The organism is Petropleomorpha daqingensis, from assembly GCF_013408985.1.
Taxonomy (GTDB): domain Bacteria; phylum Actinomycetota; class Actinomycetes; order Mycobacteriales; family Geodermatophilaceae; genus Petropleomorpha; species Petropleomorpha daqingensis.
Genome location: NZ_JACBZT010000001.1, coordinates 5,073,330 through 5,129,309, shown reverse-complemented (window position 1 = coordinate 5,129,309; position 55,980 = coordinate 5,073,330). Strand labels below are relative to the sequence as shown.

Below are 55,980 nucleotides of genomic sequence, written 5' to 3'. Positions count from 1 at the left end.
GGCCCGGGTTGTCCTTCTGCGCCTGCTGGACCTTCGCCCCGTTGTCGGAGAGGAACTGCAGGTCCTCGGCCGGCACCTTGCCGACGGCGATCAGCTCGGCACCGGCGGCGGCGACCTTCGGCCCGTTGGTGGTCAGCGTGTCCGCCGCGGCCTGGACCTGCTGACCGGTCGTCAGGAGGAACGTGACGTCCGCCTGCGGGACGGCGGCCAGGGCCAGCAGCCGCTGCTGCGCGGTGGCCGGGTCGACCCCCAGGGCCTGGGAGATCTCACCGACCGCCTTGGTGGCGGCCGCGGTGTCGGCCGGGTTGGCGGCCAGGGCCAGCAGGGTGGCCTGGTCGATCGCCGCTGCGGTCTTGAGCTGCTCGGCGTACTGCTGGCTCAGCGTCGCGGCCTTGACCACGTCCGTGACCGGGACGCCGGCGACCTCGCTGACCGCCTGCGCCTGCGCCTGCTGGTCGGCCGGGTTGGCGGCCAGTGCAGCCTGCGTCGCAGGGGAGATCTTGGCGATCGACGCGACGTCGGCCACCGGCACGCCGGAGATGTCGCTGAGCGCCTGGGCCTGGGTCGCCGGGTCGTCCGGGTTGGCGGCGAGGGCCTTCTGCGTGGCCGGGTCGAGCTTGGCCAGCGTCGCCAGCTCGGACTTGTACTGCTCCGCGAGGGTCGCCACCTTCGGACCCTGGTCGACCAGGATCGAGGTCGCCGGCACCACGAAGGTCAGCACGATCAGCGAGACGCAGACGACCAGGCGCAGCAGCCAGCCCCAGATGGCCAGGCCGGTCGCGGTCGCCGCCGGGTTGTGCTTCTCGACGGTCTCGGTGAAGGAGGCCATCCACGCGACGTAGGCCATGCCGCCGCCGACGGAGCTGAGCACGAAGTACAGCGCGAAGCTGTAGTAGCTCGTGTCGGTCGACGCGGTCGCGAACAGGATGCCGCCGACCAGGCTGATCAGCGTCCCGAGGATCATGAACGGCTTGCGCACGCGCAGCTTGTCCGACAGCAGACCGAACACGACCAGGCCGAGCGCGTTGAAACCCCAGTACCAGTTGGCCAGGCCGTTGGCCTTCTGCTCGGAGTAGCCGTGGGTGGTCGCGAAGAAGACGACGATGAACCCGACGAGCGCGTAGTACAGGAGCAGGAAGACGCTGATCGCGAACGCCGAGCCGATGATGTCGAAGCGCAGCATCTGCCGCCAGTGGCCCTTGAGCGCCCGCTCCGGGTCGAGGCCCTTGGCCCGGGCCTCGATCAGCGCGCGGTCGCGCATGCTCACCATCAGCTGGTCGCGCAGGGCCGGCGAGAGCTCCCGCAGGCCGAAGCACGCGACGACGAAGACGACGAGGCCGGCGATGCCGCAGACGTAGAACTGGAAGCGCCAGTCGGGGTGGCTGTCGAGGGTGTTGCTGGACACCGTGGTGACGACGAGGCTGCCGAGCACCGGACCGAGCGTCCAGAAGCCCATCGCCGCGCCGCGGCCCACCTGCGGGGAGAAGTCGCGGATGAGCGCCGGGGTGGCGACCAGGACGATGCCTTCGACGAAGCTCAGGATCGCGAACAGGACCGTGTAGACGGTCTTGTTCGGGGCGTTCGGCAGGCCGAAGGCGATGATCAGCCCGGTGAGCAGCAGGCCGTAGACCACCAGGTTGGCGCGACCCCACCGGTCGGCGAGACCGGCGAACAGCGAGGCGAACGCGCCGACCAGGTTGCCGATGACCGACACCATCACGAAGAAGGTGAAGGACATGTTGAACTCGGCGATGATCTGGGTGGCGACCGCACCGGCGATGTACAGCTCGTAGTACAGGACGATGGTCGCCAGGACGGTGATGCCCAAGAACACCGACCGGGGGCCCGTGTTCGGGTAGTGCGGCAGCTGCCGGTTCCAGAGCCGGCTGGCAGCGCCGCTCTGTGGCGCGTCCGCGGTGCGCGGCGCGTCGGAGGTCGTGGTCACGGTGTTCCCTTCCCCGGCGACGGTGCCGGGACCCGGTGGGTGCGCGCCCGGTCGCACGGCGGTTTTCCGCAGGCGCCCGGACGGTGTGGTCCAGACCACACAGCGCCGCAGATTATCGACGCGGTGTCAGCCGAGTCAACGTCCTGTCGAGTCACGCGATGGGGTGTTTCGCGCACACAGCGTCGTCACAGGCGTCGTGCAGGCAGACTCGAGGGGTGACCAGCCCCGTTCCGGCCTCCTTCGTCCGCGCTCACACCCGGCCGGCGCACCCCTCGCTGGTGCCCGAGGTGACCCTGCTGGTCGCGGACGACGTCGTGGCCCTGTGGGAGGCGATGGAGGAGGAGCGGGGACGGCAAGCGGATGCGCCGCCGTTCTGGGCGGCCGCCTGGCCGGGCGGGCAGGTGCTGGCCCGGTACGTCCTCGACACCCCGGCCGCGGTGGCCGGCCGGCGAGTGCTCGACCTCGGGTCCGGCAGCGGGCTGGTCGCCATCGCCGCGGCCATGGCCGGCGCGGCCGAGGTGGTGGCCAGCGAGATCGACGAGTTCGGGACGACGGCGATCCCGCTCAACGCCGCGCTCAACGGCGCCGAGGGGATCCGGGTGGTCGGCGACCTGCTGGCCGGACCGCCACCGTCCGTCGACGTCGTCCTGGCCGGCGACATCTGCTACGACCGCGAGATGACCGAGCGGGTCCTGCCCTTCCTCGACCGGGCCCGCGCCGCCGGGACCGACGTGCTCGTCGGCGACCCCGGACGGATGTACCTGCCGGTCGACCGGCTGACGGCGGTCGCGGCGCACGACGTCCCGGAGACCGAGGGGCCGGGGCTGCGCCGCTCGACCGTGTGGCGCCTGAGGTGACAGGTTTCCGGGCCGGATCGAGTCGGAATCTGTTGCACAGTTCCCCCGGCGCCGTCGAGCGGATGGCCCGCGATGCACATCACCCGATAAATCGTCGGCTTCGGTTTGTCACGACTGCATAACGGCGGTTACCTTGGGCCCCGTCCGTTCGGTCGCAACGTCCCCAACCGGGGAGTCCGCGCGGACGCCGCCGAGTCGCCCATCCGGGCGAGCCGGGGACCCACCGCAGTACTGGGGTGAATCCTGCTCCGGACACCAGTCCGGCGCGGGTAGGGCACTCTTCCCGCCCGAATCCGTCAGCTAACTCGGTAGGCGGCCGACGGAAGAAACGGAGTGCCGCCTTGTCGGCGTGCCCTGCTACCTCTGCCCCACCTCGCAGCGCCTCACACACCCGCCGCTGGGTGCACCCCCGCATCTAGCTGCGCGGCAGTCCGCTTCCCGGACGTCGTGACCGGCTGACCACCCGCCGTTCCTGCGCGTCCGCGACTCCTTCCGGCGCCGTCCCGGACTGCCCGTTCCCCGCTGCCCGCACCAACCCGCGGCCGGCCGCTGCCGTGTGCCCTCGGCACGCCTGTGCCCGCTCGCGCCCAGACCTCTCGGAGCACCTCCTTCCATGAACCTCCGCACGACCTTCTCCGGCCGCCGTCTCCGTGGCTCCCACGCCCGCCGCCGCCCGGCCCTGCCCAGCCGTCGTCCCGCGCTCTTCCTGGGCGTGGCCGCCGCCGGCGCGCTCGCCGTCAACGTCCTCGTCGGTGCCGACCCGGCCGCGCAGGCCGACAGCGGTACCCCGCAGTCGGTCAGCGTCGCGCACCAGCTGGGTCTGACCGCCCGCTCGGCGCCGGCCACCTCCGACCTCCGGCCGCTCGAGGAGCTCTCCGCAAGCCGGAGCACCCGCGACCAGCAGCAGGCCGCCGCCCAGCAGCAGCAGCAGGCCGCCGTCCAGGCCGAGCTGGACCGGCAGAAGGCCGAGGCCGAGGCGGCCGCCCAGGCCGCCGCCGCGCAGGCTGCTGCCCAGCAGGCGGCTGCGCAGCAGGCCGCCGCGGCCGCGGCGCCCTCGGGTTCCTTCCAGGACTACGCGCTGAAGAAGCTGGGCGGCGACCAGTCCCAGTTCTCCTGCCTCGAGAGCCTGTGGGGCAAGGAGAGCGGGTGGAACCCCAACGCGCAGAACCCGTCGAGCACGGCCTACGGCATCCCGCAGCTGCTCAACTCGACCTGGGCGAGCACCGGGATCGCCAAGACCTCCGACGGCTACCGCCAGATCGACGCCGGGCTGATCTACATCGACAACCGCTACGGCTCGCCGTGCGGCGCCTGGAGCCACTCGAAGTCCACGGGTTGGTACTGAGCCGGTAGTTCACAGCCGACGCACCGACAATGAGGTCGTGCGCGGCCGGCTGAGCGGGTTCGGGACGACGCGGTGACGCACCTCGTCGACCGGATCCTGGGCCTGCCCGGCTGGCTGGTGCTGGTGGTCGCCGGGCTGGTCGTGCTGGCCGAGGACGCGCTGTTCGTCGGCTTCGTGCTCCCCGGGGAGACGGTGGCGCTGCTCGCCGGCGCCGCCGCGAAGGTCGGGCACGCCTCGCTGGCCGGGGTGCTCGTCGTCGTGGTCGTCGCGGCGGTCGTCGGTGACACCATCGGCTACGAGGTGGGCCGGCACCTCGGGACGCGGGTGCTGCGGGTGCGGTTCCTCGACCGGCGCCGGGAGCGGCTGGACGCTGCCCGCGACTTCCTCGCCCGTCGCGGCGGCAGCGCCGTCTTCCTCGGCCGCTGGATCGCCTTCTTCCGCGCGGTCATGCCGTTCCTGGCCGGCACCTCCCGCATGCGGTATCCGAAGTTCCTGGCCTGGAACGCGCTCGGCGGCCTGGCCTGGGGCGCCACCGTGGTGCTGGTCGGCTACGCGGCCGGCGCCTCGTACGCGCGGGTGGAGAAGTCCTTCGGCCGTGGCGCCGCGATCGCCGCGGTGGCCGTCGTGGTGATCGGCGTCGTCGTCTGGCGGGTGCGCAGGCACCGGGCGAGGCTGGGGGAGTGACCCCGGCACCGTGGTGGACCAGCGCCGTCGTCTACCAGATCTACCCCCGCTCGTTCCAGGACTCCGACGGCGACGGCGTCGGGGACCTCGGCGGGATCCTCCAACGGCTTGACCACCTGAGCGACCTCGGCGTCGACGTCGTCTGGCTGTCGCCGGTCTACCCGTCACCGCAGGCCGACAACGGCTACGACATCTCCGACTACCAGGACGTCGACCCGCTGTTCGGCACGCTGGAGCAGCTCGACGAGCTGATCGCCGCCCTGCACTCCCGCGGGATGAAGCTGGTCCTCGACCTGGTGGTCAACCACACCAGCGACGAGCACCCGTGGTTCGTCGAGTCGCGATCGTCGCCGTCGTCGGCGAAGCGCGACTGGTACTGGTGGCGCCCGCCGCGCGACGGCGGGGCGCCGACCAACTGGGCGTCGTTCTTCTCCGGCCCGGTCTGGGAGCTCGACGAGGCCAGCGGCGAGTACTACCTGCACCTGTTCGAGAAGAAGCAGCCCGACCTCAACTGGGAGAACCCGCAGGTCCGCCAGGCCGTCTACGCGATGATGCGGTGGTGGCTCGACCGCGGGGTCGACGGCTTCCGCATGGACGTCATCAACATGATCTCCAAGGACGTCGGTCCCGACGGCGCGCTGCACGACGGGCCGCCGATCCCCGGCACGCTGCTGGGGGACGGGTCGGCGTCCTACCTGTGCGGGCCGCGCATCCACGAGTTCCTGCAGGAGATGCACCGCGAGGTCTTCGCCGGCCGCGACGCCGCGCTGCTCACGGTGGGGGAGATGCCGGGGGTGACGCTGGAGGAGGCCCAGCTGTTCACCGACCCGGCGCGCGGCGAGGTCGACATGGTGTTCCAGTTCGAGCACGTCGGCCTCGACCACGGCGCCACCAAGTGGGACCTGCGGCCGCTGCGCTGGCGGGACCTCAAGGCGTCGTTCGGGCGCTGGCAGGCAGGCCTGGCGAAGGTCGGCTGGAACTCCCTCTACTGGGACAACCACGACCAGCCGCGCGCGGTCTCGCGCTACGGCGACGACTCACCGGAGCACCGCCGCGCGTCGGCGACCTGCCTGGCCACGCTGCTGCACCTGCACCGCGGGACGCCCTACGTCTACCAGGGCGAGGAGCTCGGGATGGCGAACTACCCGTTCGCCGGGATCGAGGACTTCCAGGACGTCGAGTCGCTGAACCAGTACGCGGCGGCGGTGGCCGGGGGAGCGGATCCAGGAGTCGTGCTCCGTGGCCTGAGGAAGATGAGCCGGGACAACGCGCGCACGCCGGTGCAGTGGGACGGCTCGCCGACCGCCGGCTTCACCACCGGGACGCCGTGGCTGCCGGTCAACCCCGACCACGTCGAGTGGAACGCCGCCCGGCAGCGGGACGACGACACCTCCGTGCTGGCGCACTACCGGCGGCTGATCGCCCTGCGCCACCAGCTGCCGGTCGTGGCGCTCGGCGACTTCACGATGCTGCTGCCCGAGGTCGACGACGTCTACGCGTTCACCCGCTCGCTGGACGGCGAGACGCTGCTCGTCGTCTGCAACGTCAGCAGCCGCCCGTGCGCCGTCGGCGAGCTGCTGCCCGACGCGGTCGGCGCGGAGCTCCTGCTGGGCAACCTGAAGGTGGAGGACCCCACCGTCCTCGCGCCGTGGGAGGCGCGGGTCCTGCGGCTGTGATCCGCGGACGGGTCGTCGCGGCGGCCGCGCTGCTGCTGGCCGCCGCGTGCGCGCCGACGACGCACTCCGGCTCCGCGGCGTCGTCCGGGTCGACGACGGCGCCCGGCGAGGTGCCCACGCCCGACCACGTCCTCGTCGTCGTGTTCGAGAACAAGGACGCCGCCTCGGTCGTCGGCGCGCCGGAGGCGCCGTACCTGACCTCGCTGGCCGCGGCGGGCGCCACGTTCACCGACGCGCACGGCGTCACCCACCCGAGCCAGCCGAACTACGTGGCGCTGTTCGCGGGCTCCCCCCTGGGGGTCGTCGACGACTCCTGCCCGCACTCGTTCGAAGCCTCCAACCTGGCCGGTCAGCTGCTCGCCGCGGGGCGGACCTTCGTCGGCTACTCCGAGGACCTACCCGCTGCCGGGGACACCTCCTGCCGGGCCGGCCGCTACGCGCGCAAGCACAACCCGTGGGTCGACTTCCCGGCGCTGCCCCCCGAGGTCAACCAGCCCGCCGGCGCACTGCCCGCAGACTTCGCCGACCTGCCCACCGTCGCCTTCCTCGTGCCGAACCTGTGCAACGACATGCACGACTGCGGCGTGCCGGCAGGGGACGCCTGGGCGAAGGCGCACCTGCCGGCCTACGTCGGCTGGGCCCGGACGCACGACAGCCTGCTGGTCGTGACCTTCGACGAGGACGAGGGGTCACGGGACAACCTGATCCCGACGTTCATGGTCGGACCGATGGTGAAGCCGGGGTCGACTCCGCAACGGATCGACCACTACTCGGTGCTGCGCACCCTCGAGGACATGTACGGCCTGCCGCCCCTCGGCGAGGCGGCGTCGCGGCAGCCGATCAGCGGGATCTGGACGGCGGGCTGACCGGTCAGTCGTGCCAGTGGTGGTAGTAGCCAGGGCCGTAGCCGTAGTCCCCGCTGCCGGCGATCGCGGCGGCGACGACCGCGGCCACCAGCAGCAGGGCGACCAGGACGCCGACGACCAGCACCACGCGGCGGCGCCGGCGGCGGGCGGCCGACCACGACGGTGCGCCCAGGAGCGAGGTGCGCGCCTGCAGCGACGCGCTGGAGGCCACCGCCCGCCAGCCGGGTGCCTCCGGGGCCGGGTCGGGCAGGTCGTGGGTGAGCGGGTGGAGCTCGTCGACGTACCGGGCGGCGTAGGCGGTGGCGGTCCGCTCGTGGCCCTCCTCGACGGTGAGCAGCCCGAGACCGACGGCCCCGTGCAGCTGGTGCACGACCGCCTCGCGCTGGGCGTCGGAGGCGCGTAGCCGGCGGGGTGCGTCGGCCGGCGGCGCCTCGGGCTCGGTCGGTGCGGTCATCGCGGCGACTCCCTTCGCTGGGACCTGACGGTGGTCCCAGCGTGCGCCGGGCTGATGTGCGAGGGCTATGAGTTGGCGTTCGGGCCCCAGCGGATCCGGCCGGTGACCGCCGCGGGCGCGCCCGGGTTGCCGGCAGACAGGCGCGCGCCGTCGTCGTCCGGGACGCCGTCGGCGACCACCGGCCGGCCGGCGAAGCAGGGCCGCCGCAGCCGGTACTCGAAGCCGGCGACGGCGCGATCGGGGGCGGACCGGCGGGGCAGCTCGAGCAGCAGCAGCGCGAGCAGCGGGCCGTGCACGACCAGGCCGGGGTAGCCCTCGACGGCCGTGACGTACTGCTGGTCGTAGTGGATCCGGTGGGTGTTGTAGGTCAGCGCGCTGAACCGGAACAGCATGCGGGCGTCGGGGTCCAGCTGCAGCCGCCAGTCGCCTCCCGTTTCGGGCTGGTCCGCGGCTTCCGCTGTCGTCGTCCTCGGGGAGCCGGCGGGCTGGCTGCGGTAGACGACGTCCTGCTCCTCGACGACGGCGAGCTCGCCGTCGCACTCGAACCGGTGCCGCACGGTCACGAACACCATCTCGCCGGAGCGCCCGCTGGTCGGCCGGACGGCGGCCACCCGGGAGCGCCGGACGACGTCGGAGCCGATCCGCAGCGGGGCGGAGAACTGGGCCCGGCCGCCGGCGATCATGCGGCGCCGGTCGGGGATCGGCGGCAGGAAGTGCCCGTCGGCCGGGTGCCCGTCCTCGGCGAGCGCCGACTGGGCCGGCGCCTCGAGGAAGGAGAACCAGTGCCACAGCGGCGGCAGCTCCTCGGGCGCGGGGGAGTCGAGCAGGGCGGCGAAGGCGGCGACCGGCCAAGGGGCGATCCGGTCGGTGCGCTCGACCGGCGCCGGGTGCCAGTCGGCGACCGCGTCCGCGAGGGTCACCGCAGGCCCCCGCGCTGGATCAGCTGCCGGGTGATGACGTCGCGCTGGATCTCGTTGGTGCCCTCGCCGACGATCATCAGCGGGGCGTCGCGGAAGTAGCGCTCGACGTCGAACTCGGTGGAGTACCCGTAGCCACCGTGGATGCGGACGGCGTCCAGCGCGATCGACATCGCCGTCTCGGAGGCGAACAGCTTGGCCATGCCGGCCTCGAGGTCGCTGCGCCGGCCGCTCTCGAGGGTCTCCGCCGCGTGCAGCACGAGCTGCTTGGCCGCCGTCAGCCGGGTGGCCATGTCGGCGAGGTAGGTGCCGATCGCCTGGTGCTGCCAGATCGGCTTGCCGAAGCTCTCCCGCTCCTGGGCGTAGCGGAACGCGTCGTCGAAGGCGGCCTGGCCGACGCCGACGGCGCGGGCGGCGACCTGCAGCCGGCCGGTCTCCAGGCCCTTCATCATCTGCGCGAAGCCCTTGCCTTCCACCCCGCCGAGCAGCGCGTCGGCCGGTGCCCGGTAGCCGTCGAAGGCCAGCTCGCAGCTCTCCACCCCCTTGTAGCCGAGCTTGGGCAGGTCGCGGGAGACGGTCAGCCCGGGGCCGTGCTCGACCAGCAGGATGCTGATCCCGGTGTGCGGCGGATCGGCGGCCGGGTCGGTCTTGCACAGCAGCGCGATCAGCTGCGAGCGGCGGGAGTTGGTGATCCAGGTCTTCGCGCCGTCGACGACGTAGCCGCCGTCCTGTCGCCGGGCGACGGTCGTCATCGCCTGCAGGTCGGAGCCGCCGCCGGGCTCGGTGAGCGCCATCGTCGCCCGCACCTCGCCGGTGGCCATCCGGGGCAGGTAGCGGTCCTTCTGCTCGTCGGTGCCGAAGGCCAGCAGCAACTTGGCGACGACGGTGTGCCCGCCCATCGCGCCGGCCAGCGACATCCACCCGCGCGCGAGCTCGGCGGTGACCAGGGCGTAGCAGGGCATCGACACCGGCGCCTCGCCCCACGGCTCGGGGATGGCCAGGCCGAAGACGCCGAGTTCCTTCATCCGGTCGATGAGCCGCTCCGGGTATTCGTTCGCGTGCTCCAGCTCGCGGGCGACCGGGCGCACCTCGTCGTCCACGAAGCGGCGCACGGTGGACAGGACCAGCTCTTCTTCGGGCGAGAGCGTCGGCATGGGGTCAGACTGCCGTACGGCATGGGCATCTGGATCGGGACGTCGGGCTGGAGCTACGACCACTGGGACGGCGTGCTCTACCCGCCGGGGACGCCGCCGCGCGAGCGGCTGGCGCACTACGTGCGGCGGTTCGACACCGTCGAGCTCAACGCCTCGTTCTACCGGTGGCCGAGGACGGCGACGTTCGCCTCGTGGCGCCGCCGGCTGCCACCTGGCTTCCAGCTGTCGGTGAAGGCGCCGCGCGGGCTGACCCACGCGAAGCGGCTGTACGCGCCGGAGCCGTGGGTCCCGCGGTTCCGCGAGTGCTGGCACGAGCTGGGCGACAAGCGGGCGGTGTTCCTCGTGCAGCTGCACCCGGCGCACGAGCGCGACGACGCCCGGCTCGACTACTTCCTCGCCGCGCTGCCGGACTGGATGCGGGTCGCCGTCGAGTTCCGGCACCCCTCATGGCACGACGAGGGCGTGTACGCGCTGCTGGAGCGGCACGGCGCCGCCTACGTGGTGATGAGCGGGGCCAAGCTGCCCTGCGTGCTGCGGGCGACCGCGCCGTTCGTGTACGTGCGGATGCACGGGCCGGACGCCGAGCACCTGTACGCCGGTTCGTACCCCGACGACGACCTGCGCTGGTGGGCTGCTCGGGTGCGGGAGTGGGCGGGGCAGGGGCGCGACGTGTTCGTGTACTTCAACAACGACGGGTTCGGGCACGCGGTCCGCAACGCGGAGACGCTGCGGTCCTTCGCGACCTCGTGACACGCTGCGTCGCGTGGCCCTGACGCACCGGCAGCTGAACCGGACGACGCTGCAGCGGCAGCTGCTGCTGGACCGCGAGCAGCTCGGGGTCGTGGACGCCGTCCGCCGGGTGGTCGCGCTGCAGGCGCAGGAGCCCGCGTCGCCGTACCTGGCGCTGTGGAACCGGGTGCGCGGGTTCTCCCCGGCCGACCTGGACGCCGCGTTCGCCGACGGCCGGGTGGCCAGGGGGCAGCTGCTGCGGGTCACGCTGCACGTCGTGGCCGCGCAGGACTGGCCGGCGTTCCACACCGCGATGCGGTATCCCCTGCGGGCGGCCCGGCTGGGGGACCGGCGGTTCACCTCGACCGGTCTGACGATCGCCGACGCCGACGCGCTGGTGCCGGGGCTAATGGAGTTCGCGTCCTCGCCGCGGACGGCGGCCGAGATGGAGGAGCACCTGGCGGCGCGGATCGACGGGGCGCCGTCCCGAGGGGTGTGGTGGGCGCTGCGGACCTTCTCGCCGCTGTGGCACCACCCGGCGGGGGAACCGTGGGCGTTCGGGCAGCGACCGCTGTACCGGGCCGCGGAGCCCTACGACGAGGACCCGCTGGAGTCGCTGATGACGTTGATCCGGCGCTACCTGGCCGCGTTCGGGCCGGCGTCGGCAGCGGACTTCACCCGGTTCACGATCCTGCCGCGGGCGAAGACGGCGGAGGCCTTCGGCAAGCTGGCCGGCGAGCTGGTCGAGGTCGAAGGCCCCGACGGCCGGCCGCTGCTGGACCTGCCGGACGCGCCGCTGGCGGACGAGGACGTGTCGGCGCCGCCGCGGCTGCTCGGCATGTGGGACAACGTGCTGCTGGGCTGGGTGGATCGCAGCCGGGTGATCCCGCCGGAGTTCCGCACGCTGGTGATGCGCAGCAACGGCGACGTCCTGCCGACGCTGCTGGTCGACGGGTACGTCGCCGGTGTCTGGCGGCCGGTGGACGGCGGGATCGAGGCGACCGCGTTCTCCCCGCTGTCCGAGCAGGCGTGGGACGGGCTCGCCGCCGAGGCCGCCGCGCTGGCATCGCTGCTCGCCGACCGCGACCCGGCGGTGTACCGCCGGTACGCGCACTGGTGGCAGACCCTGCCGCCCGCCGCCGAGGTGCGGGTGCTCTAGACCCTCTCGACGAGGGCGGCGAGGCGGGCGAGCGACTCGCTCCAGCCGAGCTCGTTGTCCTCCGCCCGGACGCCGTCGGGCAGACCGTCGTGCACCGCGACGAGCTCGGTGCCGCCGTCGGCGGCGTCGGAGAGCGTGACGGTGATGGTCATGGGGCCGGTCAGCGCCGGGTCGTCGGTCTCGAACTCGTCGACCTCGACGACCTTCTGGTCCGGCACCAGCTCGGCGAAGTAGCCGGAGTAGGTGTCGGTGTGCGCGGTGGACTTGCCGACGCCTTCCCCGGAGTAGGTGAGGGAGACGCGCAGCCGGCCGCCCTCGCGGGCGTCCCACTCGTGCACCTCGCTGGTCATGCCGGGCGGCACCTTCCAGTAGACGACCGCGACCGGGTCGAGCAGCGCCCGGTACACGTCGGACCGGGGCGCGGTGAGGTGCCGCGTGTGTCTCGTCGTCGCCATGGCAGGTCATCCTCCCTGCAGGGTGTCCGTTCCGGACGTTCCCGCCACGCTGGTCTCATGTCGGGTCTGAAGGTGGAGCAGAAGCAGTCGCTCAGCCGGGCGGAGGCGGCGAAGCTCGTGGCGGACCTCGCCGAGGGGCTGAAAGGGGACGGCGAGGTCACGCTGAAGCTGGGCGGCGGCACGGTGGAGCTCACGGTCGGGTCGCAGGTCCGCTGCGAGCTGGAGGTCGAGGCCGACGGCGAGAAGTTCGAGCTGGAGCTCGAGCTGAAGTGGTCGTCGTCCGACGGCGCCTCCGATCAGAAGGACGAGGACGAGGCCTCGGGGGAGGAGTCCGCCGACGCCGCCCAGCGGGTGCCCCCGCAGAACCGCCGCAGTCCGCAGGAGCGCCGTCCCGCCCAGAAGTGACCGGCGTCGACGAGGAGGCATGCCGAGTCGGCGACATGTCGACATGCCTCCTCGTCGCCATGACCACGGCCGAGATCAGATCGGTGGCGGGTCCGGGGTCGGGGTGGTGAGGGTGGTGGCGCTGGCACCCGACCAGCAACTCTCAGCCCGGTGCGCGCCGTTGGGCGACTCGGCGAGCTCGCGAATGGAGCAGGAAGGCCAGGCCGGCCACGGCCAACGCGGCGGCCCCACCCAGGATCGGGAGCAGGGGCAGGGCCGATCGTTCGGCCGGCCGAATCGCTGCGCGATCGGTCTGCGGGGCGCCGACGAGGAAGTCGACGTCCCGGTCGCCGGTCAGGGGTCCGGACAGCGTCAGGGTGTGCCGGCCTTGTTCGGCCGAGGCGGGAATCGTGACATCGGCGACCACCACACCAGCGGCGTCAGCGGTGAAGCTGCCGAGCGTCACGGGGGTCGAGTGCATGACCAGCCGGACCACCTCGCCCGGCTGGAAGCCGGCATAGCTGAGGGCCAGGCGTTGTCGGGGAACCACACCCTCCTGGCCGGTGAGCTGTGCGCAGTCGCGGCAACCGGCAGCCGGGGTGAAGGACACCGTCGGCGCAGCGGGCGGCTCGGCGGCGGTGGTGGGCACGCTGGGTTCCGTCGGGGCAGGTGCGGTCGTCCGGGGCACGGAAGACGAAGACGCAGGGTTCGACGCCGGCGGCCGGGCGACGGGCGGAACGGTGGACTGCGTGGCGGGCGGGACCACGCGTGGCGAAGGTGTCGACGGCGCGGCGGGTGTTCCGAGGACCGTCCAGGGCGCCCGTGCGTACGTCCAGTTCCCCTCATGGGCCATGCACGTCGCCTCCACCTCATAGCTGGCGGGCGGCATGGTCCCTGCGTTCATGGTCACCGACCACGAGCCGTCGTCATTTGCGTATGTATCTCCCAGGACTCCCCATCCGCTGCCGACGGAGATCTTCCCCGCGATGACGGAGACGAATGGAGTGTTCCAAGGGTCGGAAGGGTTGGTGCATCCGGTGCCCGAAACGGTGAAGGATTCGCCAGGCCAGACTGCGGACTTCGACACCGTGATGGGAAGCTTTGCCGCAGCGACAGGTGCGAGGACGACGGTCATTGCAGACACGCCGAGCACGAGTCCGATCGCGGTGACGGCGCGGTGGACGAAACCGCGTGGCATGCCAGAGCTCCCCGAGTCGCGTGGCACGTCTATCTGACGGCCGTCTACGAGCCGAATCTTGCACACGATCCGACACGCGCGGTGAGGACACACCGAGCCTGACGCCTCTCAGGCGGGTGGCAGCAGGCCTGCGCGGGCCTTGGCGACCAGCGCCGTCCGGACGGCGGCGTCCACCTGCTTCGCGAACGCAGGGTCGGCGGCGTCGCGGGCGAGGACGGCGTCCTCCATCTCCTGCAGCGGCGCCGCGATGACGGTCAGCACCAGCGTCCCGCCGGCGGCGAGGAAGCGCACCGCTCGCTCACCGGGCGGCACGGCCGCAACCGCCTTCGCCGTCCCCACGTCGTCGGTGATGACCGGACCCCGGAAGCCGATGTCCCCGCGCAGCACGTCGGTGATGACGACAGGGGAGAAGACGGCGGGCGAGGACGGGTCGATGAGCTGGTAGGTCGCCGACGACACCATGACGAACGGGTGCGCCGCGTTGCGCGAGAGCACGCCGAACGCGGCCACCTGCGAGCCGTCGCGCGGGGTGGTGTGATCGACGACGTCGGCGGTCGTGTCGGTGTTGCCGCGCACCGAGCCCAGCCCCGGGAAGTGCTTGAGCGCCGCGGTCACGTCGTGCGCGCCGAGCCCGCGGACGACGGCGCCGGCCGCGGAGACGACCTCGGCGGCGGTGCTGCCGTACTGCCGGTCGAACGCCCCGATCGGCGCGTTCGAGGCCGCGGTGCCGGCCGGGACGATGTCGGCGACCGGCGCGAGGTCGAGGGTCACCCCGGCCTGGCCGAGCGAGGCGCCCATGCCGTCGGCGACCGCGGCGAGCTGGTCGGGCGGCAGCTGCCCCTGCACCAGCGCCGACGGCAGGTCGCCGAAGCCCGGCCCCTGGAGCGTCTGCACCTGGCCGCCCTCCTGGTCGGCCGCCACCCAGGGGCGCAGCCCGCCGGGGGCGGCCGAGGTCCAGCGGCCGGTGACGGCGGCGATGTCGCCGGGGGAGGCGGTGGACCGCCCGTGCAGGAACACCCCGCCCACCCCGTCGGCCACCAGGGCGTCACCGGCCGACAGCCCCGACAGCGGGACGCCGACGACGAACAGCTGCGCGATCTGCGCGCGCCGGTCGAGCGCGGCGAGCGCCGCGGTGACCTGCTGCTCCTGGTCCGGCGGCAACCCGTCCGGGTTCGCCGGAGCGGCCGAGGTGGGCGCCGCGGAGGAGGAGCTAGAGGGAGACGACGATGACGGGCTCGCCGCGTCCTTGCCGGAGGAGCAGCTCACCAGTGCCAGTGCCACGAGCAGCACGCCCGCCGTCCGTCGTCCGCTCCCCACCCGGCCATCCTGGCGGACTGCTGTCAGGGTGAGGGGCATGACGCTGGACGAGTTGCTCGCGGCGAGTCGGGCCGGTGTCCGGCGGCTGGGACCGCACGAGCTGGTCGAGGCCGCCGCCCGGGGCGCGCTCGTCGTCGACACCCGCACCGACGTCCAGCGTCGCCGGCAGGGCGAGCTGCCCCGCGACCTGCTGCCCGGCGTCGTCGTGATCGACCGCACCGTCCTCGAGTGGCGGCTGGACCCGCTCGGCGAGCACCACGTCCCCGAGGCGAAGGCGGACGACCTCGAGGTGGTCGTCGTCTGCCGCCAGGGCTACAGCTCCAGCCTGGCGGCCGCGTCGCTGCGCGCGATCGGGCTGCCGCGGGCGACCGATCTCGAGGGCGGCGTCGAGGCCTGGCTGGCCGCCGGCCTGCCGACCGACGACGGACCGGCCGACGTCCGCGAGTGACCCCGACCCGTTACCGTCGCGGCATGCCCGAGCAGGAACGCCCGGCGGGGGACGGCGCCACCGAGGGCCGCGATCCCGGCCTCGTGACCCGGTCCATCGAGGAGTTCGTCAGCCAGCTGCGCTCGTTCACCGACCGCGCCCGCGGCCTGGCCGCCGGCGCCGTCCCGTCGCTGCCCTCGCTGCCGAGCCCGCCCGGGGCGATGTCCGCCGCGCAGCTCAAGGCGATCGCCGACTCGGTGAAGGCCCAGCGGGCCTCGCTGCAGGCCATGGTCGTGCAGTTCCAGGCGTTCGACGAGCAGCTGGCCGTGTTCGAGCGGATCCTCGAGCCGCTCGTGGAGTGGAGCTCCACCTGGGCCCGGCTGGAGGAGGGCGTCGCGTCGCTGGTCCGCCGCGACAACTCCGGCAACGACCGCCGTCCCTCCGGCGAGGCGTGACAGTCAGCCGGTGGCGGCGCCCGGGCGCGGGACCTCGACGTGCGGGCGGCTCTGCCACAGCGCCCACTCGGCGCTGACGTCGCCCGCCGTGCGCAGCAGGCGCGGCAGGTGCTCGGCGAGCAGGCAGTCGACCGACGTCTCGGCCGCGTGCACGGTCACGTTCATCGCCGCGCGGACGACGCCCTCCCGGTTCCGCACCGGCACGGCCACCGAGCGCACGCCAGGAGCCAGCTCCTCGTCGGCCAGCGCCCACCCGCGGGCGCGCACCTCGGTCAGCTCGGCCTGCAGCTGCTCGCCGGAACGGCCGATGTAGGGCGGCAGCCCGGCCCGGCTGGGCTCGGCCAGCACGGCCTCCAGCTCGTCCGCGCCCAACGCGGCGAGCAGCACCTTGCCCTGCGAGGTCTGCTGCGCCGGGAACCGCGTGCCGATCTCCACGCGCAGCGCGATCAGCTTCGGCACCGACACCCGCGCGACGTAGACGATGTCCGACCCGTCCAGCTGCGCCATCGACGACGACTCGCCGGTCTCGGCGACCAGCCGCTCCATGTGCGGCCGGGCGATGTCCCACAGCCCGAGCGCGCTGACGTAGGCCATGCCGAGCGAGAGCACCTTCGGCGTCAGCACGAACCCCGCACCGGTGGCCCGCACGAAGCCGAGCTCCTCGAGGGTGAGCAGCAACCGCCGCGCGGTCGGCCGGGCCAGCCCCGCGGCGGTCGCCACCTCCGACAGCGACATCGTGCGGTGGCCGGCGTCGAAGCAGGCCAGGACGTCGAGGCCGCGCGCCAGCGCCTCCACGAAGTCCGGACCTGCTCCGCGCCCTGCCATGGTGAGCTCCTTCAGCGTCCGAGGACGCGGTCCTCGCCGCCGGCCCGCTTCGACTCGTCCTTGAAGTCGGTGTACTGGTACGGGTTCTCGAGGATCGACTGCTCGGCGGCCGGCATCTCGGGGAACATCCCGGCCTGCCAGACCTCCTCGCCGCACTCGCCGCGGATGTAGTCGATCGTGTTCTCGATCTCCGCGCGCACCGGCGCGAGGTCGATGCCGACGAGCTTCCCGTCGTGCTTCACGACCCGGCCGTTGACGACGACGGTGTGCACGTCGCCGCGCTGGGCCTGGAAGACGACGTGCCCCAGGGGGTTGAGCAGCGGGAACGACACGGGGGAGTTGTCGTTCTTGATCAGGACGACGTCGGCCTTCTTGCCGGCCTCGAGGCTGCCCAGGTCGCTGTCGCGGCCGATGGTGTGCGCGCCGCCGCGGGTGCACCACTCGAGGACCGTCTTCGCCCGCAGCCGCAGCTGGGTGATCGTCTCGCCCTTGAGGTGCGCGTCCATGTGCTCGGCCATGCGGTCGGCGTTCAGCGTCGCCCGCATCGCGGAGAACATGTCGCCGCTCCACCACACGCTGGTGTCCATCGACAGCGACACCGGGATGCCGTACTGCAGCACCTGCTCGGTCGGGGCGTGCCCCTGCCCGGCGCTGCACTCGGACTCGGTGGCCACCGAGATCGAGCCGCCGGTCGCCGCGATCCGCTGATAGGAGTCGCGGGTCAGCGTCGAGGCGTGCACGTACGTCGTCTCCGGCGTCATGAAGCCGCCGTCGTACATCTGCTGGATGCCGGTGTCGCTGGTGGCGCCCCAGACGCCGGCGTGCGTGGTCACCGGGATGCCGAGCTCGCGGGCCACCTCGAACGCCGCCTTCTCCGGGAACGCCGGGTCGCCGGTGACGTCGAAGGCCATCTGGACGCCCATCATGTCGTCCTTGCCGTCACGCAGGCGCTCGAGCAGCGAGCGGACCGCCGGGTCGGCGCTCCACTCCCAGGGGCCGGCCTGGATGTTGCCGTAGGCCATGACGAAGCGACCGGGCACCGAGCGCAGCGCCTCGACGGCCGCCTCGCCGTGGTCGATCGTCTGCAGGTTGTGCGACCAGTCGACCGTCGTCGTCACGCCGGCGTCGAGCGACTCGATGGCCGCCAGCCGGTTGCCCGCAGCGATGTCCTGCGGGCGGAACTTCTTGCCGTGCTCGAGGTAGTACCAGACGAAGTACTGGGTGAGGGTCCAGTCGGCGCCGTAGCCGCGCATCGCCGTCTGCCACATGTGCCGGTGGGTGTCGATCATGCCCGGCATGACGATGCCGTCCGCGGCGTCGATCTCCTGGGTGCCCTCGGGCACCTCGAGGTTCGGTCCGACGGCCTCGATGCGGTCGCCGACGACGAGGACGTCGGCCTCGTTCAGCACGGTGCAGGCGTCGTCCATGGTCAGGACGGTGCCGCCGCGGAACACCAGGGGCCGGCCGGCCTCCGGCGCCGCGTTCACGGACGAGCTCATTGCTGGGCCTCCTCGACGTCGTCGTCTCGAATCGGACGGCTGTCCGCAGAACGGTCAGTCGTCTCGGCGGCCACTCTCTTGTGAGCGGGAGCACATGTCAAGGGCTGGTGGGGGCAGAATGCGAGGTGAACCGAGCGTCGGACGAGACGCGCTTGACACGTCGGCGGCCCCGCTCCGAGACTGCGGACGGACGCGGACAGTTGTCCGCACAGCGGGCACGAGTGAAGGGGTGCGATGACCGACCCGACCCCCGGCACCGGCCCCCTCGCCGGCCTGCTGGTCGCCGACTTCTCGCGCATCCTGGCCGGGCCGTACGCGACGATGCTGCTGGCCGACCTCGGGGCCGAGGTGGTCAAGGTCGAGGGTCCGGGCGGTGACGACACCCGCACCTGGCAGCCGCCGGTCCGGTCGGTCGCCGGCGGAGAGCCGACGGCCACCTACTACCTCGGCGTCAACCGCAACAAGCGGTCGGTCGCGCTCGACCTCAAGGACGACGGGGACCGCGGGCTGGCGCAGGAGCTGGCCCGCCGCGCCGACGTCCTCGTCGAGAACTTCAAGCCCGGCGGGCTGGCCCGCTTCGGCCTGGACTACGAGACGGTCTCGGCCACCAACCCCGGCCTGGTCTACGCCTCGATCAGCGGTTTCGGCAGCGGCCCGGGCGGGCGCTCGCTGCCCGGCTACGACCTCATCGTGCAGGCCATCTCCGGCCTGATGAGCCTCACCGGCGCCCCGGACGGCGAGCCGTACCGCGCCGGCGTCGCCGTCTTCGACGTGATGGCCGGCCTGCACGCCACCATCGGCGTCCTCTCGGCGCTCAACCGCCGGCACGAGACCGGCCGCGGGCAGCACGTGGAGGTCAACCTGCTCGCCTCGGCGATGTCCGGGCTGGTGAACCAGACCAGCGCGTTCGTGGCGGGCGGCGTCGTCCCGTTCCGGATGGGCAACAGCCACCCGAGCCTGTTCCCGTACGAGCCGCTGCCCTGCGCCGACGGCGAGCTCATCGTCACCGCCGGCAACGACGGGCAGTTCCGCAAGCTCTGCGAGGTGCTCGGCCTGCCGGAGCTGCCCGACGACCCACGGTTCGGCCGCAACGAGGACCGCACCGCCAACCGCGACGAGCTGCGACCGTTGCTGGTCGAGCGGTTGAAGACCCGTTCCAAGATGGACTGGTTCCGGGAGATCATCGCTGCCGGCGTGCCCTGCGGGCCGATCAACACGATCGACCAAGGCGTCGCCTTCGCCGAGGAGGTGGGCTTGGACCCGGTCGTGCTCGTGGGGGAGGGGGACGCCGCCGTCCCGTCGGTGCGCAACCCGATCCGGTTCTCCGAGACCCCGCCGGGCTACCGGCTGCCGCCGCCGTCGCTGGACGAGCACGGCGACGAGATCCGGACGTGGCTGGCCGGCGATGGCTGACGAGTACCCGACCGCGCTGGGCGCCTCGAGCCTGCACGACATCACGCTGCTCGGGCAGAGCCTGGCCGACGACGTCATGGGCAGCGTCGGCTTCGGCGAGCTGGCCTTCTGGCTGGCCACCCAGCGCCGTCCCGCGCCGGGCGAGACGCGGGTCTTCGAGGCGGTGCTCGCCGCGCTGGCCGACCACGGCTTCACGCCGACCGCGATCGTCACCCGGCTGACCTACCTGGGGGCGCCGGACTCCGTGCAGGGCGCGCTCGCCGCCGGCCTGCTCGGCGGCGGCTCGCGCTTCCTCGGCGTCACCGAGGACTGCGGCCGCTTCATCCACGATGTCCTCAGCCACGTGGACGGGCCGCTTCCGACCGACGAGCCAGCATGGGACGCGCTGGCGCTGGAGACCGTCCGCGCCCAGCGTGAGGCCCGCCGGTTCGTCCCCGGGCTCGGGCACCACGTGCACAAGGACGGCGACCCGCGCACCCCGCGGCTGTTCGCGATCGCGGAGGAGGAGGGGCTGTACGGCCCGCACCTGTCGCTGTTCGCCGCGATCGGCCGCGTGCACCCCCAGGTGCTGGGGAGGAGCCTGCCGCTCAACGGGGCCGGCGTCTGCGGCGCCGCGCTCGCCGACCTCGGGCTGCCGCTGGAGCTGCTGCGCGGCTTCGCCCTGCTCGCGCGCACCGCCGGGCTGATCGGCCAGCTCGCCGAGGAGCTGCGCCACCCGGTCGCCAACGAGATCTTCCTGTCGGTGGACCTGAACAACCGCTCGGTGCCCCCCGACCCGTACGTCCCCGGCGGAGAGGGGTAGCGATGCGCGCGGCCGTCGTCCGCACCCTCGGGCAGCCGCCCGAGCCCGGTGAGCACCCCGACCCCACCCCCGCCCAGGGGCAGGCGGTCGTCACCGTGACCGCCGCCCCGGTCGTGCCGCTGGACCTGCTCTGCGCGAGCGGCACCTCCTACTTCGGGCGGCCGCCGGTGCCCTACGTCCCCGGCGTCCAGGGCGTCGGGCGGGTCGAGCAGTCCGCGGTGCACGCGGTGGGGACGCGGGTGTTCGTCGCGACGCAGGCCGGCATGGCGCCGGGCGACGGCAGCATGGCCGAGCGCTGCCTGGTCCGCGACGCCGACGTCATCCCGCTGCCACCGGACGTCCCCGACGAGATCGCCGCCGCGGTCGGCCTCTCCGGCGTCGCCGCCTGGATGGCGCTGACCTGGCGGGCGCAGCTCGAGCCGGGCGAGCGGGTGCTCGTGCTGGGCGGGGGCGGAGGGGTCGGGCAGGCCGCGATCGGTGCGGCGAAGGCGCTCGGCGCCTGCCGGGTGGTCGCCGTGTGCCGCAACGCCGCCGCGGAGCAGCGGGCCACCGCCGCCGGTGCCGACGAGGTCGTGCGGCTGACCGCCGACGTCGACGAGCTCGCCCAGCGGATCACCAAGGCGTTCGACGGCAGCGTGGACGTCGTCGTCGACCCGGTCTTCGGGCCGGCCGCCACCGCCGCCGTCCGGGTGCTCGCCCCGTGCGGCCGGCTGGTCAACATCGGCGGCGCGATGCGCGACGACGCCGGGTTCTCCTCGGCAGTGCTGCGCGCGAAGACGGCCAGCATCCTCGGCTACACCAACAACGGCATCACCATCGAGCAGCGCCGCGAGGCGCTGACCGCCGTCACCACCCACGCCGCGGCCGGCCGGCTCACCGTCGCCGCCGAGACGCTCCCGCTCACCGACGTCGGCGAGGCCTGGCGACGCCAGGCCACCGGCGACGCCGGCGTCCGTTTCGTGTTGATCCCCTAGGAGGTTCCCGTGCAGCTCGTGACCGAGGAGAACATCACCGACCTGGCCGTCGAGCGCTGGGCGACCGCGCACGACCCGCGGACCGCGGAGCTCATGACCGCGCTCGTGCGGCACCTGCACGCCTTCGCGCGCGAGGTGCGGCTCACCGAGGCCGAGTGGATGGCCGCGATCCAGTGGCTCAACCGCACCGGGCAGATCAGCAACGAGAAGCGGGAGGAGTTCATCCTCACCTCCGACGTGCTCGGCCTGTCGATGCTCGTCGTCCAGATGAACCACCAGCTCGACCCGCGGGCGACCCCTGCCACCGTCCTGGGCCCGTTCCACATCGAGGGCTCGCCGGAGCTGAAGTACGGCGACGACATGTCCCAGGGCCTGCCCGGCGAGCCGCTGTACCTGCACGGCGTGGTCAAGGACCTCGACGGCAACCCGGTGCCCGACGCCGTCCTCGACATCTGGCAGGCCGACAACGAGGGCCTCTACGAGTCGCAGCACGCCGACGTCGACGAGGCGCGGCTGCGCGGCAAGTACACGACCCGCGAGGACGGCAGCTACTGCGTGCGCACGGTCGCGCCGCTGGGCTACACGATCCCCGTCGACGGCCCGGTCGGCGAGCTCATCACGAAGACTGACATCAGCCACTTCCGGCCGGCGCACGTGCACTTCCTGCTCAACGTGCCGGGCTACGAGCCGCTGATCACCCACCTGTTCCAGGAGGGCGCCGACTACCTCGACAGCGACGTCGTCTTCGGCGTCAAGGAGGAACTGGTCGTGCACTACGAGCGGCGCGAGCCCGGTGAGACGCCGGACGGCGGCACCATCGACCAGCCGTGGTTCGAGGCGCGGTACGACTTCGTGCTCCAGCCGCGCTGAGCCCCGTGGCGGTCGCCGGGCTCAGGCCCGGTGGCCGCCGTGGTACAGGCGGCGGGACAGCGAGCGCTGCCACGTGTCGATGGCCACGCCGGTCGGCCGGGTCGGCGGGCCCTCGACCGGTTCCGGTTCGAGCACTGCGGGCTCGGGGGCCGGGAGCGGGTCGGCGTCCCGGAGCCGGCGGCGCAGCTCGACGAGGTCGTCGAGCAGGCCCGCGACCTGACGCTTGAGCCCCGACAGCTCGCGGCCCTGCCAGTACAGGCACCACAGCGTGACGAGGAAGAGGACGACGAGGAGCACGAGGCGCGTGGTGCTGGTCATCGGGTGAGGGTCTCCGGCTCGGGGCCCCCGCGTGCCGGTCTCGATGGTGCGGCACCCGTCGGGATCGCGCCTCTCGGAGCCCCCGCGCGCCGGTCGCGACCCGTCGGGGACGATGGGGCGGCGGGGGGACGACCAGGGGGAGGCTGCCAGGCGTGGGCAAGCACCGGGCGCCGGAGGGCGAGACCACGGAGTTCGAGGCCGCGACCAGCGCGGTCGCCGATGTCACCGGCGACTACGCCGTCGACGTCGCGCACACGCGGATCGGGATCCGTGCGCGGCATGCGATGGTGACCACGGTCAGGGGCTCCTTCTCCGATTTCGAGGGCGCGGCGCACCTCGACACCGCGAACCCGGCGGCGAGCTCGGTCGCGCTGCGGATCCGGACGGCGAGCATCGACACCGGCACGCCGGACCGCGACGTGCACCTGCGCTCGCCCGATTTCCTCGACGTCGAGCGCTACCCCGAGCTGACCTTCGGGTCGACGCGGGTCGAGGAGATCGACGACGCGCTGTACCGGGTGACCGGCGACCTGACGATCAAGGACGTCAGCCGCCCCGTCTCGGTCGACTTCGCGCTGACCGGCTCGGCCCGTGACCCGTGGGGCAACCTGCGGGTCGGCTTCGAGGGCGCGCTGGCGATCAAGCGCAGCGAGTGGGGGCTGACCTGGAACACCCCGCTCGACACCGGCGGCGTGCTGGTCAGCGACCGCATCCAGATCGAGTTCGACGTCTCCGCGATCCGCGTCGACCCGGCGGCCGGCCAGGGCTGAGCGCCGGGAACTGTCGCACCCCGCGGGCAGAGTGCGGGCCGTGTCAGCACAGCCCGACCCACGGTGGACCCGCAGCGGCTGGGGCATGAGCGTCACGTCCCAGGACCAGGCGTTCCGCGCGATCACCAGGATCGTGACCCTGGCCGCCGGCCGGCGGTACGTGTGGCACGGGTGCGGTGACAGTGCGACCCGGATCCGCTCCTCGCTCCTGCGCGACCTGATCATCGACGAGGCCGAACCGCTGCCGACCGAGCTGGAGCTGCGGCGGCACGAGACGGCGATCCTGCGCGAGGCCCGGGAATGGGGTCTCGGGGTCGGCGCCTCCGACCTCGCCCTGCTCGCCGAGCTGCACCAGTCCGGCGTGCCGACCCGCCTGCTCGACGTCACGGACAACCCGGTGACGGCGTTGTGGTTCGCCTGCGAGCGGGACGACGAGGCCGGCGTCCTGTTCGCCTTCGACGTCACCGAGTCCCCGACCTACGGCACGGCCGAACCGTCTGCCGCGCCCGAGTGGTCGCTGCGCCACGCGCTGGCGGTCTCGGCGAAGACCGGTGCCCCGTTCCTGGTGCGCCCGGCGCGGCGCAGCGAGCGGATGCAGGCGCAGGAGGGGCTGTTCCTCTCCGGCGCCGTCCCGGTCGGGGCGGCACCGGCCGGTGCCGACGGACTGCCGCTGCCGTTCTCCGATCCACCGGGCAAGGAGCGGCTGGCGAACCTGTTCTCCCCGGCCGAGCGCGCGGCCGGCCGCCCCACCCGGTTGCCGTTCTGCGCGATCGTGATCCCGGGCCGGATGAAGAAGAAGCTGCGGGACCACCTGGTCGCGCTGCACCGTCGCCGCAGCACCGTCTACCCCGACGCCGCCGGGTTCCGCGACGCCCTCCGCGACGGCGAGGTCGCGCTGCACCCGCTGCCCGAGGCGGTCTCGGCCTACGACGACGTGGACGCGGTCGGCGACCTCAGGCCGGCGCGGTGAGGTGACGCGGGTTGGCCACCAGCACCCGGTCGCGCACGCCCTCCCGCACCGCGTCGACGACGTCGTCCCACCGGTCGTCGAGGCTGCCGTCGGCGATCGCCCGGGCGAGCGCGACGTCGTCGGCGCAGCCCAGCCGGTCCAGGCGCGTCCGGTTCCGCTCGCGGGCAGCCGGCCCGAGCACCAGCTCCCGGCGCACCGTGGCCAGCACGTTGCCGGCGACCCGCGCGTGGAAGCCCACCCGGTTCCCGCCGGGCTGCACGTCGGCGGCGAGGAACGCGGCGACCGCCTCGAGCAGCTCGGTCGCCGTCGGCCGGCCGTAGAGGTCGACGCCGTCGTCCGCGGGCTCGGGCGGGACGGAGCTCTCCGGCGCGGCCAGGTCGAGGGCGAGCAGCACGTCGAACTCCTGCTCGCACGCGCGCCGGCCGATCGCGGCCAGCTCGACCGACGGCTCGGCCCCCGACAGGTGCCGCTCGGCCATCAGGCCGGTCATGAGTCCCCACCGGACGGTGGCGTAGAGCTCCCACCAGTGCAGTTGCGCCGCCGACGGCCGCCACCCGGCGACCGCCGCGTAGCCGTCGAGCAGCTCGTCGCGGGAACCCAGGCCGCCGGCCGGGTGCGGCGAGCCGAACCGCCAGACCTTGGCGCACAGCCAGCCGAGGTCCTCCACCGGGTCGCCGGTGTGCACGAGCTCCCAGTCCAGCACCGCCCGGACGCCGTCGGTGCCGAGCATCAGGTTGCCCATCCGGAAGTCACCGTGCACCAGGCACTCGCCGGAGCGCTCGGGCTGCGTGCGGGCCAGCTCGCGCAGCCCCAGGGCCAGCCCGGGCGGCGGCACGCGCCCCCCGGCGAGGTAGTCCGCGTGCAACCCGGCCAGCGGATCCCCGACCGGGACGACGGAGGGCACCTCGCCGAGCGGCACGGTGTGCAGCCGCGCCAGCAGCGCGCCCAGCTCGCGCGCCCGGCCGGGGGCGGCCAGCGCGGGATCCCGGAGGATGCGGCGGGGAATCGTCTCGCCGTCCACCCGGCCCATGAGCAGGTAGGGGCGGCCGTCGAGCTCCCCGGTCCCGACCACCTCGGGGACCGGCACGCCGGCCCGCCCCGCCGCGGTCATCGCCTCCGCCTCGACGGCCAGGCCGACGCTGCCGGTGCCCGCCCCACCGCGCAGCACCAGCTCCCGGTCCCCTGCGCGCAACGCCCAGGTCTCCCGGTTGGCGCCGCCGGAGAGCCGGGTGAGGTCCTCGACCGGGACACCGAGCCGCGCGGTCAGGGCCTCGATCACTTCAGGTAGCCGAAGAGGGCCCCGGCCACCCGCCGCATCTGGATCTCCTCGGACCCCTCGGTGATCCGGTACCGCCGGTGGTGCCGGTAGATGTGCTCGAACGGCAGGTGCCGGCTGTAGCCCATGCCGCCGTGCACCTGCATGGCGCGGTCCGCCGCCTCGCAGACCAGCCGGTTGCCGCGGTAGTTGCACATCGACACCCGGTGCCCGATCGACACCGCCGGCTCCCCGCGGGCGGTCAGCTCGTCGAGCTCCACCGCCGTCTTGCGGATCAGCGTGCGCACCAGCTCGGCCTCGGTGGCCAGCTCCACCAGCGGGAACTGGATCGCCTGCCGCTCGGCCAGCGGCTTGCCGAACGTCACCCGCCGCTTGGCGTAGGCCACCGACTCGTCGATGCAGTACTGGGCCGCGCCGACGCCCGAGGCGGCCTGGCGGATCCGGTTCTCGTGCAGGAACGTCTGCGCGACCGCCAGGCCCTCGCCCTCCGCGCCGAGGATCGCCGAGTGGGGCACCCGGACGTCGGTGAGCGTCACCTCGCCGTGGTCGCTGGGCATGTTGAACGTCCACCAGAAGAACGGCACCTCGAACCCGGGGGAGTCGGTGGGCACGAGGAACGCGGTGATCCCGCGGGCGTGCCCCGGCTCGCCGGAGGTGCGGGCGAACACGAGGTCGTGCGTGGCCGAGTGCACCCCGGTGTTCCACCGCTTGCCGCCGTTGATCACCCAGTCGCCGTCCCGGCGGACCGCGGTCGTCTCCATCCAGGTGGCATCGCTGCCGTGGTCGGGCTCGGTGAGACCGAAGGCCAGCCCGCGCTCGCCGCGCAGCGACGGTTCGAGCAGCTCCTCCTTCTGCTCGGGCGTGCCGAACAGGTGCAGCAGGTGCGGGAACACCAGGTTGCCGACGACGCTGTGCTCGTTCTGCAGGTCGTTGTGCAGGCCCAGACCACGGTGCGCCAGGTGCTCGCGGATGACCGCCATGTCCAGGTTCGAGCCGTCGCGGCCGCCGAGCTCCGCCGGGAGGCTGTAGCGGAGGAACCCGGCGGCGTCGGCGCGGCGGCGGACCTCGGCGAGGAGCTCCTCCCACTCCCGCCGCGGCACGCCGCCGCCCTCGACGTCCGTGCGCGCGAACTCCCGGCGGTGGTCGAAGAACCGCTGGTTGTCGTCCTGCTCCTGCAGCGGCGCGATCTCCGCGTCGATGAACGCGTCGAGCTCGCCGAGCAGGGTGGTCAGGGCCGGGGGCAGGGAGAAGTCCACGCTGACTCCACGGTGTCCGAGAGGGGGCCTACAGCCGCTCGACGATCGTCGCGTTGGCCAGGCCGCCACCCTCGCACATCGTCTGCAGCCCGTACCGCCCTCCGGTCTGCTCCAGGTGGTTGACCAGCGTGGTCAGCAGCCGGGTGCCGCTGGCGCCCAGGGCGTGCCCCAGGGCGATGGCCCCGCCCCGCGGGTTGAGCTTCTCCGGGTCGGCGTTGAGCTCCTGCGCCCAGGCCAGCGGCACCGGCGCGAACGCCTCGTTGACCTCGTAGGCGTCGATGTCGTCGATGGACAGCCCGGCCGTGGCGAGCACCTTCTTCGTCGCGGGGATCGGGCCGGTGAGCATGAGCAGGGGGTCGTCACCGACGACGGCGAAGGAGTGGAACCGCGCCCGCGGGCGCAGCCCGAACCGCTGCACCGCCGCCTCGCTCATGATCAGCGTCGCCGAGGCGCCGTCGGTCAGCGGCGAGGAGTTGCCCGGCGTGATCGACCAGCCGATCTCCGGGAACCGCTCGGCCATCGCGTCGGTGCGGAACGAGGCCTTGAGCCCGGCCAGCCCCTCGGCGGTGGTGGCCGCCCGGACGGTCTCGTCGGTGGTGTGCGCGCCGCCGTCGGGCAGCGACACCGCCAGGATCTCGTTGTCGAAGCCGCCGGCCGCGGCGGTGGCCGCGGCCCGCTGGTGCGAGCGCGCCGAGTACTCGTCGAGCTGCTCCCGGTCGAGCTTCCAGCGCGCGGCGATCAGCTCGGCGGAGACGCCCTGGTTGACCAGGCCGTCGGGGTAGCGGGCGGCCATGCCCGGGCCGAAGGGGTCCTTGCCGCCGGTCGAGGTGCCCATCGGCACCCTGCTCATCGACTCCACGCCGCAGGCGACGACGACGTCGTAGACGCCGGCGAGCACGCCCTGCGCGGCGAAGTGGGCCGCCTGCTGGCTCGAGCCGCACTGCCGGTCGATGGTGGTCGCCGGCACCGACTCGGGGAACCCGGCGGACAGGACGGCGCTGCGGCCGATGTTGACCGCCTGCTCGCCGGCCTGGCCGACGCAGCCGGTGATGACGTCGTCGATCACCGCGGGGTCGAGGTCGTTGCGCGCGACCAGGTCGCGCAGCACCCCGGCGAGCAGCTCGACGGGGTGCACGCCCGAGAGCGCACCGCCGGGCTTGCCCTTGCCGGAGGGGGTGCGCACGAGGTCGACGAGGTAGGCGTCCGCCATGGGGATCTCCAGCATCTCGGGGGAGGGGGCTATCGAGGGGCAGGCGGCTCGGTGCACGCGCCCGCCCCCGCAGCATGCCGTCGTTGACAGTTGACGTCAACGTCGACTAGGCAGGCGGCATCGAACTCGCGACGCTGGGAGGCACGACGTGCAGGTTGCAGGGATCACGGCGCTGGTGACGGGCGGGGCCTCCGGCCTGGGCCTGGCCACCGTCGAGCGGCTGGTGGGGGCGGGAGCGAGCGCGGTGATCGTCGACCTGCCCTCGTCGCAGGGGAAGGCGGTCGCCGAGCGGCTCGGCCCGGAGGTCGCCTTCGTGCCGGCCGACGTCACCGACGAGGACCAGGTCGCCGAGGCCGTGGCCATCGCCCAGGAGCTCGGCACCCTGCGCGCGGTGGTGAACTGCGCGGGGATCGGCAACGCCATCCGCACGGTGAGCAAGAAGGGCCCGTTCCCGCTCGCCGACTTCCGCCGGGTGGTCGAGGTCAACCTGATCGGCACCTTCAACGTCATCCGGCTCGGCGCCGAGGCCGTGTCGAAGACCGAGCCGGTCGACGGCGAGCGCGGCGTCGTGGTCAACACCGCCTCGGTGGCCGCCTTCGACGGCCAGATCGGGCAGGCGTCCTACTCGGCGTCCAAGGGCGGCATCGTCGGCATGACGCTGCCGATCGCCCGCGACCTGGCCTCGCTGCTCATCCGCGTGGTCACCATCGCGCCGGGGCTGTTCGACACCCCGCTGCTGGGCAGCGCGCCCGAGGAGGTGCGCGCCGCGCTGGGCGCGCAGGTCCCGCACCCGGCCCGGCTGGGCCAGCCGGCCGAGTACGCGGCGCTGGTGCAGCACATCGTGGAGAACCCGATGCTCAACGGCGAGGTCATCCGCCTCGACGGCGCGATCCGCATGGCGCCGCGCTGAGCGCTTCCCGGGACGGGGCGCCCGGCACCTGACGCGACGTCGGTGCCGGGCGTCCGCTCTCACGCGGGGGCGGGGGAGGAGAGCCGCTCGCGCAGCGTCCGCTTGAGGATCTTCCCGCTGGCGTTGAGCGGCATCGCGTCGACCACGGTCACCTCGACCGGCACCTTGAAGGCGGCCAGGTGGGCCCGGCAGTGCTCTCGCAGCACCTCCGGGTCCGGCGCCGGGCCGGCCGGGTCGCCGGTCACGAAGGCGACGACGACCTCACCCCAGTGGTCGTCGGGCCGGCCGACGACGGCGACCTGCGCGACCGAGGGGTGGTCGGCCAGGACCGTCTCGATCTCGACCGGGTAGATGTTCTCCCCGCCGCGGATGATCATGTCCTTGCTGCGGCCGGCCAGGTACAGGTAGCCCTCGTCGTCCATCCGGGCGAGGTCGCCGCCCCAGAACCAGCCGTCCCGGATCGCGCGGGCGGTCTCCTCGGGCATCTCCAGGTAGCCGGTCATCACCGGGTCCGAGCGGGTGATGATCTCCCCGACCTCGCCCCGGGGGACGTCGGCACCGGCCTCGTCGACCAGACGCAGCTCCACCCCGAAGGCCGGCTTCCCGATCGACCCCAGCAGGTGCGGGGCGCCGGCCAGCGCGCGGCGGTGGTCGGCCGAGCTCAGCACCGACTGCAGGCCGCCCTCGGTGGCCGCCCCGAAGGCGTTGATGAAGTCGCAGCCGAAGACGTCCAGCGCGCGGCGCAGCAGCGCCGGGGACATCGGGGCGCCGCCGTAGATGATCGAGCGCAGGTTCGCGTACGAGCCCGCGCCGATGTCGGGGTGCTCGAGCAGCGTGCTCACCATGGTCGGCACGAGGAAGGCGCCGGTCAGCCGCCCGCTCTGCATCCACCGCAGGACGGTGGAGGGTTCGAACTGCGGCAGCACCAGCGTCGGGAACCCCCGCCAGACGTGCATGAGGATCATGGCCTGCCCGGCGATGTGGAAGATCGGCGAGGCCGTGTAGCGGAACTCGTCCGGGACGATCTCGTAGTCGATCGACATGTTGACGACCAGCGACTTGACCATCCGCTGCGGCTGCAGCACGCCCTTGGGCAGGCCGGTGGTGCCGCTGGTGAACGCCAGGCCGAGCACGTCGTCGTCGGAGACCGGGACGTCCGGCTCGACGTCGGTGCCGGAGTCGACCAGCTCCTCGAAGGGGACGACGCCGGGCGCCGGCTCGCCGTCGAAGGCGCCGACGAGGCGGATGCTGCCCACCTGCGGCGCCAGCGCCCGGCAGACCTCCAGGTAGCGGCTGCTGGCGAACAGCGCGGTGGGTTCGGCGCGGCGCAGCAGCGTGAGCAGCTCGTCGGACTGCAGCCGGTTGTTCAGCGGCACGTAGGTCGCGCCGAGCTTCATGCAGGCCAGCAGCACCTCGACGTAGCCCCCGCTGTCGGTGGCCACCACCGCGACCCGGCCGCCCGTGCTCACCCCGGCCGTGGACAGCGCGTCGGCCAGCCGGTTGACGCGGCTGTTGGTCTCGGCGAACGTCTGGTGCGAGCCGTCGCCGAAGACGAAGCACGGCCGGTCGGGGTAGCGGTCGGCGGAGAGCGTGAGGAAGCTCCCGGCTCGGGTCATGGGTCGCACGGCGGCGCCTCCCGGGTCGCTCGGTGACGTCGGAGTCACATTTTCCTAGTGTCCACGGGGTGTGACGTCAACCACGCGGCGAGGGGTCCCGGCGATGTCGGACCGGATCGCCGGGTGTCGTTGACAGAGGTGGGGCACGGCCCGTAGAACGAACCTGACATTGACGTCACATCCGACAGAAAAAAGGGGGCGGCGGATGGGCCACGGACCCCTCGCGGGCGTGCGGGTGCTGGAGTTCACCGGCCTGGCGCCGGCGCCCTTCGCCTGCATGCTGCTGGCCGACCTCGGCGCCGACGTCGTCCGCGTCGACCGGCCCGGGAAGCTCCCCGCCGCCGATGCCGAGGTGCTGCTGCGCGGCCGCCGGGCCGCGGTGGCCGCCGACCTCAAGGACCCCGCCGCACGCGACGCGGTGCTGGCTCTCGCCGACGGCGCCGACGTGCTCGTCGAGGGCTTCCGGCCCGGCGTCATGGAGCGGCTCGGGCTCGGCCCGGACACCTGCCTGGAGCGCAACCCCCGCCTGGTCTACGGCCGGATGACCGGCTGGGGCCAGGACGGCCCGCTGGCCCAGGCCGCGGGGCACGACATCGACTACATCGCGCTCGCGGGCGCACTGCACCCGATCGGTGAGCGCGGGGGAGCCCCGCTTCCCCCGGCGAACCTGCTCGGCGACTTCGGCGGCGGCGGGCTGCTGCTCGCCTTCGGGGTGCTGGCCGCCCTCGTGGAGCGTTCCATCTCCGGGCGCGGGCAGGTCGTGGACGCCGCGATGGTCGACGGCGCCGCGTTGCTGTCGACCTACCTGCACGGCATGGCCGCCCGCGGGATGTGGACCGACGAGCGGGGCAGCAACCTGCTCGACGGCGGCGCGCCGTTCTACCGCAGCTACCGCACCCTCGACGGGGGCTGGATGGCGGTCGGCGCGATCGAGCCGCAGTTCTACGCCGAGCTCGTCCGGCTGCTGGAGCTGGACAGCGCCGCGCTGCCGGACCAGATGGACCGCGCGCGCTGGCCGGAGCTGCACGACGCGATCGCGGCGGCGTTCGCGGAGCGCACCCGCGACGACTGGACGAAGGTCTTCGACGGCACCGACGCCTGCGTCGCCCCGGTACTGGCGCCGGGGGAGGCGCACGCCCACCCGCACAACGCCGCGCGCGGCTCCTTCCTCGAGGTCGGCGGGATCGGCCAGCCGGCGCCGGCGCCCCGCTTCGCGCGCACCCCCGCGACCGCGGCCCCGGCCGCGCCGTCGTCCCCCGGCGATCCCACCGCCCTGGCCGAGTGGGGGCTGACCCCCGACCAGGCCGCCGCCCTCTCCTCCTGACCCGACCCGCTGCAAAGGAGCACCGGATGACCACGTCCCGTGGTTCGGTCGCCGACTCGCTGTCGCTGTCCATCGGCGAGTGGCTGCCGCTGTCGGCGCGGCGCCATCCCGGCAAGCCGGCCTTCCTCTTCCCCGACGGCGGGGCGCTGAGCTTCGCCGAGCTCGACAGCCGGGTGAACCGGCTGGTCTCGGCGCTGGCCGGAGCGGGCATCGGGCGGGGCGACCGGGTCGCCGTCTTCGCCCTCGACTCGCACCGGTACATGGAGGTCGTCCTCGCCTGCGCGAAGACCGGCGCGGTGTTCGTCCCGCTGAACTACCGGCTCACGCGGCCCGAGGTCGACGTCCTGCTGTCGCGGTCCGCGCCGCTCGCGCTGTTCTCCGACGCCCGCTACGCCGGGCTGCTCGACGGGGTCGCCGAGGCGCACCCGAGCCTGCGCCTGGTGCTGACCTTCGACCCGCTTCCGGGCGAGGCCGAGAGCGGCTACGACCGGCTGCTCGCCACGGGCGCCGACGTCGCACCGCCGGTGGTCTGCACCGACGCCGACACCTTCGCGCTGGCCTTCACCTCCGGTACCACCGGCCTGCCCAAGGGCGTCGTGCAGTCGCAGCGGATGCACAAGAACATGGTGCAGATCTGCTCGGTCGAGTACCTGATGCGCGGCGACGACGTCCGCTACTGCGCGGCGCCGACCTTCCACGTCTCCGGGGTGTCCGGGTTGCTCGCCGGCATCGCGCGGGGGTTCACCTCGCTGCTGCTGCCGCAGTTCGACGCCCCGACCGTGCACCGGTTCATGGCCGAGGACCGCGTGTCCGCCGTCTTCCTGGTCCCGACGATGATCAGCAGCATCCTGCAGCTGGACGGCGTGGACCGGTTCGACTACGAGCGGCTGCAGCTTGTCACCTACGGCGCCTCGCCGATCTCCCCGACGCTGCTGCGCCGGGCGCTGGACACCTTCCGGTGCGATTTCCTGCAGGCGTTCGGCGCCGGCACCGAGGCCGGCCTGCAGTCGACCCTCACGCCGGAGGACCACCGGCGCGCGCTGGCCGGCCGCGAGGACCTGCTGCGCTCGGCGGGCCGGCCCTCGTTCGGCGTCGCGATGCGGATCGTCGACGAGGACATGAACGACGTGCCGCCGGGCGTGATCGGCGAGGTGGCCACGCGGAGCGACATGGTCATGGACGGCTACCTCGACATGCCCGAGGACACCGCCCGCGCGTTCCGCGACGGCTGGTTCCGCGCCGGGGACATGGGCTACCTCGACGAGGAGGGCTACCTGTACCTGCACGGCCGCAGCAAGGACATGATCATCCGCGGCGGGGAGAACATCTACCCGTTCGAGATCGAGTCGGTGCTGGCCGAGCACCCGGCCGTGCAGCAGGCCGCCGTCGTCGGCGTCCCCGACGAGCACTGGGGCGAGGCGGTCCGCGCCTTCGTCACCCCGCGCACGGGGAAGAGCGTGACGCCCGAGGAGCTCACCGAGCACTGCAACGGCCGGCTGGCCCGCTACAAGGTGCCGCGCGAGTTCGTCGTCCTCGAGGCGATGCCCACCAACGCCAGCGGGAAGATCCTCAAACGAGAGCTGCGGACGTGGGACCTCCCCGCCGTGGCGGGGGTGTGACGATGCGCATCGGGACCCAGCTGCAGTACGCCGGCGGCTTCACGGAGGCCGCGGCCGAGCTCGCCGACCTGGAGAAGGCGGGGCTCGACGTGGTCGCCGTCGCCGAGGCCTACAGCTTCGACGCGGTCAGCCAGCTCGGCTACCTCGCCGCGATCACCGACCGGCTCGAGCTGACCTCGGCGATCATGCAGGCCTTCACCCGAACGCCGACGCTGACCGCGATGACGGCGGCCGGCCTGGACTTCGTCTCGGGCGGCCGGTTCACCCTCGGCCTGGGCGCCTCGGGGCCGCAGGTGGTCGAGGGCTTCCACGGCGTGAAGTACGACGCGCCCCTGGGCCGGCTGCGGGAGATCGTCGAGATCTGCCGCATGGTCTGGCGCCGCGAGAAGGTCGTCTACGACGGGAAGTACTACACGCTGCCCCTGCCGCCCGAGCAGGGCACCGGCCTGGGCAAGCCGCTCAAGCTGATCAACACCCCGGTCCGGGAGCGGATCCCGATCACCATCGCCGCGATCGGGCCGAAGAACGTCGAGCTCACGGCGGAGATCGCCGAGGGCTGGCAGCCGATCTTCTTCTACCCGGAGAAGGCGGCCGAGACCTGGGGCGCCTCGCTCGCGGCCGGGCGGGCCAAGCGCGACCCGGCCCTGGGCGAGCTGGACGTCGTCGTCGGCGCGCCCTGCGCGATCGGGGAGGGACTCGACGGGCTGCGCGAGCAGACCCGCGACTCGCTGGCCCTCTACATCGGCGGGATGGGCGCCCGCGGCAAGAACTTCTACAACGAGCTCACGGTGCGCTACGGGTTCCCCGAGGCCGCCGCGACCGTGCAGGACCTGTACCTCTCCGGGCGCAAGGCCGAGGCGGCCGCCGCCGTCCCCCAGGAGATGGTCGACGCGACCTCGCTGGTGGGGCCCGAGGGCTGGGTCGCCGAGCGGCTGGCCGCGTTCCGGGAGGCGGGCGTCACGACCCTGATGCTGACCTTCCCCCAGGGCAGTCACGCCGAACGCGTCCGCACGGTCGAGCGCGTCAAGAAGCTGGTGGCGGACCTGTGACCGCCGTGTCGGACCCGTCGCGGCTCAACGGCGCTGTGCAGGCCGACCAGCCGGTCCAGCTGACCCGGGACGGCGGGATCGCCACGATCACGCTGTCCAACCCGCGGCGGAAGAACGCGATGACCCGCGCAGCGTGGCGGGCGCTGCGCGCCGCGCTGGCCGAGGTGGCCGCGAGCGACGCCCGCGTGCTGGTGGTGACCGGCGCCGGCGAGGAGTTCTGCGCCGGGGCGGACCTCAGCGGCGGCGGCGAGCGACGCCCGCCGCTGGTGGACATGACCGAGGTCAACGAGGCCTGCCTCGCGCTGCACCGGCTGCCGCTGCCGACGATCGCCCGGGTCGACGGTGTCGCCGTGGGGGCCGGGATGAACCTGGCGCTGGGCTGCGACTTCGTCGTCGCCTCCAGCCGCGCCCGGTTCTCCGAGATCTTCGTCAAGCGGGGTCTGTCGGTGGACTTCGGGGGTTCCTGGCTGCTGCCGCGGCTGGTCGGCCTGCACCGCGCCAAGGAACTGGTGCTGCTCGGGGACATGCTCGGCGCCGAGCAGGCCCGCGAGTGGGGACTGGTCCGCGAGGTCGTCGAGCCCGGCGACCTCGATGCCGCCGTCGGCCGGCTGGCGGAACGGCTCCTCGCCGGCCCGCCGGTCGCCATGCGGCTGTCCAAGCGCATGCTCAACGACTCCTTCGAGGCGACGCTCGACCGCGCGCTCGAGGACGAGGCCCGCTCCCAGCAGGTCAACTTCGCCACCGAGGACACCGCCGAGGCCGGTCGCGCCTTCCTCGAGAAGCGCGATCCGCTGTTCACCGGCCGCTGATCCCACCGAGCAGGAGGGGAACGATGGAGTTCACCTGGACGCCCGAGCAGCAGGACCTGCGGGCGAGCACGCGCCGGCTGCTGCAGCAGCGCGCCCCGCTGGCGCGGGCGCGCGAGCTGGCCGAAGCCGGCACCCGGCACGACCCGCAGCTGTGGACGGCGATGGCCCAGCAGATCGGGCTGCAGGGCCTCGCGCTGCCCGAGGACCACGGCGGCAGCGGCGGATCGCTGGTGGAGCTCGCCGTCGTCCTCGACGAGATGGGCCGGGTGCTGCTCGGGGGACCGTTCCTGCCCACCGCCCTCGCGGCCGAGGCGCTGGTCGCCTCGGGCGACGACGCCGCGGCCGGCGAGCACCTGCCGGCGATCGCCGAGGGCGAGCGGACCGCCACCCTGGCCGTGGCCGGCCCCGACGGCCGGTGGGGCGCGGGGAACCGGACCGCCCGGGGGAGCGGAGGCGACGTCCGGCTGACCGGCACCGCGGAGCTGGTCCTGGACGGCGCGGACGCCGACCTCGTGCTGGTCGCGGCGCAGGGGGAGCGGGGCCCGTCGCTCTACGCCGTCGAGCCCGCCGCCGACGGTCTGACGGCGCAGCGGCTGGACCCGCTGGACCTCACCCGCCCGCTCGCCCGGCTGCACCTGAGCGACACCCCGGCCCGGCTCGTCGGCGAGGACGGCGGTGCGGGCGAGGTGCTCGAGCGCGTGCGGCGCACCGCCTCGATCCTGCTGGCCGCCGAGCAGGTGGGCGCGATGAGCACGCTGGTCGACCTCACCGCCGAGCACGCCCGCACCCGCCGCGCCTTCGGCCGGCCGATCGGCGCGTTCCAGGGCGTCAAGCACCGGCTGGCCGACATGGCCGTCCGCCTGGAGATGTCCCGCTCGGCCGCCTACTGGGCCGCCTGGCAGCCACCGGGCTCGCCGGAGGCGGCGCTCGGCGCCGCGGTCGCCGGCTCGTACTGCTCCGAGTCCTTCCTGCAGACCGCCAAGGACACCATCCAGCTGCACGGCGGCACCGGCTTCACCTGGGAGCACGACGCCCACCTGTTCCTGCGGCGGGCGCGCGCCGACGCGACCCTGGCCGGCTCGCCCGCCGAGCACCGCGCCGCCCTGGTCCCCCTCGTCCTGCCCGAGCTCGCGGAGGTGCCGGCATGACCGCCCCGCTCGACCTGTCCCCGGACGCCACCGAGGAGGAGGCGGCCGCGGCCGCCGAGCGGTGGCTGCACGAGAACCTGCCGCCGGCCTGGCTCAAGGCCGTCCTCGACGGCGACCGCGAGGCCGTCGCCGCGCAGCGCGCCGACGCCGACGGGCTGCGCGCCTGGTACGCGCAGCTGGGCGACTCCGGCCTGGCCACGCCCTCGTGGCCCCGGGAGCACGGCGGGCTCGGCCTGTCCGCCGACGCGGCCGGCGCGATCTCCGACGTGCTGCTGCGCTACTCCGCCGACTTCGACAGCCCGGCGTTCATCGGCCGCGGGCTGGCCGGCCCGACGATCCTGCTGCACGGCACCGACGAGCAGAAGCGCCGGCACCTGCCGGGCATCCGCCGCGGCGAGGTGCAGTGGTGCCAGCTGTTCAGCGAGCCGGGCGCGGGCTCGGACCTCGCCGCCCTGGCCGCCCGCGCGGAGCGGCAGGAGGACGGCACCTGGCGGGTCAACGGCCAGAAGGTGTGGAACTCCTACGCCCACTTCGCCGACTGGGCCATCCTCATGGCGCGCACCGACCCCAGCCGGCCCAAGCACCGGGGCATCTCGTACTTCCTGGTCGACATGCGCACCCCCGGCGTCTCGCCGCGGCCGCTGCGCCAGATGAACGGCGACGCCGAGTTCAACGAGGTCTTCCTCGACGACGTCGTGCTGCCCGAGGACGCGCTGCTCGGTGACCTCAACGACGGGTGGGCCGTCGGCATCAGCACCCTCATGCAGGAGCGCAACGGCCTGTCCGGGCGGCCGGGTGTCGGCCCCGGCCGGGGCGAGGAGCTGGCCCGGCTGGCCGCCCGCACCGGCACCTGGGCCGACCCGCTGCTGCGCGACCGGCTGCTGTCCTACCTGGTCGAGGAGCGCGTGCTCCAGATGACCACGGTGCGCGCCTTCGTCGAGACCGGCACCGGCCCGGTCGGCGCCGAGGGGTCGATCCGCAAGCTGATCAGCTCCTGGCTGCAGGAGCAGGCCGGTGTGCTGGCCGCCGAGGCCGACCCGGTCGGCGTGCTGGGCTGGCCGGCCGGCAGCGGGCTGCCGTCGTCGGCCTACGACTTCCTGTCGATGAAGCAGACCGCCATCGCCGGAGGCACCTCGGAGATCCAGCGCAACATCATCGCCGAGCGCGTGCTGGGCCTGCCCAAGGACCCCGATCCCGAGAAGGACGTCCCCTTCAACCAGCGCTCCCGCGGCTGAGAGGTAGCCCCATGACCACGACCGAGTCCACCCTGCCCGCGGGCCTGCCCACCGACCTCGGGACGATCCGGCTGGCCTCGCCCGAGCCCGGCATCGTCGTCCTCACCCTCGACCGGCCGGAGCGGCTCAACGCGCTGTCGGCCGACCTCCTGCGCGAGCTGCACGCCGTGCTCGACGCGCTCGCCGTCGACCCCTCGGTGCGGGTGCTCGTGCTGACCGGCGCCGGTCGCGGGTTCTGCGCCGGCCTGGACCTCACCGCCTTCGACATGGGCGGCCCGGACCGGGCCGTCCGCTCGCCGCAGACCGGCCTGGCGCTGCAGAAGCACATCGCCGCGCTGGTGCCCAAGCTGCGGGCGCTGCCGCAGGTGGTGATCTCCGCGGTCAACGGACCGGCCGCCGGTGGCGGGCTGGCCCTCGCGCTCGCCTCCGACGTGCGCATCGGCGCCGCGTCGTCCCGCTACAACGTGGCGTTCGTGCGGCTGGGGCTGTCCGGCTGCGACATCGGGGTCAGCTGGCTGCTGCCGCGGCTGGTCGGCGCCTCCCGGGCGTTCGAGCTGCTGCTCACCGGCCGGATCGTCGACGCCGCCGAGGCCGACCGGATCGGCCTGGTCACCCGCGTCGTCCCGGACGACGAGGTCCTCGAGTCGGCCCTCGAGACCGCCCGGCTGGTGCTGGCCAACTCGCCGTTCGGCGTGCGCATGACCAAGGAGGTCATGTGGAGCCAGCTGGAGATCTCGAGCCTGCAGGCCGGCATCGACATCGAGAACCGCAACCAGATCCTCAGCTCGTTCACCGCCGACCACCGCGAGGCGGCGCTCGCCTTCCGCGAGCGGCGCACCCCGACCTTCCTGGATTCCTGAACCGCAGACTCGTAGGAGCACCTGTGACCGATCGCGACAGAGTCGTCGAGACCGCCCGCCGGGTGGTCGCCGAGCACCCGCCCGCGCAGACCCCGCAGCGGGAGTTCCTCGGCGCCTGCTTCGACGCCGGCCTGGCCTGGGTGCACTTCCCCGAGGGCTTCGGCGGTCTCGGTGTCGCTCCCGGCCTGCAGGCCGTCGCCGACGGCATCCTGCAGGGTGCCGGGGGCCCGAACCCGTTCTGGCTGAACCCCATGGGCTACGGCATGGCCGGCCCCACCGTCATGGCGCACGCCTCGCGCGAGCTGGCCGCCGAGCTGCTGCGGGCCGACTACGTGTGCGACGACATCTGGTGCCAGCTGTTCAGCGAGCCCGGCGCCGGCTCCGACCTCGCGGGCCTGGCCACCCGCGCCGTCCTGGACGGGGACACCTGGATCGTCAACGGGCAGAAGGTCTGGACGTCGAACGCCCACCGCGCCCGGCGCGCGCTGCTGCTCGCCCGCACCGATCCCGACCAGCCCAAGCACAAGGGGCTGACCTACTTCGTGCTGGACATGACCGACCCCGGCGTCGAGGTCCGGCCGCTGCGGCAGATGACCGGCGAGGCCGAGTTCAACGAGGTCTACCTGCGCGACGCCCGCATCCCCGACAGCCACCGGCTGGGCGAGGTCGGCCAGGGCTGGCACGTGGCCATGACGACGCTGATGAACGAGCGCACGGCGATCGGCGGTGGGTCGAGCGTGCGCGGGTCCGGGTCGATCGGGTCGGCCCTGACCCTGTGGCGCGAGCGCCCCGACCTGCGCACCCCCGCGCTGCGCGACCGGCTGGTGCACCTGTTCGCCCGCGCCGACGCCGCCCGGCTGACCGGTGACCGGCAGCGCGTCGAGGGCGGGGAGAAGATCGGTCCCGAGGGCAGCATCGGCAAGCTCGTGGGCGCCGAGCTCAACCAGGACGTCTACGAGTTCTGCATGGACGCGCTCGGGGTCGAGGCCGGTCTCTACAGCGGCTACCAGCCCGGTCCGGACGGCGGCCCGCCGCGGACCGAGGGCGAGGACCTGCAGCGCAAGTTCCTGCGCAGCCGGGCCAACACCATCGAGGGCGGCACCTCGGAGGTGCTGCGCAACATCCTCGGCGAGCGGCTGCTCGGCCTGCCCGGCGACCTGCGCGCCGACACCGGCAAGCCGTGGAGCGAGGTGCCCCGTGGCTGACGAGCTGCAGGGACGCGTCGCCCTCGTCACCGGCGGCGGTCGCGGGATCGGCGCGGCGATCAGCACCGAGCTCGCGCTGTCCGGCGCGTCGGTCGTCCTGACCTACCGGCGCGACCGCGAGGCCGCCGAGGCGCTGGCCGACAAGCTCGCCGGCGAGGGCGCGACCGCGCTCGCCGTCGAGGCGCACGTCGACGACCCGGCCTCGTCGGAGCGCGCGGTCGCCACCGCCGTCGAGCAGTTCGGCGGGCTGGACACCGTGGTCAGCAACGCCGGCGTCGCCAGCCGCGGCAACGCCGTCGCCGACACCACGGTCGACGAGCTCTCCTGGGTCCTGCAGGTGCACGCGATCGGCCCGCACCAGCTCGTGCGCGCGGCGCTGCCGCACCTGCGCCGGGCGGACCGGTCCGACGTCGTCTTCGTCTCCAGCATCGCCGCGCACACGTTCCACGCCTACGGGGCGCCGTACAACATGGGCAAGGCGGCGGTCGAGGCGCTGGCGCACACGCTCGCGCAGGAGGAGCGCCGGCACGGCGTGCACGTCAACATCGTCGCCCCAGGGCTCACCGACACCGACATGGGCCGCCGGCTCGTGCGGGCCACGCGCAGCGTCGAGGACATCCGCGAGCTCGACGAGGGCTCGCCGTTCGGCCGGGTCTGCGCGCCCGAGGACATCGCCCGGGTCGTGCGGTTCCTCGTCGGGCCGGAGGGCGCGTACGTCAACGACCAGCGGATCGTCGTCGATGGAGGGACCTTCTGATGGTCGAGTTCGAGTTCACCGCCGAGCAGCGCGACCTGCGCGCCGTCGCCCGCGAGTTCTGCACCGAGCAGTTCGCCGAGCCCGAGGTGCGCCGGCTGACCGAGACCCCCGACGGCTTCGACCGCACGGTCTGGCGCCGGTTGGGCCGCGACGTCGGCCTGCTGGGCCTCGCCGTCCCCGAGGAGCTCGGCGGCGCCGGCGCGGGGCTGGTCGACCTGGCGCTGGTCGCCGAGGAGTTCGGCCGCACCGTGGCGCCCGCGCCGCTGGTCAGCACGGTCGCCCTGGCCGCGACCGCGCTGCGGCTGGCCGGGGACGACAGCACCGCGAAGGAGCTGCTGCCGGCGATCGCCGAGGGGGAGACCGTCGTGGCCCTGGCCGCGACCGACGACCGCGGTGCCTGGGCGCCGGCGCAGCCGACGGTCCGGGCGACGCGCACCGACGCCGGATGGCGGTTGTCCGGCGAGCAGGCGCACGTGCTCGACGGCGCCGCCGCCGACACCGTGCTCGTGCTGGCCACGACCGAGACCGGCACCGGCCTGTTCGCCGTCGAGGGCGGCGCCGGTGGCCTGACCCGCGAGCCGCAGTCGGTGCTGGACCTGACCCGCCGCCAGGCCCGGTTGCGCTACGACGACGTGCCCGCGCGGGCGGTGGGGGAGCCCGGGCAGGCGGCGGCCGCCGTCGCCGGGGCGCGGGACGTCGCCGCCGTCGTCCTGGCCGCCGAGGCGGTCGGCGGCGCGCAGCGGCTGCTGGACATGACGGTGGAGTACGCGAAGACCCGGTTGCAGTTCGGGCGGGCGATCGGCTCCTTCCAGGGGGTCAAGCACCGCTGCGCGGACATGCTGGTCGACGTCGCGCACGCCCGCTCGGTGGCCTACCACGCCGCCTGGGCCCACGACGCCGGCACCGACGACCCGCGCGTGGCCGCCGACCTGGCCACCGTCGTCACCGCCGAGTCCTACCTGCGGGTGGCGAAGAACACCGTCCAGGTGCACGGCGGCATCGGCTTCACGTGGGAGCACCCCACGCACCTCTACTACAAGCGCGCCGTCGGCGACGCCGCCCTGCTCGGCGGCCGCGCCGCCGCGGCGGACCGGCTCGCCGCCGCCGTCCTCGACTGACAACCCCCTACGGACGAAGGAGTCCCATGAGCGACGAGGTGCTCACCGAGGAGAGGGACGGCGTCCTGGTCGTCTCGCTCAACCGCCCCGAGGCCCGCAACGCGGTCAACGAGGCCCTGGCCACGGCGGTCGCCGAGGCGATGGAGCGGCTCGACGAGAGCCCGCACCTGCGCGTCGGCGTGATCACCGGGACCGGTGGCACGTTCTGCGCCGGCATGGACCTCAAGGCCTTCGTCCGCGGCGAGCACCCGGTCGTCGAGGGCCGGGGCTTCGCCGGGCTGGTCGAGCGCCCGCCGGCCAAGCCGCTGATCGCCGCGGTCGAGGGCTACGCGCTGGCCGGCGGCTTCGAGATCGTGCTCGCCTGCGACCTGGTCGTCGCCGCCGAGGGCGCGTCGTTCGGCATCCCCGAGGTCAAGCGCAGCCTCGTCGCGGCCGGCGGTGGCCTGCTCCGCCTGCCCCGGCGCATCCCGTACCACGCCGCGATGGAACTGGCGCTGCTCGGCAACCACGTGCCGGCGCCGCGGATGCACGACTTCGGGCTGGTCAACCGCCTGGTGCCGAACGGCCAGGCGCTGGAGGCCGCGCTGCAGCTGGCCGGCGAGATCGCCGCCAACGGCCCGCTGTCGCTGATCGCCAGCAAGCGGATCATCGTCGAGTCCAAGGACTGGGCCGAATCCGAGGCCTGGGCCGAGCAGGAGAAGATCGCCCGCCCGGTCGGGACGTCGCAGGACGCCCGCGAGGGCGCGATCGCGTTCGCCGAGAAGCGCGCCCCCGTCTGGCAGGGCCGGTGATGGCCCTCCCGTCCGACAGCGGGGTCCTGCTGGTCGACCGGACCGACCGGGTCGCCACCGTCACGCTCAACCGACCGGAGTCGCGCAACGCGCTGTCGGCCGAGCTGATCGGCGCCCTGCGGGCGGCGATGGTCGAGCTGGAGGACGACGACGCCGTCGACGTCGTCGTCCTCACGGGGGCCGATCCGGCGTTCTGCGCCGGTCTGGACCTCAAGCAGCTGGGCAGCTCCGGGGCGAACCTGTCCGCCGGCTCACGGGTGGACGGCGTCCCGTCCTGGTTCCCGTGGCCGCCGCTGTCCAAGCCGGTGATCGGCGCGATCAACGGCGTCGCGGTGACCGGCGGGCTCGAGCTCGCGCTCAACTGCGACCTCCTCGTCGCCTCCGAGCGGGCCCGGTTCGCCGACACCCACGCGCGCGTCGGCGTGCTGCCGGGCTGGGGGCTGTCGGTGCTGCTGCCGCTGGCCGTCGGCCGGGGGACCGCCCGGCGGATGAGCCTGACCGGCGACTACCTGTCGGCCGAGGATGCGCTGCGGACCGGCCTGGTGACCCAGGTGGTGCCCCACGACGAGCTGCTGCCGGCCGCGCACGCGGTCGCGGCGGCGATCGTCGGCAACGACCAGCCGGGCGTGCGCCGGCTGCTGCGCTCGTACAAGGACATCGAGCGCGAGCTCACCGGCGGCGGCCTCGAGGTCGAGGCGCGCACGTCGGCGGAGTGGATGGCCGGCTTCGACCCGGCCGAGGTGGAGAACCGACGGGCGGGCGTGCTCGCCCGCGGCCGTGCCCAGACCAGCGTCCCGACCAGCTGAGGAGAACCTCCGTGCTCACAGGCGAGCAGTACAAGGCGTCGCTCGACGACGGCCGCGCCACCTACTTCGAGGGCGAGCGGGTCAAGGACCTGCCCGGCCACCCGGTGCTCGGCCAGGTGGTGCAGAACGTGGCCGACGGCTACGACTGGCTCGCCGGGCAGTCGGTCGACGGGACCAACCCGGTCAGCGGCATCCCGCGCACGCCCGACGAGCTGCGCCAGAAGGTCGAGCTGGTGCACCACGCCGGGATGATGGCGCACGTCAACTACACGTCGATCATGACGCTGGCCACCGCCGCGGGCCGGCTGGCCGGCGCCGGTCCGCAGTACGTGGAGCGGATCCAGGCGTTCACCACCTCGGCGCAGCACAGCGACATCCGGATCACCCAGTGCATCACCGACGCCAAGGGCGACCGGTCCCTCCCGCCGTCGCGGCAGGACGACCCCGACGCCTACGTGCGGGTGGTGGACCGGTCGTCGGACGGGATCGTGATCCGCGGCGCGAAGCTGCACATCACCGCCGCCAGCTTCGGCCACGAGCTCATGACGATCCCGACCAAGGCGATGAAGCCGGGGGAGGAGCAGTACGCGATCGCGGCGATGATCCCGGTGAACGCGCCCGGGGTGAAGATCATCAACACCACGTACGCCCCGCGGCACCCCGACCCGCGGCACTTCCCCGTCTCGGGCCTGGAGTCCTTCCCCGAGGGGTTCGTCATCTTCGACGACGTCTTCGTGCCCAACGACCGGGTGTTCCTCGACGGCGAGACCGAGCACGCCGCGGTCTTCGCCCACTCGCTCGGGCTCTGGGAGCGGCTGGGCGGGCTGACGTCGATGGCCGACGGCGCCGACGTCATGGTCGGCCTCGCCCAGCTCATCGCCGAGGCGAACGGGCTGACCCGGGTGGGGCACGTCAAGGAGAAGATCGCCGAGATGATCATCCACGCGACCGTGGTGCGGGCCTGCCTGGAGGCGGCGCTCGTGCACGCGGAGACCGGGGTGTTCGGTGCGGTGTTCCCCAACGAGCTCTACACCAACGCCGGCAAGTACACCGGTGCGGCCAGCTACAACCTCATGGTCCGCCACCTGCACGACATCGCCGGGGCCGCCGTCGTCACCGCGCCGTCGCTGCTCGACCTCGAGAACCCCGAGGTCGGGCCGCTCGCGCGCAAGTACATGTCGACGAGCAAGGACGTCGACGGCGAGTACCGCACCCGGCTGTTCCACGTCATCCGCGACCTCACCGCCGACTCCTACGGCGGCTGGAAGCAGGTGACCAACGTGCAGGCCGGCGGGGGTCTCTACGCGCAGCGGATCGTCACCCGCAAGCACTACGACATGGACGCCGCCAAGCACGCCGCCCTCGTGGTGGCCGGCCTCGCCCAGGACGCGCACGGCCCCAGCAAGGGCATCTAGAAGGACCCCGTCCTCCCCACCTTTCGCATGCTCACGGCGGGACCCGGGACGGGGCCGTTCCATCACGTCGGCAGCCGCCCGGGCACGTGCCCGGGCGGCTCGTCGGCGTGCCCGCAGGCGGCACGCGGACGGCGCCCGGAAATCGGCCTCGGGACCCTTGACAGTGACCGGCGCCACTGCAAATGTGACACCGACGTCAAACTCACTCCGACGTCCTCGCACCCCCTTCGAGACGGACAGGAGCGGCCGCGGATGCTGACCGGTCAGGAGTACAAGGACTCGCTCAAGGACGGCCGGAAGGTCTACTTCGCCGGCCGCCAGATCGAGGACTTCGCGACGGAGCCCGCCCTCGGCGTCCCGATGCAGGTGGCCGCCGACGGCTACGACAAGCACTACTCCGCCGAGCCCGGCGCGGTGAACCCGCTCATCGACGGGCCGCGCAGCCCCGAGGAGCTGCGGGACAAGATCCCGGTGCTCATGGAGATGGACCTGCTGCTCAACGTGACCTACCAGTCGCTGATGACGCTGCTGGTGGCCGCGCCCCGCATCGAGGGGGTCGCCCCGCAGTTCGTCGAGCGGATCCACGCCTACGTCGCCGACGCCAAGGCCCGCGACATCCGCATCACCGAGTGCATCACCGACAGCAAGGGCAACCGCAGCAAGCACCCCGCCGACCAGGACGACCCCGACTCCTACGTCCGCGTGGTCGACCGCGGCCCGGACGGCGTGGTCATCCGCGGCGCCAAGATGCACATCAGCGCCGCCGCCCTCGGCCACGACCTCATGGTCATGCCGACCAAGAACATGAAGCCGGGGGAGGAGGACTGGGCCATCTGCGCCGCCGTCCCGGTCAACGCCCCCGGCGTGCACATCACCAACACGACCTACCACCCCTACGGCCGGGACGAGCGCGACCACCCGACCAGCGCCCGGGAGAGCGTCCCGGACAGCATGTGCATCTTCGACGACGTCTTCGTGCCGAACGAGCGCATCTTCCTCGACGGGCAGGCCGCGCAGGCCGCCGTCTTCGCGCACTCCCTCGGGCTGTGGGAGCGCCTCGGCGGCACCGCGTTCATGGTCGAGCAGGCCGACGAGCTCGTCGGCCTGGCGCAGCTGATCGCGGAGGCCAACGGCACGGCGAAGATCTCCCACATCCGGGAGAAGATCGACGAGATGATGATCCACGCCACCCTGCTGCGGGCAGGCCTGGAAGCGGCGCTGCTGCACGCGCACGAGACGCCCGACGGCTACTTCTACCCCGACGACATGTACACCAACGTCACGAAGTTCCAGGGCGCGGCGCAGTTCAGCAAGATGGTCCGCCACCTGCACGAGATCGCCGGCGGCGCGGTGCTCACCGCCCCGTCGATGTCCGACTTCGACAACGAGACGCTGCGGCCCTACCTCGAGAAGTACATGTCCACCGGGGACGGCGTCAGCGGCGAGTACCGCACCAAGCTCTTCCACGCGATCCGCGACACCACCGCGGACGCCTACGGCGGCTGGCACCACGTCACCAACATCCAGTCCGGCGGCGGCCTGTTCGCCCAGCGGCTGGTCACCCGCCGGCACTACGACATGACCCGCGCGAAGTCCCTCGCGCTCAAGGCGGCCGGCCTCGCCGGCGACTGATCGCGCCGGTGCCCGGTCGCGCCGCGCGCGGCCGGGCACGTCGCGACACCGCGCGCACGACGCGCGCACCCGGGGGCTTGACATCCGCCTGCCCCTACTTGACTGTGACGTCAATCACATCCGACGTACCCTCCTGACGGGAATCGCCGATGACCACCCTGATCGAGTTCGCCGCGCTGGGGCTGGGGCTGGGCGCCGTGTACATCGGCCTGTCCACGGGCCTGCTGCTGGTCTACCGGGCGACCGGGATCATCAACTTCGCCCAGGGCGCCATGGCCATGTGGGGCGCCTACGTGTTCGCCCAGCTGCAGAAGGACGGCTCGCTCGTCCTGCCGATCGGCACGCTCTGGTTCCCCGAGCCGCCCGGCGTCGCGCTGTCGCTGGTCATCGGCCTGGTCAACGCCCTGCTGCTCGGCGTGCTCGCGCACTACCTGGTCTTCCGGCCGGTGCGCCGGGCGCCGGCGCTGGCCCAGGTCGTCGTCTCGATCGGCCTGATGGTGGCGATGCAGGCCCTGGCCGTGATCCGGTTCGGGCCCAACAGCATAAAGGTGCAGTCGTTCCTGCCCGACGGCACGATCACCGTGGGCTCCCTGGAGCTGCCGGCGCGCGAGCTCACCATGGCCGCGATCATGATCGTCCTCGCCGCGCTGGCCTGGTCCTACCTGAGGTTCACGCACAACGGCCGGGCGACCCGCGCCGCCGCCGAGAACGAGCGGGGGGCCGTGCTCATGGGCTTCTCCGCCGACCGGCTGGCGCTCATCGCGCTGGTCATGGGCACGCTCGTCAGCACCGTCTCCGTCGTGCTCGGCGGGGTGCTGACCGGCCTGAGCCCGACCAACTACGCGCTGCTGGTGGTCCCCGCGCTGGCCGTCGTCCTGGTGGCCCGGCTCGAGTCGATCTGGATCGCCGTCGCCGGTTCGCTGGTGCTCGGCATCTTCCAGTCCGAGCTCTCGCTGCTGTCCACGCGGAGCTGGTGGCCGACGTGGGCGCAGTCGGGCCTGGACCAGGTGCTGCCCTTCCTCGTCGTCATGGTCATCCTGTTCGCCTTCGGCAAGCGGCTGCCGGCCCGCGGCACCCTGCAGACGGTGCGCCTGCCCGACGTCGTCCTCCCGCGGTTCGTGCCGTGGAAGGCCGGCGCGCTGGTGCTGGTCGCCGTGATCGCGCTGATCGTCCTGTCGCCCACCTACCGGTTCGGGCTCACGACCTCGCTGATCGTCGCGATGCTGGCGCTGTCCTACGTGCTGATCACCGGCTACCTCGGGCAGATCTCGCTGGCCCAGTCCGCCTTCGCCGGCGCCGCCGGGTTCACCTTGTCGAAGGTGACGACGGCGTGGAACCTGCCGTTCCCGCTGGCGATCCTGCTCTGCTCGTTGGTGGCGGCGGTGCTCGGCATGCTGGTCGCGCTCCCCGCGTTCCGCATCCGCGGGGTGCAGCTGGCCATCGTCACGATCGCCGCGGCGCTGGCCATCGAGCGGTTCGTGTTCGACAACTACAGCCTGACGCCGGCGACCGGGAACCCGATCGGCCGGCCCACCCTGTTCGGCCTGGACTTCGCCGTCCGGTCCGGTCGCGACCTCTCGCGGCTGTCCTTCTCCTTCATGGTGCTCGCGATCCTGGTCCTGGTCGTGCTGCTCTTCGTCCGGATCGCCCGGGGCGACACGGGGCGGGCGTTCCTGGCCGTGCGGGCCAACGAGCGGGCGGCGGCATCGGCCGGTATCGACGTGCGGCGCACGAAGCTGATCGGGTTCGGGCTGTCGGCCTTCATCGCCGGCATCGCCGGCTGTCTCATCGGCTACAGCCAGGGACAGCTGTCGGCGGAGTCGTTCTCCGTGGTCGTCGGCCTGACCATCCTCGCCGTCGCCTACCTGGGTGGCATCACCTCGTTCGGCGGGGCGATCGTCGCCGGGCTGCTCGGCCCGCTCGGGCTGGTCTACACGGCCCTGCACCAGTGGTTCGACCTGGGCAACGCCTACGCGCTGATCACCGGTCTCGGCCTGATCCTCACCGCGATCCTCAACCCCTCCGGCATCGCGGGGGAGACCCGACGCCAGGTCGAGTGGGTCACGGGCAAGCTGCGCCGGTCCCGGCCGGTTCCCCCACCCCGAGAACCGGCGGCCGCCGCCCCTGCGCCCGCAGCGACCGTCGAGACCCCGAGGATGACGACAGGTGTCTGAGCACTCCGCAGGTCTGCGCACCGAGCAGCTCACCGTCCGCTACGGCGGCGTGGTGGCCAACTCCGACATCTCGCTGACCGTCGAGCCCGGCCAGGTGGTCGGCCTCATCGGGCCCAACGGCGCCGGCAAGACGACGTTCGTCGACGCGGTCACCGGGTTCACCTCCTGCACGGGGGAGGTGTGGCTGGGGGATCGCCGCATCGACGGCCTCGCCCCGCACCGGCGACGCGAGATCGGGCTCACCCGCACCTGGCAGTCCGGGGAGCTGTTCGGCAACCTCACCGTCGCCGAGAACATCCTCGTCGCCGCCCGGCCGGGCGGGGTCGCGGCGCTCGGCCGCGACGTCTTCGGCCGGCGGGCCTCGCGCGACGACCGGGTCGTCGAGCGGGCGCTGGCCGCGGTCGGCCTGGCCGACGTCGGGCGCACCCTGGCCCGCGACCTGACGCTCGGCCAGCAGAAGCTGGTCGGCGTCGCCCGGGCCCTGGCCGGCACGTGCGAGCTGCTGCTGCTCGACGAGCCGGCCGCCGGGCTGGACTCGCACGAGAGCCTGGAGTTCGCCTCACGGGTGCGGGCGATCGCCGAGCAGGGCCCCGGCATCCTGCTCATCGACCACGACATGTCGCTGGTGCTCGGGGTCTGCGACGTCGTCTACGTCCTGGAGTTCGGCCGGCTGATCTTCTCCGGACCGCCGGACGCGGCCCGCACCGATCCCGCCGTCGTCGCCGCCTACCTGGGAGTTCCGATGGAGACCGCCGATGCCTGAGCCCCTGCTCCGCGTGGAGGCGCTGACCGCGGGCTACAACCGCGTGCCCGCCGTCCGCGACCTGAGCCTCGAGCTGGCGCCGGGGGAGGTCGTCGCCCTGCTCGGCCCCAACGGGGCCGGCAAGACGACGTCGCTGCTGGCCATGGTCGGGCTGGTGCCCCTGATGTCGGGCTCGGTGAACGCGCTTGGCGCGGCTGTCGACGCCCGGAGGCCGCACAAACTGGCCCGCCGTGGCGTCCTGCTGGTGCCCGACGACCGCGGCGTCTTCTACGGGCTGTCGGTGCGCGACCACTTCCGCCTCGCCAGCCGGCGCGCCGACGCGGCGCGCGAGGCCGCGGTGCTCGACCGCTTCCCCGCCCTGCGCGGGCTGATGGGCCGCAAGGTGGGGCTGTGCTCCGGCGGTGAGCAGCAGATGCTGACCATCGCCAAGGCGCTGCTGGGCCGCCCCAAGGTGCTCATGATCGACGAGATGAGCCTCGGCCTGGCGCCCAAGATCGTGCAGGAGATGCTGCCCTCGATCCGCGACCTGGCCAAGGAGGAGGGGATCGGCGTCGTCCTGGTCGAGCAGCACATCGAGCTCGCCCTGTCCGTGGCCGACCGCGGGATCATCCTCAACCACGGCCGGGTGGTGCTCGAGGGCGCCGCCCGGGACCTGCTGGCCCGCCGCGACCAGGTGGAGGCGGCCTACTTCGGCGCGGAGGAGTTCGCCGACACCGCCGCCGAGGCGGGCGTCCCCACGCACTGACGTGGCCGCACCCATCCGGCCGGCGCCCCCACCACCGGCGGACGACGCCGGCCGGGTGCCGGTCGCGGGGGCCGACGTCGTCTGGGAGCGCTGGGCCCGGCCGGGCGCCCCGCCGGTCGTGCTGGTGCACGGCACGTCGGCCCACAGCGGCTGGTGGCACCCCGTCGCGCCGGCCCTGACCGGCCGCTACGAGGTCGTCGCCCTCGATCTGTCCGGTCACGGCGACAGCGGGCGGCGCGCTCGGTACTCCATGGCCGGGTGGGCCGCTGAGGTGCTCGCGGTCGTCCGCGCGGTGTGCGGCGGGCGGGCGCTCGTGGTCGGGCACAGCATCGGGGGACTGGTGGCGGCCGGCGCGGCGGCCCGGGATCCCGGCGCCGTCCGCGGTCTGGTGCTGGCCGACTCGATCGTCTCCTCGCCCCGGCGGCCGGCCGAGGTCGCGGTGCGCCCCCGGCCCGTGCGGGTGTACGGATCGGTCGCCGAGGCGGTCGCGCGCTTCCGGCTCGAGCCCCCGCAGCCGGTCGGTGACCGCGCGGTGCTGGAACGGATCGCCGCCGGGTCCCTGCGGCCGGTACCGGGCGGCTTCTCCTGGAAGGTCGACCCGGCCATCTGGGACGTCGTGGCGACCCCGGACGGCCTCACCGACGACCTGCCCGGCGTGCGCTGCCCCGTGGTGGTCGTCCGCGGGGAGCACAGCTCGCTCGTCGGGCCCGGGGCGGCCGCCACGCTCGCGCGGCTGTGGGGGCGGCCGGTGCCGCAGCACACCCTCCCGGGGGCGCACCACCACCTCATGGTCGACGCGCCCGCCGCGTTCGGTGCGCTGCTGCGTGCCGCCCTGGTCGACCTGGAGGCCGTCGCCGGCACGGCGTCGGCACCGGTACCGCAGGGTCCGGATCTCACCTCGGACACGGTGCAGATCGACCATTGACGTCAGCGTCACTTTCCGCAAAGCTCCCGACTGTGACGTCAACCACTCGGTGGCGTTCGGCGTCGTCCCGCACGGCCCCGTGACTCGAAGGAGAGTCCCTTGAAGAAGCGATCGACCGCTCTGGCCGGGGTCGCCGCCCTGGTCCTGCTCGCCTCCGCCTGCAGCAAGCCGGAGGCGAACGCCAACACCAGCGGCGGCCTGTCCGGTGACCCGATCACCATCGGCGTCCAGTCCCTGGACACCGGCGCGGTGGCCTACCCGCAGAGCACCTACGGCGCCAAGGCCGCCGAGTGGTACGTCAACAACAAGATGGGCGGCATCAACGGCCACCCGCTGAAGATCGACGTCTGCTCCGGTGACGGCACGCCCGAGACCGGCGTCAGCTGCGCCAACCACTTCGTCTCCAGCAACGCCCCGGTCGTCTTCGACGCCTACGACGGCACGAGCATCGGCGCGATGGTGCCGATCCTGTCCGAGGCGCACATCCCGATCGTCGGCACGCTGGCCGGCCAGGGGGTGGCCGAGGCGGCCCCGTACGGCACGGCGTTCTACTTCTCCGGCCCGCTGGAGACCAGCGCGCTCGGCATGGTGACCGCGCTGCACGACGACGGTGCGAAGAGCGCCGCCCTGGCGGTCACCGACGCGCCGTCCTCGCACGGCTACGTGGACAAGCTCGTGGCCCCGCTCGGCAAGGTGCTCGGCGTCGACGTGACCGCCGTCTACACCACCGCCGACAACATGAACTTCCAGGTGCTCGCGCAGACCGAGCTGGCCAGCAACCCCGACGTCGCCGGCCTGATCGCGCTGCCGGAGGACGGCTGCACCGGGCTGATCGAGGCGCTCAAGCAGGGCGGCTTCGACGGCACGCTGTTCGCGGGGTCGTGCTCGCAGTTCATCGACGAGCTGGGCGGCAAGGCCGAGGGCACCATCGTCCAGCCGCGGCTGTGGGTGCCGTTGTCCTACGACAACGCGCCCAAGGGGATCCAGGAGCAGCTGGACGCCTTCGCCGACGCGATGAAGCAGGTCGGCTACGAGGACCAGCAGTCGGCGCGGTCGCTGTACTCCTTCGCCGGCATCATCAACCTGGCCAAGATCCTCTCCGACATGAAGGGTGAGATCACCAACACGGCCGTCACCCAGGCCATGGAGGCGGTCAAGGACTTCCAGACCTACCTCGGCCCGAAGGTGACCTGCGACGGGCAGCAGTGGCCGGACCGGCCGGGTGCCTGCAGCCACGAGGCGATCTTCTTCAAGGTGACCAAGGACGGGACGCTGACCCCGGTCAACGACGGGGGCTTCATCGACCTCGACACCTCGGTCGCCCAGCAGGCGATCAGCGGCTGACGACGGCGGCGCCCCGGGACCGAGCACCGGTCCCGGGGCGCCGTCCGTTCCGCGCCCGCACAGTCCCAGGAGGTTCCCGCGGTGAGTGCTTCGCCCTGGCCGATCGGTCACCTGTTCGCCCACGCGGCCCGCCGCTGGCCCGACGCGCCCTGCTGGGTCTCGGTCGACGGCCGCTCGCGCACCTTCCGGGAGGTGGACGAGCGCATCGACCGGCTCTGCGACGCGCTCGCCGCCCGCGGCGTGGGCCGCGGCACGCGGATCGCCGTCCTGGACACCGACTCCTTCGCCTACGCCGAGCTGCTGGGCGCCTGCCTGAAGCTGGGCGCGACGTCGGTGCCGGTCAACTACCGGCTCGCGCCGTACGAGATCGAGAACATCCTGGGCCGGGCCGAGCCGGAGTGGTTCTTCGTCGGCGAGCGGTACGTCGAGACCGCGCGCAAGGTCGTCGGGACCCTGCCCGGCGAGTGCCGGCTGTGGTCGCTGGACGGCTCGCTGGCCGACGACGTGGAGGCGCTGGTCGCCGAGGGCCGGCCGGTGCCGCCGGACGTCGTCCCGGACGACGACGACGTCCTCTGCATCATGTTCACCAGCGGGACGACGGGGCTGCCCAAGGGCGTCGTCCAGTCGCACCGCATGCTCAAGCGGATGCTCTTCCTCGGGCAGGAGACCAAGCCGCCGACCGGTTCGGTCCGCTACACCGCCTCGCCGATCTTCCACGTGGCCGGCTGGATCCTGGTGGCCAACGCGGTCTCGCAGGGCGCGACGTCGCTGATCCACCCCCAGTTCGAGGCCGACGTCGTCGCCGGCGCCATCTCCTCCGGGCTGCTCACCGGCGCCTTCCTGGTGCCGACGATGATCCAGCAGGTGCTCGAGGTCGACACCGGGCCCGGTTCGGCCGAGCGGCTGGACACGCTGCTCTACGGTTCGGCACCGATGCCGCCGAGCCTGCTGCGGCGGGCCCTGGAGCGCTGGCCCGAGGTCGCCTTCTGGAACATGTTCGGGGCGGGCACCGAGTCGGGGCTGCAGACCCTGCTGCGGCCCGACGACCACCGCCGGGCCCTGGCGGGGGAGGAGCACCTGCTCGGCTCGGTCGGCCAGCCGGTGCTCGGCGTGGACCTGCGGATCCTCGACGACGACGGGTTCGAGTGCCCGCCCGGCGTGGTCGGCCACGTCGCCGCCCGCACCGACAGCATGATGGCCGGCTACCTCGACATGCCGGAGCTGACCGCGACCACGCTGCACGACGGCTGGTTCTTCGGCGGCGACCGGGGCTGGCTCGACGAGCGGGGCTACCTGTACCTCGGCGGGCGCAGCCGCGACATGATCGTGCGCGGCGGCGAGAACATCTACGTCGCCGAGGTCGAGCAGGTGCTCACCGACGTCCCGGGCGTCGCCGACGCCGCGGTCGTGGGCCGGCCCGACGACACGTGGGGCGAGGTGGTCGTCGCCTTCGTCGAGCACCGCGATGCGCCGGCGCCCTCGGTCGCCGACCTCGAGGCCCTGTGCCGCGCCCGCCTGGCCGGGTACAAGGTGCCGGTCGAGTACCACGTGCTGCCGGTCCTGCCGCGCAACCCCACGGGCAAGGTCCGCAAGAACCAGCTGCTGGACCTGGTCGGCGGCTGAGCCGGCCGCCCCGGGGCGCTACCGCGGGTCCGCGGCGATCGACAGCAGGCGGGCCAGGGCGTCGTTCGAGGAGGCGAAGGGCGTGCCGGTGCCGATCCCGGCCAGCTTCGCCACGACGGCCGCGATGCCGTCGTCGCCGGCCGGGAGTTCCTCCAGATCGGACTCCACGACCTGCACCCGGGCCACCCGGCTCCCGCCGACCTCCAGCACGAGCCCGCTCTCGCCGCACTCGGCCGACACCAGGTGCGCGACCAGCGGTGAGACGAGCTCGGGCGCGAGGCCGCGCAGCGCGGCCGGCGGCAGCAGCGGCTCGGTCATCCGGGTCGCGGCCACCGGAGCGATGGCGTTGACCCCGATGCCGGCGCGGGCGCCCTCCTGCTTCAGCACGTTGACCAGGCCGAGCAGGCCCATCTTCGCGGCGGCGTAGTTGGCCTGGCCGAACTGGCCGTAGAGGCCGCTGGCCGAGCTGGTCACCACGATCCGCCCGGTGCCCGACGCCACCAGCGACGGCCAGGCCGCCTTGGCGCAGTACGCCGCGGCGGACAGGTGCACCCGGACGACGGCGTCGAAGTCCTCGAGCGTCATCTTGGCGAACGTCCGGTCGCGGAGGATCCCGGCGTTGGCCACGAGCGCGTCGAGCCGGCCGAACTCCTCCAGCGCGGTCGCGACCGCCGCGGCCGCGCCGTCGTGCGTGGCGACGTCGGCCGTCGTGGCGACCGCCGTGCCACCGGCGGCGCGGATCTCGGCCGCCACCGCCTCCGCGGCGGCCGGGTCGCCGCCCGTCCCGTCGAGCTCCGCGCCGGTGTCGTCGACGACCACGGCCATCCCGCGGGCGGCCAGGGCGAGGGCGTGGCTGCGCCCGAGACCGCGGGCGGCGCCGGTCACCAGGGCCACCCGCTGGTCGTTCACCGGGGCTCCTGCAGGTGCAGCGCGCGGGTCCAGACCTGGGTGAGGGTGGACAGCAGGGCCTCCTCGTCGAAGTCCTTGCCGAGGTTCAGCCACACCCAGCAGGTGGCGTCGACCATCGACCCGAGCACCTCCGAGGCCAGCCACGGGTCGAGGCCGGGATCGACCAGCCCCTGTGCCTGCTGCACCCGGATGCCGCGCGCGGTGCGGGCGACGAACGCCTCGCGCACCGCCAGGCGCAGCTCGGCGATCTCCGGCGTCGACTGCCCCAGCTGGGCCACGACGACGATCAGCCGCGCCTCGGCCCGGTAGGCGGCCACGAACCGGCGCATCGCCTGGTCGACCTGCTCGTGCACGGTGGCCGGGCGCGGGCCGTGCGGCTTGAGCGCCTCGATCATGCGGTCGCGCAGCTCGGTGGCGACCGCCCGGAAGATCGCTTCCTTGGAGTCGAAGTACGTGTAGAAGGTGCCCTGGCTGACCCCGGCCTCCTCGGCGATGTCGGCGACGCGGGCGTCGAGGAAGCCCTGCCGCTCGAACACCCGTCGCGCCGCGTCGAGGAGCTCGGCCTTGCGCGCGTGGCCGCGATCGGTCTGCGGCCCGGCGTCTCGGCGCAGCTGCTGGTCGGGCCCGGGTCCGACGCCGACCGGCGCCGGGGCGGGCCGCATCAGGTCAGCCACACGATCGTGTCCTCGGCGACGCAGGCCGGCTTGTCGCCGCCCTCGACCTCCACCGTGACACCGAAGGTCGCCTTCGTGCCCCCCTCGACCGGTGCCGTGCGCAGCACGGTCACGTGCGCGCGGATCCGGCTGCCCACCGGCACGGGCGCGGTGAACCGCACCTTCTCGAACCCGTAGTGCAGGCCGTAGGTCGCGTTCACCGACACGGTCTCGCCGATCATCACCGGCACCAGCGAGAGGGTGAGCATGCCGTGGGCGATCGTGCCGCCGTACGGGCCGCTCGCCGCGCGCTCGGTGTCGACGTGGATCCACTGGTGGTCGTCG

The 55,980-nt window shown here is 73.3% G+C and carries 54 protein-coding genes and 1 riboswitch (2 of these 55 running past the window's edge); of the genes, 37 read left to right on the top strand and 17 right to left on the bottom strand.

Features of this window, described 5'->3' with window-relative positions; all coding sequences use genetic code 11:
* Window positions 1–1,945 carry the 5' portion of an MFS transporter gene (locus tag GGQ55_RS25235; RefSeq protein WP_179721570.1) on the bottom strand. The gene continues 191 nt to the left of window position 1, outside the view, so the window shows 1,945 of its 2,136 coding nt (coding positions 1–1,945); it begins with the start codon at window positions 1,943–1,945; its stop codon lies beyond the left edge, outside the window.
* Between the two features lie 215 nt (window positions 1,946–2,160).
* Here GGQ55_RS25235 and GGQ55_RS25230 point away from each other — a divergent pair, with 215 nt between their 5' ends.
* The 5 genes from GGQ55_RS25230 (at window position 2,161) to GGQ55_RS25210 (ending at window position 7,373) form a co-directional block, all read left to right on the top strand.
* Window positions 2,161–2,802, top strand: a complete 642-nt coding sequence (locus GGQ55_RS25230) for a class I SAM-dependent methyltransferase (RefSeq protein WP_366490221.1) — start codon at window positions 2,161–2,163, stop codon at window positions 2,800–2,802.
* Window positions 2,803–2,980: 178 nt separating this feature from the next.
* Window positions 2,981–3,132: riboswitch (cyclic di-AMP (ydaO/yuaA leader) on the top strand.
* A gap of 283 nt (window positions 3,133–3,415) precedes the next feature.
* A complete protein-coding gene (locus GGQ55_RS25225) occupies window positions 3,416–4,147 on the top strand; it encodes an aggregation-promoting factor C-terminal-like domain-containing protein (protein ID WP_179721566.1) in 732 nt (243 codons plus the stop codon).
* Between the two features lie 72 nt (window positions 4,148–4,219).
* Window positions 4,220–4,831 (top strand): DedA family protein, encoded by a 612-nt coding sequence (locus GGQ55_RS25220; protein ID WP_179721564.1) that lies wholly within the window; start codon window positions 4,220–4,222, stop codon window positions 4,829–4,831.
* Complete coding sequence (locus tag GGQ55_RS25215) at window positions 4,828–6,507, top strand: glycoside hydrolase family 13 protein (protein ID WP_179721562.1); 1,680 nt, start codon at window positions 4,828–4,830, stop codon at window positions 6,505–6,507. The genes GGQ55_RS25220 and GGQ55_RS25215 overlap by 4 nt, the downstream gene beginning before the upstream one ends.
* A complete protein-coding gene (locus GGQ55_RS25210) occupies window positions 6,504–7,373 on the top strand; it encodes an alkaline phosphatase family protein (protein WP_179721560.1) in 870 nt (289 codons plus the stop codon). The genes GGQ55_RS25215 and GGQ55_RS25210 overlap by 4 nt, the downstream gene beginning before the upstream one ends.
* A gap of 4 nt (window positions 7,374–7,377) precedes the next feature.
* Here the strand turns inward: GGQ55_RS25210 and GGQ55_RS25205 are convergent, their stop codons facing one another.
* The 3 genes from GGQ55_RS25205 to GGQ55_RS25195 all read right to left on the bottom strand — a co-directional run bounded on the left by GGQ55_RS25205 (window position 7,378) and on the right by GGQ55_RS25195 (window position 9,898).
* Window positions 7,378–7,827 (bottom strand): DUF1707 SHOCT-like domain-containing protein, encoded by a 450-nt coding sequence (locus GGQ55_RS25205; RefSeq protein ID WP_179721558.1) that lies wholly within the window; start codon window positions 7,825–7,827, stop codon window positions 7,378–7,380.
* Between the two features lie 65 nt (window positions 7,828–7,892).
* A complete protein-coding gene (locus tag GGQ55_RS25200; protein ID WP_179721556.1) occupies window positions 7,893–8,747 on the bottom strand; it encodes an HTD2 family dehydratase in 855 nt (284 codons plus the stop codon).
* Window positions 8,744–9,898, bottom strand: a complete 1,155-nt coding sequence (locus GGQ55_RS25195; RefSeq protein ID WP_179721554.1) for an acyl-CoA dehydrogenase family protein — start codon at window positions 9,896–9,898, stop codon at window positions 8,744–8,746. The genes GGQ55_RS25200 and GGQ55_RS25195 overlap by 4 nt, the downstream gene beginning before the upstream one ends.
* Window positions 9,899–9,919: 21 nt before the next feature.
* On the opposite strand from GGQ55_RS25195, the gene GGQ55_RS25190 reads away from it, so the two are divergent.
* On the top strand, window positions 9,920–10,648 hold the full coding sequence (locus GGQ55_RS25190) for a DUF72 domain-containing protein (protein WP_179721552.1): 729 nt from the start codon (window positions 9,920–9,922) through the stop codon (window positions 10,646–10,648).
* A gap of 13 nt (window positions 10,649–10,661) precedes the next feature.
* Window positions 10,662–11,786, top strand: a complete 1,125-nt coding sequence (locus tag GGQ55_RS25185; RefSeq protein WP_179721550.1) for a winged helix DNA-binding domain-containing protein — start codon at window positions 10,662–10,664, stop codon at window positions 11,784–11,786.
* Here the strand turns inward: GGQ55_RS25185 and GGQ55_RS25180 are convergent.
* Window positions 11,783–12,241: an SRPBCC family protein gene (locus GGQ55_RS25180; RefSeq protein ID WP_179721548.1), complete on the bottom strand. Its 459-nt coding sequence runs from the start codon at window positions 12,239–12,241 to the stop codon at window positions 11,783–11,785. The genes GGQ55_RS25185 and GGQ55_RS25180 overlap by 4 nt on opposite strands.
* Window positions 12,242–12,298: 57 nt before the next feature.
* Between GGQ55_RS25180 and GGQ55_RS25175 the strand changes: the two genes are divergently transcribed.
* Complete coding sequence (locus GGQ55_RS25175; RefSeq protein ID WP_179721547.1) at window positions 12,299–12,646, top strand: amphi-Trp domain-containing protein; 348 nt, start codon at window positions 12,299–12,301, stop codon at window positions 12,644–12,646.
* 142 nt (window positions 12,647–12,788) lie between these two features.
* On the opposite strand, the gene GGQ55_RS25170 is transcribed toward GGQ55_RS25175, so the two are convergent.
* Window positions 12,789–13,274: a hypothetical protein gene (locus GGQ55_RS25170; protein WP_179721546.1), complete on the bottom strand. Its 486-nt coding sequence runs from the start codon at window positions 13,272–13,274 to the stop codon at window positions 12,789–12,791.
* A 657-nt stretch (window positions 13,275–13,931) separates the two neighbouring features.
* Window positions 13,932–15,140: a glycoside hydrolase family 3 protein gene (locus GGQ55_RS25165; RefSeq protein WP_179721545.1), complete on the bottom strand. Its 1,209-nt coding sequence runs from the start codon at window positions 15,138–15,140 to the stop codon at window positions 13,932–13,934.
* A 37-nt stretch (window positions 15,141–15,177) separates the two neighbouring features.
* On the opposite strand from GGQ55_RS25165, the gene GGQ55_RS25160 reads away from it, so the two are divergent.
* Together GGQ55_RS25160 and GGQ55_RS25155 are read left to right on the top strand one after the other, a co-directional pair.
* Window positions 15,178–15,588 (top strand): rhodanese-like domain-containing protein, encoded by a 411-nt coding sequence (locus GGQ55_RS25160; RefSeq protein WP_179721544.1) that lies wholly within the window; start codon window positions 15,178–15,180, stop codon window positions 15,586–15,588.
* A gap of 23 nt (window positions 15,589–15,611) precedes the next feature.
* Complete coding sequence (locus GGQ55_RS25155; RefSeq protein ID WP_179721543.1) at window positions 15,612–16,022, top strand: hypothetical protein; 411 nt, start codon at window positions 15,612–15,614, stop codon at window positions 16,020–16,022.
* A 3-nt stretch (window positions 16,023–16,025) separates the two neighbouring features.
* Here the strand turns inward: GGQ55_RS25155 and GGQ55_RS25150 are convergent, their stop codons facing one another.
* Complete coding sequence (locus GGQ55_RS25150; RefSeq protein ID WP_179721542.1) at window positions 16,026–16,847, bottom strand: IclR family transcriptional regulator domain-containing protein; 822 nt, start codon at window positions 16,845–16,847, stop codon at window positions 16,026–16,028.
* An 11-nt stretch (window positions 16,848–16,858) separates the two neighbouring features.
* Complete coding sequence (locus GGQ55_RS25145; protein ID WP_179721541.1) at window positions 16,859–18,346, bottom strand: amidohydrolase family protein; 1,488 nt, start codon at window positions 18,344–18,346, stop codon at window positions 16,859–16,861.
* Window positions 18,347–18,580: 234 nt separating this feature from the next.
* Between GGQ55_RS25145 and GGQ55_RS25140 the strand changes: the two genes are divergently transcribed.
* The 4 genes from GGQ55_RS25140 to GGQ55_RS25125 are packed head-to-tail and all read left to right on the top strand — an operon-like array spanning window position 18,581 to window position 22,405.
* Entirely contained in the window at window positions 18,581–19,759 is a 1,179-nt protein-coding gene (locus GGQ55_RS25140; protein WP_179721540.1) for a CaiB/BaiF CoA transferase family protein, read from the top strand.
* Window positions 19,752–20,561: a citryl-CoA lyase gene (locus GGQ55_RS25135; protein ID WP_179721538.1), complete on the top strand. Its 810-nt coding sequence runs from the start codon at window positions 19,752–19,754 to the stop codon at window positions 20,559–20,561. Before GGQ55_RS25140 ends, GGQ55_RS25135 begins: the two co-directional genes overlap by 8 nt.
* A 2-nt stretch (window positions 20,562–20,563) precedes the next feature.
* On the top strand, window positions 20,564–21,535 hold the full coding sequence (locus GGQ55_RS25130; RefSeq protein WP_179721536.1) for a quinone oxidoreductase family protein: 972 nt from the start codon (window positions 20,564–20,566) through the stop codon (window positions 21,533–21,535).
* Window positions 21,536–21,544: 9 nt separating this feature from the next.
* Window positions 21,545–22,405 carry a dioxygenase family protein gene (locus GGQ55_RS25125; RefSeq protein ID WP_179721534.1) on the top strand — a complete coding sequence of 287 codons (861 nt, stop codon included), beginning with the start codon at window positions 21,545–21,547 and terminating at the stop codon, window positions 22,403–22,405.
* Between the two features lie 21 nt (window positions 22,406–22,426).
* Here the strand turns inward: GGQ55_RS25125 and GGQ55_RS25120 are convergent, their stop codons facing one another.
* Window positions 22,427–22,723 carry a hypothetical protein gene (locus GGQ55_RS25120; protein WP_179721532.1) on the bottom strand — a complete coding sequence of 99 codons (297 nt, stop codon included), beginning with the start codon at window positions 22,721–22,723 and terminating at the stop codon, window positions 22,427–22,429.
* A 152-nt stretch (window positions 22,724–22,875) separates the two neighbouring features.
* Here GGQ55_RS25120 and GGQ55_RS25115 point away from each other — a divergent pair, with 152 nt between their 5' ends.
* Both GGQ55_RS25115 and GGQ55_RS25110 read left to right on the top strand, forming a co-directional pair.
* A complete protein-coding gene (locus GGQ55_RS25115) occupies window positions 22,876–23,493 on the top strand; it encodes a YceI family protein (protein WP_179721530.1) in 618 nt (205 codons plus the stop codon).
* Between the two features lie 85 nt (window positions 23,494–23,578).
* Complete coding sequence (locus GGQ55_RS25110; RefSeq protein WP_179721528.1) at window positions 23,579–24,463, top strand: FRG domain-containing protein; 885 nt, start codon at window positions 23,579–23,581, stop codon at window positions 24,461–24,463.
* Here the strand turns inward: GGQ55_RS25110 and GGQ55_RS25105 are convergent.
* Genes GGQ55_RS25105 through GGQ55_RS25095 form a run of 3 tightly spaced genes read right to left on the bottom strand, consistent with a single transcriptional unit; the run spans window position 24,447 to window position 28,220 of the window.
* On the bottom strand, window positions 24,447–25,742 hold the full coding sequence (locus GGQ55_RS25105; protein ID WP_179721526.1) for a phosphotransferase family protein: 1,296 nt from the start codon (window positions 25,740–25,742) through the stop codon (window positions 24,447–24,449). The two genes, GGQ55_RS25110 and GGQ55_RS25105, sit on opposite strands and share 17 nt — an antisense overlap.
* Window positions 25,739–26,995 (bottom strand): acyl-CoA dehydrogenase family protein, encoded by a 1,257-nt coding sequence (locus GGQ55_RS25100; RefSeq protein WP_179721524.1) that lies wholly within the window; start codon window positions 26,993–26,995, stop codon window positions 25,739–25,741. The genes GGQ55_RS25105 and GGQ55_RS25100 overlap by 4 nt, the downstream gene beginning before the upstream one ends.
* A gap of 28 nt (window positions 26,996–27,023) precedes the next feature.
* On the bottom strand, window positions 27,024–28,220 hold the full coding sequence (locus tag GGQ55_RS25095; protein WP_246323866.1) for an acetyl-CoA C-acyltransferase: 1,197 nt from the start codon (window positions 28,218–28,220) through the stop codon (window positions 27,024–27,026).
* A gap of 133 nt (window positions 28,221–28,353) precedes the next feature.
* Here GGQ55_RS25095 and GGQ55_RS25090 point away from each other — a divergent pair, with 133 nt between their 5' ends.
* On the top strand, window positions 28,354–29,115 hold the full coding sequence (locus GGQ55_RS25090; protein WP_179721522.1) for a 3-hydroxyacyl-CoA dehydrogenase: 762 nt from the start codon (window positions 28,354–28,356) through the stop codon (window positions 29,113–29,115).
* 59 nt (window positions 29,116–29,174) lie between these two features.
* Here GGQ55_RS25090 and GGQ55_RS25085 read toward each other — a convergent pair whose 3' ends face one another.
* Window positions 29,175–30,731: a class I adenylate-forming enzyme family protein gene (locus GGQ55_RS25085; protein WP_179721520.1), complete on the bottom strand. Its 1,557-nt coding sequence runs from the start codon at window positions 30,729–30,731 to the stop codon at window positions 29,175–29,177.
* A gap of 205 nt (window positions 30,732–30,936) precedes the next feature.
* Here GGQ55_RS25085 and GGQ55_RS25080 point away from each other — a divergent pair, with 205 nt between their 5' ends.
* The 20 genes from GGQ55_RS25080 (at window position 30,937) to GGQ55_RS24985 (ending at window position 54,073) form a co-directional block, all read left to right on the top strand.
* Window positions 30,937–32,055, top strand: coding sequence for a CaiB/BaiF CoA transferase family protein (locus GGQ55_RS25080; RefSeq protein ID WP_179721518.1), 1,119 nt, complete (start codon window positions 30,937–30,939; stop codon window positions 32,053–32,055).
* 26 nt (window positions 32,056–32,081) lie between these two features.
* Window positions 32,082–33,674, top strand: coding sequence for a class I adenylate-forming enzyme family protein (locus GGQ55_RS25075; RefSeq protein WP_179721516.1), 1,593 nt, complete (start codon window positions 32,082–32,084; stop codon window positions 33,672–33,674).
* A 2-nt stretch (window positions 33,675–33,676) separates the two neighbouring features.
* Window positions 33,677–34,723 (top strand): LLM class F420-dependent oxidoreductase, encoded by a 1,047-nt coding sequence (locus tag GGQ55_RS25070; protein WP_179721514.1) that lies wholly within the window; start codon window positions 33,677–33,679, stop codon window positions 34,721–34,723.
* A complete protein-coding gene (locus GGQ55_RS25065; protein ID WP_218859442.1) occupies window positions 34,720–35,532 on the top strand; it encodes an enoyl-CoA hydratase/isomerase family protein in 813 nt (270 codons plus the stop codon). Before GGQ55_RS25070 ends, GGQ55_RS25065 begins: the two co-directional genes overlap by 4 nt.
* A 23-nt stretch (window positions 35,533–35,555) precedes the next feature.
* On the top strand, window positions 35,556–36,680 hold the full coding sequence (locus GGQ55_RS25060) for an acyl-CoA dehydrogenase family protein (protein WP_179721512.1): 1,125 nt from the start codon (window positions 35,556–35,558) through the stop codon (window positions 36,678–36,680).
* Window positions 36,677–37,915: an acyl-CoA dehydrogenase family protein gene (locus GGQ55_RS25055; protein WP_179721510.1), complete on the top strand. Its 1,239-nt coding sequence runs from the start codon at window positions 36,677–36,679 to the stop codon at window positions 37,913–37,915. Before GGQ55_RS25060 ends, GGQ55_RS25055 begins: the two co-directional genes overlap by 4 nt.
* A gap of 11 nt (window positions 37,916–37,926) precedes the next feature.
* Complete coding sequence (locus GGQ55_RS25050; RefSeq protein ID WP_179721508.1) at window positions 37,927–38,775, top strand: enoyl-CoA hydratase/isomerase family protein; 849 nt, start codon at window positions 37,927–37,929, stop codon at window positions 38,773–38,775.
* A gap of 23 nt (window positions 38,776–38,798) precedes the next feature.
* Window positions 38,799–39,980, top strand: a complete 1,182-nt coding sequence (locus GGQ55_RS25045; protein ID WP_366490211.1) for an acyl-CoA dehydrogenase family protein — start codon at window positions 38,799–38,801, stop codon at window positions 39,978–39,980.
* Window positions 39,973–40,737, top strand: a complete 765-nt coding sequence (locus GGQ55_RS25040) for an SDR family NAD(P)-dependent oxidoreductase (RefSeq protein WP_179721506.1) — start codon at window positions 39,973–39,975, stop codon at window positions 40,735–40,737. The genes GGQ55_RS25045 and GGQ55_RS25040 overlap by 8 nt, the downstream gene beginning before the upstream one ends.
* A complete protein-coding gene (locus GGQ55_RS25035) occupies window positions 40,737–41,855 on the top strand; it encodes an acyl-CoA dehydrogenase family protein (RefSeq protein ID WP_179721504.1) in 1,119 nt (372 codons plus the stop codon). The genes GGQ55_RS25040 and GGQ55_RS25035 overlap by 1 nt, the downstream gene beginning before the upstream one ends.
* Window positions 41,856–41,881: 26 nt before the next feature.
* Window positions 41,882–42,646 (top strand): crotonase/enoyl-CoA hydratase family protein, encoded by a 765-nt coding sequence (locus GGQ55_RS25030; protein ID WP_179721502.1) that lies wholly within the window; start codon window positions 41,882–41,884, stop codon window positions 42,644–42,646.
* The gene (locus GGQ55_RS25025; protein ID WP_179721500.1) at window positions 42,646–43,452 is read left to right on the top strand and encodes an enoyl-CoA hydratase; all 807 of its coding nucleotides are present in this window, start codon (window positions 42,646–42,648) and stop codon (window positions 43,450–43,452) included. Before GGQ55_RS25030 ends, GGQ55_RS25025 begins: the two co-directional genes overlap by 1 nt.
* 11 nt (window positions 43,453–43,463) lie before the next feature.
* Window positions 43,464–44,867, top strand: a complete 1,404-nt coding sequence (locus tag GGQ55_RS25020) for a 4-hydroxyphenylacetate 3-hydroxylase N-terminal domain-containing protein (protein ID WP_179721498.1) — start codon at window positions 43,464–43,466, stop codon at window positions 44,865–44,867.
* A 252-nt stretch (window positions 44,868–45,119) separates the two neighbouring features.
* A complete protein-coding gene (locus tag GGQ55_RS25015; RefSeq protein WP_179721496.1) occupies window positions 45,120–46,499 on the top strand; it encodes a 4-hydroxyphenylacetate 3-hydroxylase N-terminal domain-containing protein in 1,380 nt (459 codons plus the stop codon).
* A 149-nt stretch (window positions 46,500–46,648) separates the two neighbouring features.
* A complete protein-coding gene (locus GGQ55_RS25010) occupies window positions 46,649–48,673 on the top strand; it encodes an ABC transporter permease (protein ID WP_179721494.1) in 2,025 nt (674 codons plus the stop codon).
* Window positions 48,666–49,436: an ABC transporter ATP-binding protein gene (locus tag GGQ55_RS25005; protein WP_218859441.1), complete on the top strand. Its 771-nt coding sequence runs from the start codon at window positions 48,666–48,668 to the stop codon at window positions 49,434–49,436. Before GGQ55_RS25010 ends, GGQ55_RS25005 begins: the two co-directional genes overlap by 8 nt.
* Complete coding sequence (locus tag GGQ55_RS25000; protein WP_179721492.1) at window positions 49,429–50,181, top strand: ABC transporter ATP-binding protein; 753 nt, start codon at window positions 49,429–49,431, stop codon at window positions 50,179–50,181. The genes GGQ55_RS25005 and GGQ55_RS25000 overlap by 8 nt, the downstream gene beginning before the upstream one ends.
* Window position 50,182: 1 nt before the next feature.
* Window positions 50,183–51,106 carry an alpha/beta fold hydrolase gene (locus tag GGQ55_RS24995; RefSeq protein ID WP_179721490.1) on the top strand — a complete coding sequence of 308 codons (924 nt, stop codon included), beginning with the start codon at window positions 50,183–50,185 and terminating at the stop codon, window positions 51,104–51,106.
* Between the two features lie 99 nt (window positions 51,107–51,205).
* On the top strand, window positions 51,206–52,450 hold the full coding sequence (locus tag GGQ55_RS24990; protein WP_179721488.1) for an ABC transporter substrate-binding protein: 1,245 nt from the start codon (window positions 51,206–51,208) through the stop codon (window positions 52,448–52,450).
* An 81-nt stretch (window positions 52,451–52,531) separates the two neighbouring features.
* Window positions 52,532–54,073 carry a class I adenylate-forming enzyme family protein gene (locus GGQ55_RS24985; RefSeq protein ID WP_179721486.1) on the top strand — a complete coding sequence of 514 codons (1,542 nt, stop codon included), beginning with the start codon at window positions 52,532–52,534 and terminating at the stop codon, window positions 54,071–54,073.
* 18 nt (window positions 54,074–54,091) lie between these two features.
* Here GGQ55_RS24985 and GGQ55_RS24980 read toward each other — a convergent pair whose 3' ends face one another.
* The 3 genes in view from GGQ55_RS24980 to GGQ55_RS24970 are tightly spaced (each overlapping or abutting the next) and all read right to left on the bottom strand, a layout consistent with a single transcriptional unit that may run on beyond the window.
* Window positions 54,092–54,982: an SDR family NAD(P)-dependent oxidoreductase gene (locus GGQ55_RS24980; RefSeq protein WP_179721484.1), complete on the bottom strand. Its 891-nt coding sequence runs from the start codon at window positions 54,980–54,982 to the stop codon at window positions 54,092–54,094.
* Window positions 54,979–55,656, bottom strand: a complete 678-nt coding sequence (locus tag GGQ55_RS24975; protein WP_179721482.1) for a TetR/AcrR family transcriptional regulator — start codon at window positions 55,654–55,656, stop codon at window positions 54,979–54,981. Before GGQ55_RS24975 ends, GGQ55_RS24980 begins: the two co-directional genes overlap by 4 nt.
* A protein-coding gene (locus GGQ55_RS24970) for a MaoC family dehydratase (RefSeq protein ID WP_179721480.1) crosses the window boundary here: on the bottom strand, window positions 55,644–55,980 show its 3' portion. The gene runs 113 nt beyond the window's last position; 337 of the gene's 450 nt are visible here — the last part of the coding sequence; the start codon falls outside the window, past its right edge; the stop codon is at window positions 55,644–55,646. The genes GGQ55_RS24975 and GGQ55_RS24970 overlap by 13 nt, the downstream gene beginning before the upstream one ends.

Excerpts from the sequence above, each read along its gene's own strand:
- GGQ55_RS25150 (WP_179721542.1), bottom strand. The coding sequence starts at position 16,847 with ATGGCAGGGCGCGGAGCAGGTCCGGACTTCGTGGAGGCGCTGGCGCGC.
- GGQ55_RS25080 (WP_179721518.1), top strand. The coding sequence starts at position 30,937 with ATGGGCCACGGACCCCTCGCGGGCGTGCGGGTGCTGGAGTTCACCGGC.
- GGQ55_RS25120 (WP_179721532.1), bottom strand. The coding sequence starts at position 22,723 with ATGACCAGCACCACGCGCCTCGTGCTCCTCGTCGTCCTCTTCCTCGTC.
- GGQ55_RS25095 (WP_246323866.1), bottom strand. The coding sequence starts at position 28,220 with ATGCTGGAGATCCCCATGGCGGACGCCTACCTCGTCGACCTCGTGCGC.
- GGQ55_RS25025 (WP_179721500.1), top strand. The coding sequence starts at position 42,646 with ATGGCCCTCCCGTCCGACAGCGGGGTCCTGCTGGTCGACCGGACCGAC.
- GGQ55_RS25180 (WP_179721548.1), bottom strand. The coding sequence starts at position 12,241 with ATGGCGACGACGAGACACACGCGGCACCTCACCGCGCCCCGGTCCGAC.
- GGQ55_RS25055 (WP_179721510.1), top strand. The coding sequence starts at position 36,677 with ATGACCGCCCCGCTCGACCTGTCCCCGGACGCCACCGAGGAGGAGGCG.
- GGQ55_RS25190 (WP_179721552.1), top strand. The coding sequence starts at position 9,920 with ATGGGCATCTGGATCGGGACGTCGGGCTGGAGCTACGACCACTGGGAC.
- GGQ55_RS25000 (WP_179721492.1), top strand. The coding sequence starts at position 49,429 with ATGCCTGAGCCCCTGCTCCGCGTGGAGGCGCTGACCGCGGGCTACAAC.
- GGQ55_RS25155 (WP_179721543.1), top strand. The coding sequence starts at position 15,612 with ATGCCCGAGCAGGAACGCCCGGCGGGGGACGGCGCCACCGAGGGCCGC.
- GGQ55_RS25050 (WP_179721508.1), top strand. The coding sequence starts at position 37,927 with ATGACCACGACCGAGTCCACCCTGCCCGCGGGCCTGCCCACCGACCTC.
- GGQ55_RS25070 (WP_179721514.1), top strand. The coding sequence starts at position 33,677 with ATGCGCATCGGGACCCAGCTGCAGTACGCCGGCGGCTTCACGGAGGCC.
- GGQ55_RS25195 (WP_179721554.1), bottom strand. The coding sequence starts at position 9,898 with ATGCCGACGCTCTCGCCCGAAGAAGAGCTGGTCCTGTCCACCGTGCGC.
- GGQ55_RS25075 (WP_179721516.1), top strand. The coding sequence starts at position 32,082 with ATGACCACGTCCCGTGGTTCGGTCGCCGACTCGCTGTCGCTGTCCATC.
- GGQ55_RS25030 (WP_179721502.1), top strand. The coding sequence starts at position 41,882 with ATGAGCGACGAGGTGCTCACCGAGGAGAGGGACGGCGTCCTGGTCGTC.
- GGQ55_RS25160 (WP_179721544.1), top strand. The coding sequence starts at position 15,178 with ATGACGCTGGACGAGTTGCTCGCGGCGAGTCGGGCCGGTGTCCGGCGG.
- GGQ55_RS25060 (WP_179721512.1), top strand. The coding sequence starts at position 35,556 with ATGGAGTTCACCTGGACGCCCGAGCAGCAGGACCTGCGGGCGAGCACG.
- GGQ55_RS25175 (WP_179721547.1), top strand. The coding sequence starts at position 12,299 with ATGTCGGGTCTGAAGGTGGAGCAGAAGCAGTCGCTCAGCCGGGCGGAG.
- GGQ55_RS25225 (WP_179721566.1), top strand. The coding sequence starts at position 3,416 with ATGAACCTCCGCACGACCTTCTCCGGCCGCCGTCTCCGTGGCTCCCAC.
- GGQ55_RS25085 (WP_179721520.1), bottom strand. The coding sequence starts at position 30,731 with ATGACCCGAGCCGGGAGCTTCCTCACGCTCTCCGCCGACCGCTACCCC.
- GGQ55_RS25035 (WP_179721504.1), top strand. The coding sequence starts at position 40,737 with ATGGTCGAGTTCGAGTTCACCGCCGAGCAGCGCGACCTGCGCGCCGTC.
- GGQ55_RS25140 (WP_179721540.1), top strand. The coding sequence starts at position 18,581 with ATGACCGACCCGACCCCCGGCACCGGCCCCCTCGCCGGCCTGCTGGTC.
- GGQ55_RS25010 (WP_179721494.1), top strand. The coding sequence starts at position 46,649 with ATGACCACCCTGATCGAGTTCGCCGCGCTGGGGCTGGGGCTGGGCGCC.
- GGQ55_RS25205 (WP_179721558.1), bottom strand. The coding sequence starts at position 7,827 with ATGACCGCACCGACCGAGCCCGAGGCGCCGCCGGCCGACGCACCCCGC.
- GGQ55_RS25145 (WP_179721541.1), bottom strand. The coding sequence starts at position 18,346 with ATGAGCTCGTCCGTGAACGCGGCGCCGGAGGCCGGCCGGCCCCTGGTG.
- GGQ55_RS25110 (WP_179721528.1), top strand. The coding sequence starts at position 23,579 with ATGAGCGTCACGTCCCAGGACCAGGCGTTCCGCGCGATCACCAGGATC.
- GGQ55_RS25015 (WP_179721496.1), top strand. The coding sequence starts at position 45,120 with ATGCTGACCGGTCAGGAGTACAAGGACTCGCTCAAGGACGGCCGGAAG.
- GGQ55_RS25130 (WP_179721536.1), top strand. The coding sequence starts at position 20,564 with ATGCGCGCGGCCGTCGTCCGCACCCTCGGGCAGCCGCCCGAGCCCGGT.
- GGQ55_RS25135 (WP_179721538.1), top strand. The coding sequence starts at position 19,752 with ATGGCTGACGAGTACCCGACCGCGCTGGGCGCCTCGAGCCTGCACGAC.